Here is a 57,671-nt window from a genome sequence, read left to right as displayed (position 1 = left end):
GGCAGATGTTCATCGTCATATGTAAAGACCAGGTGGAGATCCCGGCGGGTGAAGTTGGCAGCCAGCTCCAGCTCCAGCTTCTGCCACGATCGTTTCAGGTTCATACGCTCCTGTGCGGCGGACGAGATCTCTCGCAAAGCCCGGCGCTCCCGCTCTGAGCTGCGGGGCGTCGGTATGGTATAGCACCCAACGATCACCAGCTGCCCGGCAGTAACGGTTTTCACACGTTTTGCCATCAGTAAACCTCTTTAAAGCGGTTGATATAGTGGGCCTGCCAAATCGCCTCAGGCTGGTGGAGGGAGAGCATCTTCTCCCGTACCAGTTTGTCCACCACCCGGCCGATGCTGGGTTGATTATCCATCTGGGCCAGCCGCTCCAGGTTGGCGGCGGTCTGAGCCGTTACAAGCATGGAAATGCGTCGCAAATTTTTCTTTCCCATTCTTTCTATCCCTCCTGTATTTCCAGCCGATCAAGCAATGCATTTAAGTGGTCAATGTTTGCCAGCGCCGCCTCCATGTGCTCTGCCGCATTGCGCAAGATGGTACACCCGCTGACGGAACAATGGTGCTCATATCCACAGCCAAGGCAAGCTATGGATCCTGTTTCGACCTTCAGCCGCTTTACCGCCCGAAGAGTCGTTATATAATCCATCGTGGTCAATATTGCCGCCTTCTTTCTATTGCTATAAGCCGCCGCCTGTGGGCAAGCTATCATCGGAGGTGATCGCATGGAACCCACGTACAGCGATCTGTACACCCACTTGAAAAAGGATCCGGATATGGAGGCCTACTTTTCACAGCTTCCCGGCTATATCCAAGCACAGATCCGGGCCCGTGAACACCAGCCCGCCTCTCTGGAGGATCTCAAACGCATGGCCAACGAGGCCAAACAGGTATTTTGAACAATCGTTGAGGTGATAATATGGCGAAACAAGGCATGGCCCGTCCCGAATGGACCCACACCGAGCCCCGAAACGCAGAGCCTCCCGTGCCCGAGATTCAGGGCAAGGCCAAGCATGGGAAGGAAAAGGCCAATCCCATCATTGCAGGCACTTCCGGCCCCCATATGAAGGTCTGGCATGAGAAACCCATCTCTTCAAGGGTCTACCCGGTGCTGGACACCGACCTGGCCCGGGATAACGTGGAAAACGACCTTCCCGCAGCCGATCTGGAAGATCTGTGACCTATATTCCGCTGTACCGCCCGTTGTGGGCGGTACTTTTTTGTCCTGCTCCGGCCCTCTGCCGGACGCCCCGCTTCGCAGCAGGGCCCCGGCAGAGAAAAAGGAAAGAGAGGTCGGGTGAGCGAGTGCTCTCACCCGGCAGAGAGCCGGAGCCAATACATCTATTCCACTTGCTGCGGCCGTACCAGCCACCACAGAACGCTATCCCCATGAGGACATACACCGTCTACAAAATCGCACTCATGCAGGTTGTAGTGTCTGCCATCCTCATCCGTTGCCTCCACCGTGGGGCAGCGGTCGCAGCAGGCCTCCTTGAACGCCTTCTCCCAGGGTTCATCCCGTCCATAGCAGACACCGCTCAGAAAAGCCGCCAGCTCCCGGTCGCTCATGGCTCTGATCCGGTCAGCGTTTGTTATCGGTTTTATCGAAATCATCCCCTCGTATGACACGGAAGGACGCCCGACGTCTCCGTGCCTCACGCTCTGCGGCCGCCATGCGTTGTATCTCGTACTTGACCGGAAACTTGTGTTTATCACACTCCGTACGCCGTTGGCTGCGCTTACTGAGGTCCCCATCATAGTACCGGCACTCATCACAGCAGTAACAGATCTCCTCAACCTGTTGCACCTCACCCGGTGTAAAGTACCATGACTCCAACTCAGCACTGTACACGCAGTGATCACACTGGCACCCGTGGCAGTTCATCCCGTCCACAGACTTTCTTGTACCGTCGGCGCGAAATTAGACCACAGCACCTCAATCCTGGCCCCACCGGTCTGGGCCCTGGCCGCAATCTCTTCCCGGTGCCATCCCCGCAGCATATCATGATAGAGGTCACTATCATATCCAGATAGGAGCACCGGCCCCTGATGGTTCAGCAATGCCTTCAGCAACTCTTCGTGCTGCCCGTCGGTCATCTCGTGACGATACTGCTTGCCATGCCGTGTCCCCAGCATATATGGCGGGTCAGCGTAGATGAGTACGTTTGGAAAATTGAAACGCCTGATCAGCTCTACGGCTGGCCTACACTCAATCTGAACATTTCGCAGTCGCTCTGCCGCTTGCCGGATGGCCTCGGGCGTCTTGCACCAACATCCGGCGGCATATGCGGCCTCCCGCCCCTGCACATCGTTTTTCCAGCCCACCTTCTCCCCGGTAGTGCGGAAACCGTGTCCCATCATCATGCGGATGTAGAAGTCCACTGCCCGCCGGAATGGGTCCGTCTCTATGTACTGGGCAGCCCAGGCCCGCTCATATTCCGCCCTGGCGTATGGTGTCCAATAGATGGCCTCGGCCAGCCGCTCCGGGTCCTCTCTGATCTGCCAAAACAAGTTGACCACATCTCCATCCAGGTCGTTGACAGTCTCGATAGGGCTCCGTCTCTTATTAAACAGCACCGCTCCGCTACCGAAAAATGGCTCCAGATAGCTGTGGTGTTCCGGAAAATGTCCAATGATCCAGTTTGCAATCGCCCACTTGGCGCCCGGATACTTGATGACCGACCTCATGATCGGTCACCTTTTGTGTCCAATTCGGACACATCCGCTCCGCGCTCCATTGCGTCCTCCAGGTTCTTCAGCTTGCACAGGGCCCTATACGCACAGGGCGGAATAGGCGCAAGGTCCACTCCCTCAATGCCCCAGCAGCCGCCCCAGTTCCAGGTAAGACGCTCATCCACGGCTCCCCACCTCCGCTCTGGCCGCCCGCATCTCCTCCAGCATCGCCAGCTGGTCCTCCAGATAGTGGACCTCCATGCCAGTCACTTTGGACGCCTTCTGGCGGAGCTTTTCAAAGGCATATTCCTCGTCCACCTCAGTCCGCATCCGCTCCAGCTCGTCGGTATTTTCCTGAAGGGCTCCGAAAAACTTCTGCATTCCCTTCGGTCCATATCCATAGGCATCCGCAATAGAGCACACCATCAGCCACATGGCCCGCTGGGTGTGGGCATCGGCCTCGGCCTGTACGGTGGCATCCCGGGCGGCCTTTTCAAGCCCGGCCCGAACAGCCGCCTGCCGGGCCAGTACCTGGGCATAGGTCATGCCCTGTGGCTTGCCCGGGCGGCCACGTTTTCCCTTTCCACTCATTCCGCGCACCTCCCAATGGCCTCGGCCAGAGCCTTCAAGGCCTTCTCCATATCCTGGACAGCGGTCTGATCCTCCCGGCCCCGTGCCTTCAGTAGCAGACCGTGGAGCTTGTTGGCCAGCTCCTGCCCCTGGTTGAAGAGCACCTCGAACTGCGCCAGCTCCTTGTCGCCGGCAATGGCAGCTTTCTTGTCCGACTTGTCCCGCTCCTCCAGAGATCGCTTCAGAAACTCCACAGAGGCCTCCGCCTGTTTCTGCTTGTCCCGTGCCTTTGCCGCCGCCTCTTTGGCCTTGTCCAGCTTGGCCTGCATCTCGGCGATGGCGTCGGCCCTGGCCTTTTCAATGGCATCCTGATCTACTACGGTCTCCACGGCCACGTCCACCGGCTGGGCCTTCACCTCGGCCAGTTCAGCCTCCAAACGGGCAACCTCCTGCACGGCCCGCTCCCGATCCTCCCGGGCCCCAGCCAAACGGGCGTTGAGAAACTTCATATCCTCCGCCATCTTGTCCCTGGCCTGCTCTGCAGCCCGCTGGTCCGCCGCGGCCTGCTCGGCGGCGACTTTGGCCTCGTCCCGCTCCTTGATGGCCTGCTCCAGCTGACGGGTAGTCATATCGATCACGTTGTGATCAGCCACAAACTGCTCCCGTTCATCCGGTGGCAAGGCCAACAGCTTCAGTGCCTTGGTTGCCCCCAAATCCGCAATCGCTTGCGGATTTGAAAACTCCCTTGCCAAGCGCATAAAATTCTGTGCCGTTTTCTCGGAATATCCCACTTTCTCAGCCAGCCACGGAAGCCACTCCCCGTGGGGCAACATATCTTTGGCTTCGATGAGGCACTTTCCAATGGTGAGGACAGCCTCCCCACCTTTCCGTTGTGCGTCCAAGATGTCAACGGTGATGACTTCAATGGTCCTGCCCTCCGCAGGCGGGGCCATGGTCTGGGCGATGAGCGCCCCCAGGTCAGGCCTGCCCATACCGGATACCCTCCTTTTCCGCCAGCTCAGCCACCCAGGCCCGGTAATCCCGGGCCGCTGAGCAGAAGGGGCTCCAGGCCTGGACCGCCATCCGGGCCCAGGAGCTCTCGGGCACCTTGTCTGTGCGCCGGATGACCGTATCGTACACCGGCACCATGCCCTCCTCCCGGAGGTAGGCCACCGAGTCCTCCACCACGGGGGAGCGGTGCCACTGATTGACCAGCACCCCGGACACCCGCAGCGCCGGGTGGAGGGACCGCAGGCTCGCAATCTGGTCCACCAGATCCCCCACGCCAGTGGCGGAACATGCGTCGGACAGAACAGGGATGATCACCGCGTCGCTGGCCAGGATGGCAGACACACAGGCAGCGGACAGGTTGGGTGGGCAGTCGATGACCATCACATCATAGGCCCCATCCTCCTCCATGGCCTCCCGCATATCCCGCAGCGCCCGGTAACACCGCCCCCGGTCCCCGCCGGCGGCCTCCAGATCCAACGCCCACAGATCTTCCGCCGCCGGCAAAACATCCAATCCGGGGACATCGGTGGAAATCGTCAGCTCATCATAGCAGATTACCAACCCCCGCAGCAGGGCGCCCAGTCCGGCATATTCGCCAGGAGGCAGCAGGATCTGCGTGGCGTTGGCCTGCCCGTCGGCGTCCACCAGCAGCACCCTCAGCTGGCAGCTGGTAGCCAGCACATAGGCCAGATTGACGGCGGTGGTGGTCTTCCCCACCCCGCCCTTTCGATTCACGATGGCAAAGGTTTTCATGCACAAAACACTCCTTATCGTTTCTGAATCGGGAAGCACTCCCGGATGGTCTCATTGCCCACCTTGGCCTCGGCCAGGTAATACCGCCGGGCCGGATGTATGTAGACGATCCTGCCGGTGACCGACCGCAACTTGCGCACATGGTCCGCCCGCTCGCCGCTGACTTCATGCTCAAATGCCGCCGGCGTCCAGGTAATCTTATCCCCCACTCTCATGTTCTGCCGCCTCCTCCAGAGCCTGGACAGCCAGCGCCAGTGCCTGCGCCACCTGCAGGTGGTCCGCCGGGAAGCTGCTGGTCTGCGCCATAGCCTCCCGGCGCAGGATCTCCAGCCGCAACAGCTCCGCCGCTTGGGGCTTGTCCATGCCGGTCTCCTTTCTGATCGAAGGGGTCATCACAGTCCCCTGCAATCTCGGTAAACTGTACCTGCTTGTACTCCGGCTCCCGCCGCGTTCTGGGTGCGGGAGCGTCCACCGCCGACTCATACAGTCGTTGATGAGCGCCGTCGAAGGCCAGATAGATCTTGCCGGTCTCGCCCTCCTTGTTTTTGGCAATGTGCAATACCCGGCGGCTGTTGGGGGTGTCCTCCTCCTTGTAGAGCAGCATGGCTACATCGGCATCCTGCTCGATCTGCCCCGACTCCCGCAGGGAGGCCAGGGTGGGGGCCTTCACCCCGTCTCCGCCCTTCTCCGGACGGGACAGCTGAGACAGCGCCACCACCGTGATGCCGGTGCTCTGGGACATCTGGTGCAGCCCGATGCTGATACCGGCCACCTCTTCGGTGCGGCTGCGCCGCTTGTCCCCTTGGATGAGCTGTAAGTAGTCGATGAAAATGGCGTCATATCCCCGGCTGAGGGCGGAGGAGCGGATCTCATCCACCGTCATACCACTGGCAGGCACCCACTCCAGCTTGGGCTGAATCAGCCGGTGAGAGGCCAGTGCCAGGGCCTTGTAATCCTCCTCTGTCAGCTCGGAGCGTTTGATCTTTCCGAAGTCCAGCCGCATATTGCAGGCAATCAGCCGGTCCTCCAGCTTGGCCTCTCCGGTCTCCAGGGAATAAAAGCCCACCTTCCTGCCCAGCTTGGCCCAGTGCCAGGCAAACTGGATGGCCAACAGCGTCTTGCCGGCGGAAGCATACCCACCCAGCACCACCATGTCGCCTCGGTCCACGAAGAGCCGGTCGTTGAGCTTGTTCAGCCCCCAGGTGAGATATGTCTTTTTCGTCTTGTGTCGGTCGTAAAAATCCAGCAGCGCCTGCTCCATGGTGACGTAGCGCAGTCCAGGCTTGTCCACCATCAGGGCATTGCCGTCGGCCAGACACTTGGCAGCGTCCTCCAGGCTGCCTGCCTGGGCCAGCCGCTCCCCCATCCGGCACAGTTGGTAGAGTCTGGCCTGCTCTTTCAGTACGGAGACATACTCCCAGATGTTGGCCGCCGTAGGGGTCTTGTCCATCAGGGCCATGAGGTACTCCCGCCAAGGCTGCTGTTCCGACGCCCCCAGCAGGGGGAGCAGCAGAACGGGGTCTACCGTCTGCCCCGCCACAAACAGCTGACGGATGGCCTGATAGGTCATGCGGTGCCTGGGTGTGACGAAGTCCCGGTCCTGCACTTTGGCCAGCACCTCCCCAACCAGCTCCGGCGAGATCAGCAGGGATCCCAGTACTGCCTCCTGGGCGGCCTCCATGTCCTGGATCACCATACCGGCACACCGTCCCTCTCAACCACCCGCTGGGGCGTGGGCGCCTGTCCCTGAGCTGAAGCCGGCACATCCTCCCACCGACGCTTGCGCAGCCACCGGCAGGCGTAGGGAATGCCGATGCCCCGCTGCCATTCCTCACTGGCCTTCTGCTGGCCCAGCGCCCTGGCCATCCGATCGATGAGGGCGTCGTCCGGCTGGAGCTTGTCCCACTCCTCCACCGCCCCCATCCGGTCCTCACCTCTGGGGTAATAATCCCAGAAGGCCTCAAACCGCTCTGGCTTCCAGGTCGGGACTGACTTGGGCCTCCGCTGTCGCTTTTTTCGTTCAGGCCTTTCCCCCTCTGGGGAACTATGGGGGTTTATTAAGTCTTTACTTTGTAGTTCTTTATTTAATTGCGTCGGATTTTCCGACGACGGGTCAGCCAACGTTGGTTCATCCGACGTTGGAAAACCCGACAATGGTGCGTCTCCCTCCATAGTCGGGTTTTCCGACAATGGCTCTGAATGGTCTCGGATGGTGTACACCATGCCGGTAAACTTGCCGCTTTCTCCGTGGGAGCGCGCCCTGGTCAGATACCCGGCCTGCTCCATCTCATTCAGAGCAGAGCGGATGGCATCCCGTCCACAGCCGGCCACCGTGGCCAGCCCTGCCACGCTGTAGTCCCAGTCCTCAGGCAGGGAGAGGATGATGGCAAACAGTCCCTTGGTTTTCAGGGACAGATTGGCATCCCGCAGGATCCCGTTCGGCAGCACAGTATATCCGCTGCTGCGCTGGACGCGGATCACATCGGACATGAGCCGTCACCTCCTCTCCCCCTTGTAATTTCCTGCTGTTTGTGGTATCACAATTATAATTTTCATACACAAAAACCATCATTTGTCCTGTTGTCTGCGCCCACAGACAATCGAGCTTTTTTACTTTTTATACCAGCCAGAGTGTCCAGATGTAGATCAGATATCGTTTGTCACCAATACCATCCTACTGCGACTCTAGCGACTCTAGCCACTCAACCACTGGTCATCTAATTCATTAGACAGATTCCTATTTTGTACATACGCTCTGCTTGTTCCCCTCCCCCATTTATGTTAGAATATAGGTAAAGGGAGCGGGATATTTTATGGAACAATATAAGAATTTTATATTTATACCAAAGCACAGAATTCAAATTCCATCTGATATATCTGCGGAATCTATAAATCCTTTTTCCTATGTGCTGGATTGCGTTTCTTTTTTGTTCTCCCAGTATATCCCGACCATAATAGAAAAACCGTTGACTGTTTTCATTCGTTGTGGTATGCATGATCCACAGTGCGTCAGAGAAGCGCACGCGATTTTCCTTAATTGTGAAATTTTCTCATGGTCCCAGGCAGCATTTCAATTTGCCCATGAACTGTGCCACTACTGTATACCAGATGATGTTCCAGGAAATTTGCGTTGGCTAGAGGAAAGCATATGTCAAACTGCTTCAGTCTTTTTTCTCCGCCGTTTAACACAGTTCTGGAAAGCAACCAGCATCCAATATCGCACAGTTGATGGGCGGCTCTATGCAGATTGTTTTACTGAGTATGCCGAAGACAACATGCAAACAACCGAACCAGTTAATCTAAAGACACAGGAAACAATTATGGACTTGGAAAGCAACTGCTACCAACGCAATAAAAACAGATATATTGCCAGCCAGCTTCTTCCAATTTTTACAAGAAACCCATTGCTCTGGTCTGCCGTTCCTACACTTTGCAATCTTTGTCCGAATCAGTCATTGCAAGCATCTCTCGATGAATGGCTTCAAGCTGAACCTCAAGAGATTTACCCCGGCTTGCTTCAACTGCGATCTTTATTCGCCTAGACACTTCCATGTTGTACGGCCCATTGTCTCCTTGTGGTCCAGGATCCCCGACGTGCGACATTTAATCACCTCCTTGCAAATAGGAGATATTTGTGATATCATAATGATGGTTTTCATGCACAAAAACCATTGTTGGCCCTGCTGTCTGTGCCCGCAGACAGTGGGGTCTCTCTTTTTGCTTTTTCATGGGCTCCCTCCTACCAGATTCCCATGTCGATCATCACTTTGGTGGCAACCTTCTTAATCATTTCCCGGTTGGCCGCCCGCTCCTCTTCACTGACCTCAATGTCCTTATGAGGCGTAAAACACAGGGTAGTACCCAGCTTCTCTCCCGAGTCCATGGTAGCGCTCTCGTCCACCAACACTCGTTTCCCCGACATCTCGGTCAGCCAATGCAGCCCCTTCCGGCGGGTCATAATGGTATCTACTTCATGCCGGCCAATTTTTTCATGGATGATCTTGGTAGTGACCACCAGCTCCTCCAAGGGCTCAATATTTAAATCCTGCATATGTACCGCACCTCCCTCATTTTGTTGTATGCACTCCCAAGGCTGTCCTATGAGGATTCCCGGGCACAGCGCAGCTCCAGCGCAGCCTCAACGATCTCCTGGAGGTCCTCCATGATGGCATTGAACTCGGCCCGCTCGCTGGCGTCAATGACGTTGTCCTCGGTGATCCGCAAGAGCCGCCGGTCGGCGTGGGACTCTGCGAAGAGAAAAATGCGGTTGGTCAGCTTGGCGCTGGCCTCCAGAACGGATCTGGGCCGTACCTCCGGCACCACGCTGCTGTACAGGGCGTTGGTCTCCCGCAGATGCTGGAAGGCCAGGTGCTGGGCGTTGTACAGGATCACCATCAGCTCCACCACCTCATTGGGAGGCACCCGCTGTCCGGTTTCATAGGCCCGCAGGCTCTCCACGCTGATTCCCAGCCGCTCCGCTGCCGCTTCCTGAGTCAACCCAGCGGCCTTGCGGCAGGTTTTATAGATATTCCGGCAATCGTCCGGCATGGTTATCTCCTCCTTGACAAGGTAAAATGGTTATGGGGCTCAGCTGGCTTCTCAGTCTGACTGTCCAGGCCCGGCCCGGCCATAGAGCGCGTCGATGGTACAGTGAAGCAGATCAGCCAATACCGGAAGTTTGTCCGCATTGGGCATAGCCAGCCCTGTTTCCCACTTTCGAACGGCAACCTTGGATACGCCCAGGCAATCCGCCACCTGCATCCGAGTCAAACCCATGGCCTCTCTGCGTTCCTTAATCCTCATATAGCCTCACCCCCTTTGGGTCTTGTTCGAATCTGTTCTATGTGGTATGATGAAACCACAAGTTTCCAGGTGGTTCTATTTATGCTTACAAAATATTTCAGGAAAGTCTTGGACACAATTCTCTTCATTACCTGCGCATCAACGTCTCAAATCTTCTCAAAATAGGTGGATATTCCGGCCTTCTTTGTTGCAGTTTGCTCACTTATCGTGTCGATAATAGCGCTACTACGGACATAATAAGTGAGACACTGGAAATGGCGAGTCGTATGAATGGGCCTATACTCATCGTGATTTTCCTCCCCTCATGTTCCCCGGTAAACCTGTGGTTTGCTACAGTTTAATCATAAACTCGATATCGCGCATTGTCAATCTTTTAGCTCGATATCGCGCATTTTTTGTCATGCTATTCACTTTCTTTTTTATAAGGAGTGCATACACTTGGACATTCAAATTTTTGTACAAAATGTCAAAATACTATGTGCATCAAGAGGAATCAGTCCCACAGCTGCTTGTAAAGAGAGTGGTGTTGGAACTAGTTTTATCCCTGATATCAAGCGTGGCAGGATTCCATCTATTGATAAATTTGAAAAATTGGCTCTTTATTTGGGCGTCACTATCAGCGAACTTCTTGGCGAAAAGAAACTAGATCTTGCTGTTGTCTCTTATGATGTACCACCAAAGGACACTATCGAAGAGGTTTTTGAGATAATAGATCTTATGAAGCCCCATGTGCTCAGTGATTTCCGAGAATTTGTTAAAACTAGCCAGCCTCCCATTTCTTCCACATCGACTGGTCCATATTCGTTCGTACTCCAGGCAAAGCTTCAAAGCTATATGTATGCGCCTCTAAGCTCCACAACTGAGGCTGTCCCTTCACCGGATTCTAATGTTTTATTACCCAAGGAGAATGAGCTCATAGATCTCTACCGGAAGTTATCTTCTGCGCAACAAGATACAATTCTGGAAGTGGCTCGAGCATTTGTTGTCAAGGGTGATCATTCATGACATAAAAATTCCGTGTCCAAGTCGGACACGGAAAAAGATCGGGGACATTCATATGAAAAGGTGTCTGTAATGAAAGTGGGCATACAGAAACAGTTGAATTGGATCCAGGTCCCTGCATTTTGGAGCTTTCAATCGACTTTTGCAAAACACGATTAGAATTGAATCACAAAAAAGATACCGTAGTACAAATCAGTTTTAATCGTCTATCAGGCAAACTGATGGCTGAAATAAAATAATATCTATCATGGACGCCTCATTGATCTGCTCACTTTTCTTTAATCTTCTGAAACATACTCGCTTATAGCTGAATAATTTCCGACCTTCATTGAATCGATCGTTATCTTACAAAAGAAAGGGTGCCGTTTATATGGAATTTTCAGAGCAGCTGCTCCAATTTGCCAAGCGTGTGGATGTGCTGAAAGATTCCATATCCACAGAAGAAGCCACAAAGACCTCCCTCATCATGCCGTTCTTTTCTCTATTGGGGTATGATGTGTTCGACCCATCCGAATTCCTGCCAGAATTTACGGCAGATGTAGGAATCAAAAAGGGAGAAAAGGTGGACTATGCCATTCTCCAGGATGGAAAACCGGTCATCATTATTGAGGCAAAATCAGTACAGCGCAACCTGGAAAAGCACGACTCCCAGCTGTTCCGCTATTTTGCCACTACTTCGGCTAAGTTTGCCATTCTGACCAACGGCATACGGTACCGTTTTTTTACTGATCTGGACAACTCCAACAAGATGGACGAATTACCTTTTCTGGACTTTAATCTACTTCATCTGCGTTCAAACCAGATTGAGGAACTCCAGAAATTCCGCAAGGAATCTTTTAATGTCGCCAAAATCTTTGATTCCGCCTCTGTGCTGAAATATGAGGGGAAATTTAAGGAAACCATTGCCGCTCAATTTGAGAACCCCACAGATGACTTTGTTCGTCTATTTCTCCAAGACGTCTATTCCGGAATGAAAACCCAGTCTGTTATCGAAAAATTCCGCCCCATCCTGAAAGCATCCATGCAGGAATACATCAGCGAGGTCATGAGCGAAAAGTTTAAGACAGCCCTGGCCCAGCCTTCCGCACCCGCTCAGCCGGCCGCACCCGCTCCTGAACCCGAACCTGTGACTGCAAAACCCACAGCAGAGCCAACCGCTCTGGAGCTGGACGCTTTCTACCGGGTCCAGAATCTTCTGCAAGACTATGTGAGAATGGAAGATATTACTTATAAAAAGAACGATTCTTATTTCTGCATTCTCCTCCAAGGCAGCGTCCGGAAATGGCTTTGCCGTCTGATCCTCAACGACCGTCAGCTGGTCCTCATTCTTCCCGATGAGGAAAAGAAAGAAATCCGTTGTACACTTGCTAACCTATACGAACTGGGCAATTACACACGTTATATGACCAGTGTGGCCGCTCGCTACATAGAGCTTCTGCAACCATTGCAGCCAGAACACCCTAAGGTATATCAGATTTATATCCCCCGCCGCTTCCCAAAGGTACAGAAAAAGGCTGCATCCTCTTCTCTTCCCTGTTGATGCTTATCCGAAACAAAAAAGAGCCGGGGCTCACGCCCCGGCCTCTTAAACCGCCAAAAATCGAACATTAGTTTTTATTTTCTAATTTCTGTACATCTAAAGAATAGTAGTTGACTCGTCCTCGCTTCTCCTTCACTAAGAGTTCAGAAGGAATTTTCTCAAGTTTTGTTTTCAAGGTACTCCGGCTGATATTAACATGCTTCAAAATTACCTTAGTTGGCACCCCAAATTCAGAAAAAAGGGTAGCCTGAATCAACAGGCTATATAGCTCTTTTAGCGACTCGTCATTTTCTTGTACCAGCTCTGGTATTTTCTCAAGGTTCCTGTTTAGCCTGATGACTCCTTCCATAAGAGAGCTTTTCAGTTTGTCTACTGACTCCTCAACAATCTTTAGGAACATATGCAAAAACGGTGTTAAATCTCCCCGATTCAGCGGGTCATTGCAAATAGTAAAGGCCTGGTAGTAGTCCTTCATATTTTCCTTAATCGTATATGATATGCGGTAACCGGTCACTGGCTCCAGTTCCTGTGCCAATAAATAGCTACAGATAAACCGCCCCAGTCTCCCATTCCCATCATAGAATGGATGAATATACTCCAATAAATAATGGAAAATAGAAATCCGAAACAGGATCTCACAGGAGTCATCGCCTAAAAAACGGAGCGCCTGCTCCATTGCCTGAAGAATCCGTTCCTCCGGATACAGACCTTTGTGAATTTCCTTTTGGCTGGGGCTGTAGATACTCACAGGCCCTTTGCGAAACAGTTTACCGTCGGGGATATCTCCTGGTTCCTCCTGTGTCACTTCGGCCAGCACCAACTCGTTGTAAATTTCCCGTACATCCTGACAGCTGTCCAAAGGCAATTCTTCCTTTGTCATCAGCATATTGTATTTCTGTACCAGACCATAAAACCGTTTTTCTTTACCCTTACGGCCCAATTCATCCAAAATATCGCTAATTTCTTTCCTGGTACTTCTCACACCTTCGATATTGTTCGTCAGCGTGATCTCGTCAATCAGGCATCTCCGGGAAAATTGATAGAGTGCTGCGCCCGGGAGTGCCTGGCACAGATTGGACACCTTCTTATTCATCCGAAGAATATTGGTCAACATCTGATAGGTCTGGGGTGTCTGAATAAAAAAGGCTGGATTTCTATTCACTTCGAAATCCAGATGCACAGCATATTCACTGTGGAAGCGCTGCTGATATACCTGCTCATAGGTATCCTTATTTTGATAAAACAGCTTCGACAACCCAATATAGTCCATCACTCCCACCTCCTCAAGATATGATCAATTACACTTGACATTTTATCATATATCATTCTATTTTATACTGACATTAACAAAAAACACTATTTTCTGTTAGTATGCATTATATTAACACACCTTTATTTTTAAATGCAAGTATTTTTGTTAATTTATTTTCAGGTGATTGTATGGCTACTTCCAACAACAATCTGACTGGCTTGGACGCCGCCGCCTATCTGCGGAAGTCCCGAATGGAAGAAGGCATGGACACCGAAGAGGTACTGGCCAAGCACCGCAAGGCTTTGGCCGCCTATGCCGCCGCCCATGACATCCACATCATTGAGACCTACTATGAGGTAGTCAGCGGGGAAAGTCTATACGCCCGGCCGGAGATGCTCCGGCTGTTGGAGGACGTGGAGGACGGCCGGTACGACGCGGTGCTGGTGATGGATCTGGATCGACTCTCCCGTGGCCGGATGAAGGATCAGGGTATCATCCTGGACGCTTTCCGGGATTCCGGCACCCTCATCGTCACCCCGGAAAAGACCTATGACCTGTCCGACGATCTGGACGACGAGATGGCGGAGTTCAAGACCTTCATGAGCCGTCGGGAGTATAAGATCATCAACAAGCGGTTGCGCCGGGGTCTGAAGCAGACCATCCAGGACGGCTGCTATGTGGCAAACGCGCCCTATGGCTACCGGAAAGTGACGGTGGACCGGAAACCCACTCTGGAGATCTACGAGCCGGAAGCCAAGTTCGTGCGGATGATGTACGACCTCTACCTCCAGGGCTACGGCTGCGTCTCCATCGCCCGGTATGTCAACTCCCTAGGGGCCAAACCCCACCGCTCGGCGGAGTTCACCCGCAACAGCGTGGCCCACATCCTGCGCAACCCAACCTTTGCCGGCAAGATCGTGTGGGATCAGAAGACCCACATTCGCAAAGGGTCCAAGGGTAATCCCAAGCACATCACGATCTACAACCCTCGGGATCAGTGGACCATCGTGGACGGGATGCACCCGGCTATTGTGTCCCAGGAGACCTACGACCAGGTGCAGGCCGTCCTGGCCGGTCGGTATATCCCCTCCCGGAATGACGGCACGGTACGCAGCTCTTTGGCCGGTCTGGTACGGTGCTCCAACTGCGGGCAGCATATGCAGCGAATGACCATGAAGGGCACCCCCTACCTGCTCTGTACCAGGCCTGGGTGCTGTGCCTCCACCAAGTTCGAGCTGGTGGAGGGGCGCGTCCTATCCTATCTGGAGGAGACCCTGGCCCGGATGGAGCTGGAGCAGCAGACCGGGACCGGCCGGGACACTGCGGTACTGGACAATACGCTGGAGGCCATCCAGAAGGAGCTGGCCGCCGCCCAGCGGCAGAAGAACCGGCTGTATGAACTGCTGGAGCTGGAGGAATACGACCTGCCTACCTTCCGGGAGCGGATGGCCGCGGTGAAGGAGAAGATTTCCGCCCTGGAGCGCCGGCAGCGGGAGACCGAGCGCACCATAGAGCAGGCCAGGCTGGCAGACCCCGCCTCCCTGGTCAGAAAGATCCGGGCAGTGCTGGACGCCTACGATGCCGGTGATGCAGCCGGCCGCAATGCCATGTTGAAGAGCGTCCTGGACACCGTGTGGTATGAAAAGAAGAAGAAAACCAAGCCCACCGACTTCCAACTGACCTTTGATCTGAAACCCTTCTAACCGCAAACCATTGCGGCGCAATGATTTTGCGCAGTATAAAAGACGCTATATCTTCCGATAAAGACTGCATCGAGGATCTGCGTTTCTATCCCACGCAGGATTCCAAATGCGCGATTGACCGTGCAATCAGCATCAAAGCCGGTAAAGCAGAACTACTTTACGTATACATCGACGTAGAACCCATTGGATTCAACCGCGGCTTCTATACCGTGGATGTGCGTTACTTCTATCGTGTGACCGCCGATGCCTTTGTTGGTGCCGCCCGTCCGGTACAGGTACAGGGCCTGTGCGTTTTCGACAAGCGTGTCATCCTCTTCGGCAGCGAGGGCACCGCCAAGGTATTCTCTTCCGAGGCCGCTTTCGACCATCTGGACGAACAGAATATCCGCAAGACCAATCTCCCCACTGCCGTGGTAGAGGCGGTGGACCCCATCGTTCTGAATATGAAGCTGGTAGATGTATGCGAATGCCGCCCCTGTGACTGTGAGCTGACTGAGATCCCGCCCTGCATCTGCGCCTGCTTCGGCAGCGAGCTCTGCTTCGGCAACGACGGGAAACGTATCTATGTCACCCTGGGCCAGTTCTCCATCATCCGTCTGGAACGGGATTCTCAGCTGCTGATGCCGGTGTACGACTACTGCATGCCCGAAAAGGAGTGCACCTGCGGCGGTTGCGACGACGACCCCTGCGAGATCTTCCGCCACGTCAAATTCCCGGTCAATGAGTTCTTCCCTCCCAACAGCCCTGCTCCTCTGCCCGATAACTGTCGGGATCTGAAGGGCTGCTGTTCCTGACCCCCCAATAAAATAAAAGGGCCCCGACACCGGACTTCGGTGTCGGGGCCCTTTTTATCAATGGTTCATTGTGACAAAGCGCATAAGCATCATGGCTACTTCAGCGCGGCTAGCGGTGCCCTGGGGATCCAGAGCAGAGCCATCCTTGCCGGTGAGGATGCCCTCGGCTACCGCCCACTCCATCCCCTCCTGCGCCCAGGCGGACACAGTGGAGGCATCGACAAAGCCGGTCAGGCTGCCCTCAGTGGCGGGGGAGCCGGCGTAGCGGTAGAGCATGACGGCCAGCTGCTCCCGGGTGATGGTGGCCTCGGGGTTGGTGCCGTCGGTGATACCCTCGGCCACCGCCCAGGCCATGGCCTTCTCATACCAGGTGGTCCCGCCGGTGGTGTCCACGCCGTCCAGGCGGGCCAGCACGGTGAAGAACATGGCGCGGGTCATAGGCATTTCAGGGGAGAAGGTGGTGTCGGAGGTACCGTTAAACAGGCCCTCGCTCACCACATAGTCCACAGCCTCGCTGGCCCAGTGGGTGGCGGGCACGTCGGAGAAGGTCCGGGTCTCGGGCTCGGTGGTCTCGCCGGGGTCAGTGGTCTCACCGGGCTCCTCGGTCTCGGTGGGAGGCGTGGTGTCCTCATCCTCGGCATCGCTGCCGTCGTTGTAGGAGCCAACCTGCACCAGGCACTGGGCGGTGTAGCCGCCGTCGTTGGTGGTGACAGTGACGGTGGTCATGCCCTCGCCCACCACAGTGATATAGCCCACGTCGCTGACGGTGACCACGTTCTCGTCGGCGCTGGTCCAGGTCACGGACTTGTCGCCGGCGTCGGCAGGCTCCACGGTGGCGATGAGCTGCTCACCGCGAGGACCGAAGTTGGAGTACAGATACACGCTCTCCACGTTCAGCTTCACACCGGTGACAGCGGTCATCTCATCCTGTTCAAACACGGCAGTGACAGTGACAGATTGCGCCGGCATTGTAAAGCAATTATCCTTTATCGCTATATCCGTACTAGTCCAGCCCACAAAATGCCATCCTACGGCAGGCTGAGCAGTCAGTGTGATCGGAGTCCCTTCAGCGGCCTCGGTCTGGTCGGCAAAAGCAGCGCCCTCACCCTGAACTTCCACTGTGATCGGATAGTACTTCTCTTCCGGCTCATCGCTATCCAACCGGGTAAGCCGGACACTCTGGATCACGGTATCACCGTCTTCTGTCACCACAGAGCGGAACGTGTGGGTCCCCTGTGTCAGCTCGATCTCATCGGTCAGCGGCTTGATGTAGTATGTGCTGCTCTTGCTAGAGCCGATCTCCGGTCCAGCGTCCTCAAGGCCGGTAGCATCACCCAGATCTACCGGTTCTCCGACCGGGAGATCGTCAATGTAATTTTGGACCGTAGCCCGGGTTCCTTTTTTGATTACCAGCGCCACAGCATAGCTCCCGCTCTCCTGTACCGGCAAATCGATCAAAAACGCATTGCCGACCTTGCTGTTCTTCTGCTGGAGATATGCTACGCCACCATCATCGCTCGTGGCAATCAGGCCGTCCGGCTCCGAACGGAGCGTAGCGTTGACCGTTCCATCTGTACAGTATTCTACATAAGTATTCCGATCCGGCTCAACCACTGTGATGGCATATTCTTTCTGGGAAGAGAGGGCCGCATCACTATCACAGGCGGCAATCAGCCGGTCTCCTGTAGCTACAAGAGCCTCAGCATCCTTCTCCTTTCCAGACGCATCAACTACCGTCAGTTCCAGCGTCAAGGCATTGCTGCTCTGAAGGTCGCCCAACAATTGCTCTACCCGGTTGTCCTCTAGGCACGTAATGGTACCTGTACCATTATCCACCTCGGTGGCTACCGTCGCACTCACACTTTCCAGCATAATGCTGTAGTAAGCCTTCAGTGCTGGGTAGACCGTCCAGTCCTCTTGGGCCTCACTGGCAGAGGAGAGTCCGTCCGCATCCGCTACAGCCACCGTCTCACCGCCGCGCCCCTTGTCCACATAGGAACAATTGGTCAGCGTGATACCGCTGGCTTCCCGCAGCTGGACCAAGCCGTTGACTCCAAGTCCCTTGGACATGGTAACGTGATTCAGCACCGCTCCATCCACATCATCGAAGACGATGGGATAGCGGTCATCCGTACCGCCCTGGGTCCCCTCAAAATCAAGCGTAACGTCTTCAAACGTCACATTCTGCGCATGGCGCACATAAAAACCATAAGAGGGCCGTATTCCCATATCCGGGCTGTTGTACTGTCCTACGTTGAGTTCGTTGCAGGTCCGTTCCGTGTCCGCAAACGTATAGTTTCCGTTCTGGTTATACCCCTTGACCGTGAGGGTCACATCCTTAAATGTGACGTTGGTGACATATCCGGTAGCACGGCCGTCCGGCATGTCCGCATCGGTCACACCCTCCGGCATCCGGTAACCCACTACAACGGAGGTATACTCCTGATGGCTGGACGGATCGTAGGGTGCAAAACCACTGTCCTTGTTGTACGTGCTGCCGCCATAGGCATCCACGATGCGCACGTGGTTGAAATTCACGTTGTCCACGTGTCCCATAGCCACATTCCGGACCGCCCGCTCGCCGTCCGGCGTCACGTAATTTTCCGCGCCGAGGACCCGCCCGCGGTGGGAAATGGAGATGAAAATGGGGGTCTTGGTCCGCTGGAAATAACCGCTTTCCTCCGTAAAGACCGGCCCGGTCTCACCGGTGTTCAGATTGATGTTCTGTACCAGCGCACCGTCGTTGGTGGAGATGGAGAAGCCCGCCTTATTGGCGCCCATGACCACCAGGTTATCCACGTATACATCCCTGGTATCGTCGGCGGTTTCCGAACCAAGCTGGAAGTTGTTGCAGTTGGTATCGCCTACGATGTTGCGCACCTTGTAGTTCCACACCGGGCGGGTGAAGCCCAGCGCACAGTCAGAACCCAGTTTGATGATATCGTCCGAGGTGCTGGCTGCAAAGATATTGGTAGCATATACGTTCCGGTTGCCCATGAAATCCCATACATCTCTGGCATTACCCGTATTGTAGTGCTGATAGTAAACGTCATGGATGTTCACATTGTCGCTGCCGGTGGACAGCATGACAAAGTGACCGCCCCGGTCAATATAGAGCATATTGGACAGATCGTCCCCTGCCTTGCGGTACATGGGACGGGCGTCCTTGCGGGTATACTCCTGAGCCTTCTCCAAATCATACATCAGATCGTCGTAGGTATTCATACCGCCCACCTCGACGTTGGTGCAGAGTTTGAAGGAAATCATGTTGTCGGTCTTGTTCGTGGCCTGCTTGTGCACGGTACCATCGCCGGTATTGAGCACTCCATTGCCATCCAGCCGGCCGGTACCGATGATCTTAATGTTGTCTGCCCGGCGGGCATAGATCATACAGTTCTGGAAGAAGCAGTGGCCGTCATCCTGTTTGGAGAGGAAGTTATCCGGATTGGCATAGGGGTCCTCACTGGAATTGGTCCCGCTGCCATAGTCGCCGTAATGCCACCAGGCACTCTCCGGCCCGTCCATTTTCCCGCTGGTCGCCTGCAGCATAGCGCCCCGGGCGATGTACAGGTAGACGTTGCTCTGGAGGTAGATCGTACCTATGGGGTAGGTCAGCGGCGCATCATTATCTCCATTGCCCGGAATATATACGGTTCCGCCGCCGATCTCATTGAGCCAGTCAATGGCGCGGTTGAGCGCCTGCTTGTTGGCGGTGGCGTCGCCGTCGGCCGTCAGTCCGAAAAGTGTCGCGTCCAGCCGGCCGCTGTAATGAGCCACTGTATTGGACTCCCCGGAATGAGACCCGCCATCTGCCACCAGTTTGAACTGATAGTAGGCCTCGTCTTCCAGGCCAGTCACAGTATAGCTGCCGCTATTGGGGATGGTCTCCAGCATCGTCCATTCACCGGATACCACTGTGCCGCCCGGCTCCACGGTCCCCTTGGCAACATAGAGGTCCACCGTGTCCACTCCGTCGGCCGGAGTCCAGCTGAGATAGGCGTTGGAATACAACTCGCCCATTTCGCTATAGTCCAGATAGCTCAGGCCGGTGACCCCGCCCTTTTCTTCGTCATAGGTGTAATTGGGCTCCGCCAGAGCAGGGTCATAGGGTAGCCGCTGAAGATCGGATACTGCGTCCCGCACTTCGAGCACCGCCGTCTCCGGCCCCTGTCCAAGGCTGCTCAGCCCGGACAGCGTACTGTCCACGCTGCTGTCCGCCGTAGTCAGGCGTGCGCTGAAATGATAGCTTCCCTTTTCCTCAAAGGAGACATTCTTCAGCGTGATACGCAGATCCGCCCCGTTGTTGGGCCGGAGATCTACCCCAGTAAAGCGAATGGTACGCCCGCCGTTGATCAGCTCTGCCTCACCCAATGTCTGATAGTCGTAATCCTCCGCAAAACGGCCCAGGACCGCGTGCATGTCCTCATTTTCGAACGTCCCGTCCGCACGCAGCTCGCCCCGGCTCTTGGAGAAATCCGCAAACGGCACATCGCCCCGCCCGATCACGTTGACGGTGATGTCCTCTTCCCGCACGGCTACCGGCAGGTCGATCTCCACCTGGGCCTCCGGCGTGCGCTGGCCGGCATAGTACTCCAACACCAGTGTGTTGCTGGTTCCTGCAGTCACTGTATCACTCAGCAGCTCCAGCTTGCCCGAAACAGCGGCCGTTACTACCGTGATGGCATACTCATGGATGTGCTGCCCATCCTCCGCCGTCACCATCAATTTGTCCCCCGTAACCGGGAGCTCATCGTGCTTCTCCTCGCCGGTGGCACTGACGATCTGGTAGCTTTGGTTCGTTCCGTTGACCGACTCCAGCTGTGTGACAATCTCGTCCGCACTGCGCAGAGCCTGCAGGCGTCCCACTTCGCCGGTATAGTCGGATTTATTGATCTCTTTAGCCTTACTCTTGTCCAAAGATGTGCCGTTTACCGCATCCATTACCCACAGCCGGCGCACTTTACCATCCACCAAGGTAATGGAGTCGTCGGTGATTGCCCCAATGTTGGAGCCCTGCATACCAAATTCAAAATCTTCCGGTTTGGCTGCGGCGATATCCGTACTGGTCGTATCGCCCAGCACCACCAGCCGGTAAACAGCACTGGCTCCGCCAGCATCGGTAACGACCAGCTGATCGCTGGAATACAGCGCCCCCTCTGTCTTTTCCTCGCCCTGTTCCGTTTTTACCTGGAAGGTAAGCGCTCCTCCATCCGGAGCACGCAGTTCCGACAGCAGACTCTCCACCACAGCATCGGCTTCCACTGTAACGGACTTTTCAACCGTATCCACTGTCCGCACCGTCTGTGCATCGTCCTGATAGGTGATCGCGATCTCGGCTTCATCATAAACCCTGACCTGCACCTGGGCCGTTTTGGTCTGTTCCGGATCATCTTTCCGGGTTACACTGGCATACAGGACCGTCTCTCCCACGCCTATAGGCGTCACAACCGCCGTACCGTCGCCCTGGTCTTCCACAGTGGCGACTTTTTCATCCTCGCACCGCCAGCTCAGTTGTTCAAACCGCTCGTCCACAGTCGCCTGGACCTGTCCGGTCTCGGCCTGCGCCAGGTTGAGAGACAACTTGGAATAATCCAATGTAATGGCGGGGGATTCGGTGACCGTAACGGTAATTTCAGCGCTTTTCTGCACGTCCGGCTCTTCCTTGGACTGCACCGTAGCGGTGACTACTGTCTGCCCTACGCCTACAGGTGTCACGGACGCCGTGCCATCCCCAAGGTCCTCCACCGTGGCCACCTGGTCGTCTTCCACACTCCAGCCCAGGGTATCATACGCGTCGCTTACCACTGCGCTCACGATCGCTGCCTCATTGCCAGCCAGCAGATCAAACTCCAGCGTCTCCGTGTCCAATTCCACTGGCGGAGCACTCAACGATGTCAAAAGCAGTCCGTAAAGCACAATTTTCCCCTCTGTGACTGCCTTTGCGGTAAAAGTATGGCTCTCCCCCGTTACTTCCAGACTATCAGCCAGACGATAGGTATAAAATGTACTGGCCGTCGTCGCATTCCCATTTAGCAGCGTGCTCCCATCCACCTGCTGCGCTGGCTCAGCCGTGGACCCAAGATCAATGACCGGATCAAACCAGGTATCATCCAGCGCACATTGAACGCTGGCTCGCCCGCTCTTGTTCTGTTTGTAGATCAAATCCACTTGATAGGTATCCTCCGGAATACCTTCCAGCTCGGAAAATGTCACCGTACTCCCAACTGCGGCCGATTCCGTCTCCAAGTAGGCTGCACCCTTATCATATCCAGCCCCCGACTCACCTTTCTTCATGGTTTCATCACTGTAGGTCACAGTATAATCGGATACCGCATCATCCGCACTTTCTCCGGTAAAAAACGCCACCTCCAATCTGCCGTCATCCGGTTTCTCCACTGCTGCCTGTACCCCTGGTAGCCACCCGCTCACCATTGCCAGGCAGAGTCCAGCAGCAGCAGCCCGTTTAAATGTACACGTGTTCAAAGCAATTCCTCCTCTCTAATTTATATAAAAACGTTTTATCTAAGTTTTATTCTATTTCTTTTTGTCATTTTAGTCAATTCTAACCACACTATTTTCTTTTTATTTGGTCTTATTGCTCATTTATGCATTGCATTTTTAGTAAATCATACAAGTTATCTAAAAGAAATGGGAGCCGCAATACGATACGGCTCCCGTTCTTCTTCAATCTGTTCATGCAAAAGAAATGTCACAATCCAGCGGAACAATCATCACATAGGTGTGCCCTGCACCAAAGGTAATGGGATTTCCCTGCAAATCATAGTAGTGCAGTTGTCCATCCGGGTACTCCTTGCCCCAGGTCAGCTCCACGGCCTGGCCGCCACAGGCAAAATAGCCTGTGCCGCCACTGGACAAATCCACTGTGATATGCCCCAAGCTGTCCCCGGTATACCGGCAGGCCGTCTGTATGATCACCACGTTGGTAACCGTGACCTGTTCACCGGAATTTCCGTCCACATAGGGTTCCCCATATTCCTCTACGGCATAGACACCGGCTCCGGCATCATAGACAAAGCGCCCAGTCTTGTAGTTGGATACAGGTACTGTAATCTCTTGTGCCGATATTCCACCGGTGGGTGTCCCGTCCTCGGCAAAGGTCATTTCATAGCAATAACCCTCTTCATGCTCCAGACGCAGGCGGCTCTGTTCCGCAAAGCACTTTTGAATGGCCTCCCCCGTGGTGACAACCGTATGTTCCAAACTGTAATGTTTCCGTCGCTCCGGATCACGCCACATAAGGTTGCCGTTCTCCGTGTTGCTCATATACGGACCTCGTACTCCGTCCAGCGCATCCACTCCCCACTGGCGAATCTTACTGTAAGCATCCTCACTGCCGCCAGCGTGAATGTAAATAGCGTCATGGCCCAGAGCCAATTCCAGATAGTAAGGCCTCGCCGACCGGATGGAGCCGATGGTCCCTACATCCTCCAGAGACTGATAGACCCCCAGCATGCGGGTAATTCCCCCCTCCGCCGGCACCTCATAAATGATGTCCGCCTGAGACTGGCCCAGCTGAGGCAATGCCTCTTTCAAATTATTGAGCATGATCGCCACTGGCCTGCGGTTCACCCATTCCTCTCCCATGGGAAGCCCGCTGAGCGGGTTTAACGGCCCGTCATATGGGGTTGGCTCCGGAGTAGCCTCCACGGTCGGCTCTGGAGTGGCATCCATTGTAGGTGACGGGGAATCCTCCACATTTTCTCCACCGCAGGCCGCCAGCAGAAGCGTGGTGCCCAGCAGCAGCGGGAGCAGTCGTTTCATCATCTTTTGACACCTCAGTTTCCCATTGGATTTGCAGCAGCTTCCAGGGAGTGCCCCCATATCATTTGGGCATATCATCCAAAAGTCTCCCATTTTCTTCGCCTTTTCTGCATCATACCACATCAAATCCTGACGAACAAGAGGGAATCAGCCTATAATCCGTGATTTCAAAATCCCCCTTGTGATTTTCAGGTGCTTTCGGTATAATGTTATTGTATGTGCATTCCATTGGAAAGGAGACCACTTATGGCGCGCTACGGCTTTATCCATGATAAATTGGATATCAAATTTCTCATCCTCTACCTCATGGCACGAGTGGCAGCTCCCATCGACTTTCCCACGTTGACTGAACTGACCATGTGCGATGAAGGTGTGGACTATTTTGACTTTGCCGAGGCGGTCTCTGAACTGGTAAATTCCGACCACCTGACACTTAAAAACGGGCTGTATGAGATTACGGAAAAGGGCCGTTCCAACGGCGCAGTCTGTGAAAGCAGTCTACCCTACTCCGTCAAGCATAAGTGCAGCGCCAATCTGGTCAAACTCAACGGCATCCTGCGCCGCAACGCTCAGGTCCGGGCGGAAATCTCTCCACGGGAGTCGGGCGGCTTCACTGCGCGCATGTTTCTGGACGATGACGGCGGTAATTTGCTGACGCTGGAATTTTTTTGTGGTTCTCAGGAGCAGGCTCAACGCCTGGCCGACGGTTTTAAGACAAAGCCGGAACGAGTCTACAACGAAGTCCTCTCTGCCTTGCTGGCGGGCGAGGACAGTGAAACGTAATCCATTATCCTCCCACCCGCCCCGGTGCACATCCGGAGCGGGTATTTTTATAAATAAAAACCGAAGGGGCGCATTGGAATGCGCCCCTTCGGTTTTTGCAATATTTGCAGTTACTCGGCAATGTTCTCGCAGAAGTTCATCATAATCTGGGCAATCTCAGCACGGGTAGCAGTACCCAGAGGATCCAGCTGAGTGCTGCTCTTGCCGTTGATAACACCGGCGCCCACGCCCCAGCTCAACCCCTCGGTAGCCCAGGAGGAAGCGGAGGCAGCGTCAGCATAGCCCGCCAGGCTGGTGCTGGCCGTAGTGTCATATCCCTTATACTGGGCATAGCGGTAAAGGATGACCACCATCTGCTCACGGGTGACGTTGTCATTGCCGCCGAACCGGCCATTGCCATAGCCGTCCACCAGGCCGGTGGCAGCCGCCCAATTCACCGCGGAGGCATACCAGTCGCTGCTGCTCACATCGGTAAATCCGGCGCTAGTGGTCACCGCAGGACGACCCTCCATGTTGTAGAGCACCTGGGCCACCATGGCGCGGGTCACATACTGGGTGGGTGCAAACAGATTGCCACCAATACCATTCATAATGCCGTTATCGCTGACATACTCCACGGCTTCATAGTACCACTGACCGGCAGCCACATCGGTAAAGGTACCGCTGGTGGGCGTTTCCCCGCTGCCGCTGACACGGAAGGTAGCAGAAACGGTGGCTCCTCCGGCAGGCATGCGGAAGGTGCAGGTGCCATTGCTCACCGTGGTAACCGCCACCTGGGCACCGCTCTGATTGGTCACCGTCAGGGTATCCAGAACATAGCCGTCATCGGGTTCGATGGTCAGCGTGACCTCAGCGTTGGGACCAGCCTGAGCAGGCGTGGCCGTAATGGTGCCATGCTCCAGAGAACTGGGCAGGATAACATCGTACTTTACATCATCCGACTCATTCTCAAAGTAATTGGAGGTCACAAGACAGCTGGCCTGATAGGCACCGTCCGCGGTGGTGGCTGTAATGGTGGCAGTACCGGCGGCCAGAGCTGTTACGGTACCATTCTCATCTACAGAAGCCACAGTCGGATTGCTGCTGCTCCAGGTTACCGTCTTGTCGGTGGCATCATCAGGGGTGATCGTGGCAGTCAGAGTACCTTTGTTCTGGGTGGAATCGTTGTAATACAAGGTCATGGAACTCTGATTCAGCGTAACTCCAGTCACCGGAACCCCCTGCTGGTGCAGGTACAGATCGATGGCCACAAGGTCGCCTGCCTTGGTGCAGTCAAAACGCAGATAGTACTCCCCTTCCGGGATGGTAACGCTGGTCTGGGGCGTCAGATAGCTGTAGCACAGCGTCCCGGTCTGGGTCGCCGCCTCGTCAATGGATCCCAGCTTATACTCTGTTCCGGTAGTGGTGTCCACCAAGACCACATCAAAGCTGCCGCGGCTTGCGCCGTCCTTGTAGGACAGCTCCGCCGTATAGTCTCCACCGGAAACCTTAATGGGCGTTGTAAAATAGAAATTGTTGCCCTCGGTCATGTTATAAATCTGGAACCAGCAGGTATTCAGATTCTTGTTGTACTGGACCACAGCATCGCTTTCTTCCATCCCATCCAGGGAGAAACCACCGCCGGGGACAATATAGTCCTTAATGTGGGAAAGCTGGTAGTGGACCGTATTCTCATCATAGGTCTTGGAGCTCACTTCCGCGTCACCACTGGCCAGATAATTGATGTCATAGGCCGTCTCCAGCGGATCGTAAGGCCGCTCACCAGCGAAGGTCGTATACTCGTCAATGCTGACCCCTTCGAGGTTCTCAAAAAGGCTGCGGCTAACATTGGACGCAGACAGATCACAGTTGGTGAAGGTCACATTCTTGGTATTGCTGACCGAACTATTGCTGCTGCCGCCGGTAAAAGTAACATTGTCCAGCGTCAGTCCATCCACATAGCTCAAGGCAAGGTTGGTCTTGCTGCTGTTAAATGTAGAATTTTTTACCGTAAAACCAGAAATATAGCAGTCATCGGTAATACCGCTCTTGTCGATATGCTCACCGGTAATGCCGTCCTTGCTAAAACCGGTGAGTTTGATGGCATTGGCCCCGCCATAATTGGTGGTTCCGGCCTCGTTGACCATCAAATCCTCTACCACCACGTTTTTAAATTCCGGCATGTAGGCTTTGTAGCTAAAAGAGCTGGGATCAATCCCCAGACGGGAAGGCACTTCCTCCATAGCTGCAACCTCACTACTAATATCATAGTTAAGGTCCACAATAATCACGCCGTGCGAGGAAGAGCTGGTGGACACCTGATTCACGGTGTCTCCCTTATAGTAGATATTCTCGATCACACCACCGCGGATATAATTTGTCTTAAAGCGATAGGCAACCTGAAGATTGGAGCTTTCCATATCGTTGTTCCGGGAGAAGATATTCTTCACACCACCGGTGATTTCAGAGCCGATGGTCACACCGCCGTGGCCATCCACCATCTCATTGTTCTGGATCACAATATTGAAGCTGGCCCGGTCAACCCGCAGGCCATCGCCATTACGGCCAGACTTGATGGCGATGCAGTCGTCACCCACATTGAAGGTGCTGTTCTGGATCACCATATTGCTGGTGCATTCCGGATCGCAGCCGTCGTTGTTGCCCATATGGGACTCCACATACACTCCGTCCACCATCACGGTGTCACACAATACCGGGTTGATTTCCCACATGGGAGAATTCTCGATCCGGATACCCTCGATAAGTACATTCTGACAGTTGTAGGGCTGGATAAAGTTGGGACGCAGATAGCCGTCGCCCGCTGCCTCCCAGGGTTCAGACTCCGCCTCGCCGTACTGGCGCTCAGACACCGGTACATCCATCTGCCCCTGAGCAAACAGCTTGTTCCGGGCGGGCACCTGGGCGATATCGCTCATGCTGTGCTGCACACCCTCGCTGTCGGTGTAGTACTTCACACCGCTATTTTTCCAGGGCTGCCACACACCGGTGGAACCGTCCACACCATCACCCACGGTAGCCTGGCCGTCCAGCGTGCCGCCGCCAGTGATGGCCACATTCTTTTTGCCGTAAGCATAAATGAACGGGGAATAGTTCATCAGTTCCACGCTCTCAAAGCGTGTCAAGGTCAGGCCCTTGTCATCCACACCATCCCCATAGACCTGCTTCATAAAGTCGCCCTGGTAGAGCTCCGTATTCACGGAGAACGCCAGAGTAGCGCCTTCCTCTACGCAGAGGTTGACGTTATCCTCCAGATGAATGGCGGCAGTATAAAATACCTTTCCATCTTGAGCGGGCACCACAACGGTACCGCCACCGGCCTCGCTGACGTCCTTGATGGCGTCATAAATAGCCTGTGTATTGACCTTGGCCAGTCGGGTCTCTTCCGCCAGTTCATCTTCCGTCCAGTTCCAGACATCATCCTCACTGACTCTTTCACTGGCTTCTGCACCATAGTCCAGGATGGAGACCGTACGCTGGTCAAAGATCTCCTGCATATCTTCCACAGCGCTCTCCACATGCTCTACGATGGTGTCTGCGTAACCCCATGCGGACTCCGAATCCACAAAGGTGCTGGTATCGTCAAAATCCAGACCGTCGGCCACAGTATATGTTAACTGCGTTGCTTCTTCACTTTCGGCTGCAAACGAAGTCGTGACAAAGCAGGTGCAAAGCAACGACGCTGTCAACACACAGGACAGTACCCTGCGTATGACTCCTCTGTGAAGTTTGCGTATTTGTTTTTCCATGGTTTCCTCCTTTTTGGTCTCGCTGTTGATTGCTTTCCCTATTTTGGCCGTCACTCACCCCCTTTTATTTATCATGATTTTAGATAGAGAGAACGTTTTATCACGTCTCTTTATCGCAAAAAATTTACCTCACCTTCACCAATACGTCAACAACAAATGGTTCCTTACTTTTCCTATCTCCTGACACAATATGCTTTGAAATTTCCATTGATGTTTTTCCCTCTATAATAATATAACGAAAAAAGTGTGAAAAAGTTTCAGAAAAAATGTAAACTTTTTTCTTTTATTTTTGCAAAAAATGCCAATCGGGCGGCCCTATAGGGTCGCCCGATTGGCATTTTATTGATTGGATTCAGTCGGTCTGTAGGCTTTATTCGGCTGTGTACCAGCCGTTATCCGCCTTGTACTCACCCAGGGTGATCTTCACCGCCGGGGTATCGTCATCCGCCTGATAGTAGAGGTTGCCCTCTTCATCACGATAGTAGTGAGAGAAGAACTCCCACAGGTGGGTAGCCTCTTCCTGCAGGTACACGTGCGGGGTGTCGGCCACCTCCGTGAACTTCACCAGAGGCACACCGTCCGCCGTGGAGAAGGTCTCGGTTGCGAAGCTGTCCGTGTACATCACGGACTCCTTCTCCGCCTTCGCCGTGGTCTCGTCGATGCCGTTGTGCTTGTTCCACGCCTGCAGCGCCTTCACCGTGTTGTTGCCCTCGATCAGCTTCGCGCTGCCGACGCTGTCGTACTCACCCAGGAAGCCCCAGATGGCGATAGGCGTCTCAGTGGACAGCTCGCCCTCGTAGGGCACCATGTAGCCGCAGGGGCCGATAGCCGCAAACCGATCGGTCGCGTTGATGGCCATCGTCCAGGTCATCATGCTGCCGTTGGAGTGACCGGTGATGTACTCACGGCCGGTGTCGATGTTGTAGTCCTCCTCCATCCGGTCCAGCAGACCGTTCAGGAACTGGACGTCCACATTGTCCGCATTCACCGCCGACTCGGAGCGCCAGGTGGGGGCGGGCACATTGCCGCGGTCCGCGCCATCCGTATTCAGCGCGTTGGCAAACACCACGATAAAGCCGTTCTCCTCCGCCAGGTCATACCAGCGGGACTCCTCGGCAATACCGGTCATGGTGGCGCCGTAGCCGTGCAGCACCATCACCAGGGGTACCTTCGTGCTTCCATCGTACGTCGTGGGCACATAGGTGATCCAGCGGCGCACCTCGCCGTTGACGGTCTCCTGGGTTACCGTGAAGCCTTCCTCCGTGTAGTCCTGAGCAAAGGCGATCCGGCCGCCCTTCTCCAGAGCACGCAGGCGCTTGATCTGGCCGGTAAAGTTGTCCCAGATGGCATCGGGAGCCACGCTCTGGCCCTCGCTGTCGGTGACCACGACCATCTTGGCCGGGTTCTCCGCGTTCACATACTGGGTGTCAAAGGGATCCTCGCCGGGAGCCCCTGCCGCCGTGATGTCATCGGCGGTCTTGAAGTAATTCACCACATGGGCGTTGGTGCTATCGGCGCCGGAGTCGATCAGCCACACAGAGGTAGCCACATCCTTGGCCTTCAGCTGCAGCTCCTCCACGCCGTTGGTGGAACCGTCGCCCGTGAAGGGAGCCACATACAGCTCGCCCACTGCGCTCAGAGAGGCCGCAGGCACTTCCGTAGCGTCCACCGCGCAGATGCTGGAGAAGTTGGCCGCGTGCCGCGCGCCGAACAGCAGCGCAGCCGCGCCGCCCTCCTCATAGCCCACCAGGGCGATCCAGCCGCGGTTCACGCCCGCGGGGTGCCGCTGGCTCAGGGAGCGGGAGCGGATGGTGGTGTACAGGGAATTCACCAGGCTGGCGTCGTCCCGGCCGTTCTCGTCCAGAGCCAGGTTCCAGCTCTCCCCCGCCTCGGGGCCCATGAACGCCACCACAAACTTCTGGTCATAGGCCACGCCGGCCTCCTGGGCGTCCGCCGCAGCCATCCAGGCCTTGCCGGTCTCGGTCTCGGCAAACTCCGCGGCGGTCATGCCGTCCGGAGTCAGTACCAGGACCACCGGGCAGTAGGGCTGCGCGCCCTCGGGGATGTACACCGTAGCGGAAGCCATGTCGTCGCCCGCCGTGATCATCACGCCGTCGCACTTGCCGGTGATCACCGCATCATAGGGATTCTCAGGATCATAGGTATACTCCACCTTCTCAGCGGGCGCAAACCATCCGGTGGAGGCCTTGTACTCGGAAGCCTTTACCGCCTCCGGCTCGCTCTCGGCGCTGGCCTGATAATAGACCGTGCCGTCCTCACCGCGGCTGTACTTGGAGAAGAACTCGTTCCAGATGGTCACGCTCTCCTCCTGCAGATACACGTGAGGCGTATCCTTCACTTCCGTGAACTTCACCAGCGGCACGCCGTCCTCATTGCTGAAGGTGCGGGTCACAAAGCCGCCGTCATACTGCTTGCTCGTGCTTACCTTGTCTTCGTTGGTCCCGTTCTGCTTGTTCCAGGCCTGCAGCGACTTCACCGTCGCGCCGCCCTCCACCAGAGTGGGATCTCCGGCCGAGTCATACTCGCCCAGGAACGACCAGGTGGGCAGGATGGTCCCTTCCTCCAGGCCGTCCATCGGCTCGGACATATAGCCCACAGGCGCGATGGCCGCGAACCGGTCGGCAAACTTGGAACCCATGGCCCACGTCATCAGGCTGCCGTTGGAGTGGCCCGTAGCGTAGACGCGGCTGGTGTCGATCTTATAGTCGCTCTCCATCTTGTCCAGCAGGGTATCCAGGAACTTCAGATCCGCCTCAGGATCCGTATCCTCACCCGCCATAGAGCCGAACGCACCGGCCAGCCACATGGCAGTGGGGATGTTGCCCATGGCATCCGCCGGACGCACCAGGCCCTGGGCGAAGACCACGATAAAGCCGTTCTCCTCGGCCACGTCATACCACCGGGACTCCTCCGCGATGGCGTACATGGACGCGGTATAGCCGTGCATCACCAGTACCAGAGGCACCTCGCTGGTGCCGTCGTAGCTGCTGGGTACATAGGTCATCCAGCGGCGCACCTCGCCGTTGATGGTCTCTTCATGGATACTGAAGCCCTTCTCGGTAAAGTCCTGCGCCTTGGTCACGCGGCCGGGCAGCTGCATGGCCATAAAGCGCTTGAAGGTCCCGGAGAACTGCTCCCAGATCGTCGCGGGAGTCTGCGTGTTCTTGCTCACCCAGATCTCTACATCCGAACCCTCACGTCCGGTGTTGTACACGCTCTCCGCATAGCTGTTGGCTGTGCCCTTCGTGGCGTTGGCCGCCGTCACATAGAAGTCCAGAGCCGCCTTGTTGGCGCCCTCCGCATCGGAGTTCACAAACCACACAGGGGTATCTACCGTCTTGGCCGCAATGGCCTCTTCCTCGATGCCCTGGGTCGTGTCGCCCGGGAACGGCATCACGTACTCTTCGCCGATGGTCTTCAGCGCCTCGGCGGAAGCCGCCGTTGCGTCTACTGCGCAGATGGAGCTGAAATCGCTGGCCCAGCGGCCACCGAACACCAGAGCTGCTGCGCCGCCCTCTTCATAGCCCACCAGGGCCGTGTGGGACTTGTCCATCGAGAACGCGCCCTTCAGGCTCAGTCCCTTCTGACGCATGGTCAGATACAGCTGATTGAGCACCGCCGCGTCGTCACGGCCGTCCTCGCTCAGATCCAGGTTCCATGTCTTGCCGTCCTGGGGCTCCAGGAAGGCAACCGCGATCTTGTTCTCGTCCGCCACTGCCTGCCACGCCTTGCCGGTCTCGCTGCCGGAGAACGCGCGGGCCGTAGTGTTGTCAGGCGTAAGAACGATTACCGCAGGCGCCCAGGGATCCATCCCCTCGGGCAGATAGTAGCTGGCTACGCCCGTGGTGTCCTCGTCCACCGTAATGGGCACGTTGTGGAACAGGCCCACATTCACGCCTACATACGGATTGGCCGGGTCATACGCATTGGTGTGTCCGGTCTCGGGTACCTGACTGTCAGAGGAATCGCCGTCATCCGAACCACCGGAACTGGAACCACCGGAAGGCGTAGTAACGACTGCAGAGGTATTGCCCGTGGTCTTACCAGTTACGCTGGTGCTGTTCAGAGTCACTTTTTTCACACTGTTGGCTACGTTCAAATTGCCCTTCACAGTAGAGTTCTTCAGTACAGCCTGGTCCCCATTGACCAGAACGTTGCCGTTGACGGTAGTCTTCTCTACTGTTACATTGTCACCACAGATGATCAGATTGCCATTCACCGTGGCATCCTTCAGTGTTACACCGTTCGCCGCAACAATCACGATACCGTCCTGCACACCGGTTATCGTGGTATTGTCCTGTGTGATATAGGCCACTACAGCATTATCCAGCATGGTGACCGCAGAAGCACGGGTCAGAGACGTCTCAGGCGCAAACAGGCCGCCGCCTACTCCCTGGATATAACCAGCCGACCGCATAGCAGATACATAAGGCATCGCCCAGTCAGCAATGCTGGCATCATCCTTGAAGTCCGTGCGTCCCGTAGCCAGTTCCAGCCCCAGCGCCACAGCGACCATCTTACAGGTCTCCTGGCGGGTTACCGGGTCACTGGGACTAACCAGGCCGTTCCCCCGTCCGTTCATGATACCGGCCGCCACACATTTCAGAATGTACGGGGTGTACCATGCGTCCGACGGAAGATCATTGAACTGGTTCTCTGCCGTTACCTCCAACTTCAGGGTCTCGGCCAGAATCTTTGCCAGTTCCGCACGGGTAATGTTTGCATCTGGGTTAAATTTCCCCGTTCCGTCACCAGCAATGATGCCATACTCACTCCATTCCAGAATGGCATCTTCTGCCCAGTGTCCGGCGACATCTGTATACTGCACTGTAGATGTCGTCGGTTCTGCTGTCTCCGTCGGCGTTTCCGCCGCGTAGACCGGTACCATTAAGCTCAGGATCAGACTCAACGCCATAACAAGGGATAGAATCTTCTTCCATTTTTGCCTCATACCGTATCAGCCTCCTCACTTTTCCTTTTCTTTTTTCCTTGAGAGGTGCAGTTTCTCCCAAGTTCTTATAACATTATACGCTAGTATATTAGAACATTCAACCGCACAGTTCACATACTTTTTACCGTTTTTTCGTCATATTAGCCAATTTTAAGCTTCATTTAGAAAATTATGTAATTTATTTTACTCATATTGACCGCTCTATTTTGCCTACAATACCACTTCTGTACGTTGCAAAAAACATCCTGCAAAGCAAATACTTACAGCATATGCTTTCCTGCATACATCTTAAAACGCAAAAAGACACCGGGACTTCCAATAACGGAAGTCCCGGTGTCTCATTTGGCAGCGGGTGAAGGATTCGAACCCTCACATACAGAGTCAGAGTCTGCTGTGCTACCCTTACACAAACCCGCTATATTGAACTCGCACTCGTTGAGCGCAGGTGTTATTATACCAGACCAATCCAAAATGTCAACAGTAAAATCAAAAATTTTTCAAAAAATTTAGGGCCGGGGATTTTCCCGGCCCTGTGTCTGGATACGCACTTAGAACTGATTGGTGTTCTTCGCCTTATTCTGAGCCTGCTCCTTCTTCTTGTTCTGAGGATTCTGGCCGCCGACCTTATCCTGGCTGCCGGGATTGTGGAGCTTATTACGGCTTTCGCTCTCGTTCTGCATTGCGCTCACCTCGCTTTCGCTCTGTCTCTATTCTGTCCGAATTTTTCCGTCTCATACAAAAACATTTAAAATAAAGATACCACCCCGTTCTTCTTTATGATATAATAAGCTAAATTTAGAGTCTGGGAGGCCAGAGACTATGAAATGCCCTTATTGTGCCCATCCCGAAAGCAAGGTGGTTGATTCCCGTCCCTCAGATGAGGGAGCCAGTATTCGCCGACGTCGGGAATGCCTGGAGTGTCACAAGCGCTTTACCACCTATGAGACAATGGAGAGCCTGCCTTTGGTCGTCATAAAAAAAGATGGCAGCCGTCAAACGTTTGACAAAAGTAAATTACTCAACGGAATGATCCGCGCCTGCGAAAAGCGCCCTGTTCCCTTCCATGTTCTAGAGGAAATCTCCAACGAAATTGAACAAACACTTCAAAATGCAATGGATCGTGAAATTCCATCTGCCAAAATCGGCGAACTGGTCATGGACCGTCTCAAAAGCGTGGATGAAGTTGCTTATGTCCGCTTTGCCTCGGTCTATCGTCAATTTAAGGATATCAGCACGTTTATGGCCGAGCTGAATAAATTGCTCCAAGAAAAATAAACGTTCATTCCGCATACGGCTCCCTCCGTATGCGGAATTTTTATCCCTATGCACAGTACAAACCAATTGGTATAAAAAAAGCCGGAGCAAGCGAAAACGCTTACTCCGACTGGTACGGCTGAAGGGATTCGAACCCCCGACCTTTTGGTTCGTAGCCAAACACTCTATCCAACTGAGCTACAGCCGCATATTCTCTTCTGCATCAGCAGCTAAATTATAATAGCACGGTTTTCCGCAAAATGCAAGAGGAAAAATCAAAATTTTTTATTTTTTCCCTTAGGTATTCCCAGCAAAATTCTAATGAAGAAGGACACGCTATATAGCGTGTCCTTCTTTATGGTGCGCGAGGCGGGACTTGAACCCGCACGTGCGTAATGCACACTAGAACCTGAATCTAGCGAGTCTGCCAATTCCACCACTCGCGCATATGGTGCGGATGACGGGACTCGAACCCGTACGGCCATGGGCCACTAGCACCTCAAGCTAGCCAGTCTACCAGTTCCAGCACATCCGCAAATGCAGCTTCAAAAGACTGCTTGATTATTATAGCGGTCACAGCTATATTTGTCAACATATATTTTCCCATTCTCTTCAATTTTAAGTCTTCCGGTTAATTTTAAAAAATATCAAAATTTACCCTTGTATTTTATGGCCATCCATGGTATAGTGTTAATGTTACAATGTAATTTCCGGGTGTGGCGAAGTTTGGTATCGCGCTTGAATGGGGTTCAAGAGGCCGCTGGTTCGAATCCAGTCACTCGGACCAAAATGGTTGTCCGGACGATATGATTCCATTGGATCATATCGTCCGGACTTTTTATTTTATCTATCCATGTCGTTTTTCATATTCTATACGATTCGCGCCATCTATAAGAAGTACTATACCTACAATTATAGAACAGACGAAGCATCGCTATGGATACTCCGTCTGTCAACCGAATTCAAAAAGATGTCACCCGATAGGCGGTCCGCTGATGGTAGCTCTCTCCCGCCCGAAGGACCACATTTGGAAACTGTGGATGGTGCACCGCATCCGGCCAAGCCTGGGTTTCCAGGCAAAAGGCCGACCTTGGTCCATAGGAGGCACCTTCTTTTCCCGGTGTACCATCCAGATAGTTAGCAGTATAGAGTTGAAGCCCCGGCTGGGTCGTATAACACTCCAGACACAGCCCACCGCCGGTGACCCGGGCAGCCAGGTGCATGGGCGAACGAGGCTGACAACTCAGGATAAAGTTGTGGTCGTACCCATTCCCCAGTGTTAGCTGGGGGTGTTCCATGGCTAAGCCCTGGATAAACTCCATTGGTTGACGCAGGTCAAAAGGCGTATTCTCTACCAGCAGCAATATTCCGGTAGGCGTACTGTTTTCATCGGTTTCCGTAATAGCATCGGCCCAGATTTGAATCTGCTGGCCTTTTAGAGAGCCACAGGCATGGCCCAGCAGATTAAAATAGCTGTGATTCGTCAGATTGCAGAGGGTATCGGCGTCGCTCTCGGCCTGATAGTCCAAAGTGAGCACTCCGTCGGCCGTGAGGGTATAGGTTACACGCACCTGCAACCTGCCCGGAAAGCCCTCCTCCCCGTCTGGACTAACGTAACTGAGCACTAAAGCTCCATTCTCCTCCCGGGCCTGCCACACCGCTTGATTGAAGCCGCGGATCCCTCCATGGAGACAATTTGGGCCGTTGTTGGCTGCCAGAGGGTAGGTCGTTCCATTCAAGTCAAAGGAGGCTCCGCCGATCCGGTTGGCCACCCGTCCCACCAAGGCGCCCAGGTACTTGTCCTGCGCCTCGTACTCCGCCAGAGTTTCGCACCCCAGTACGATGTCCCGCTCTCCCTCACCGGCAGGGACGGTAAAAGAACGGAGAATACCACCATAGGTCAGCACCTGGGCGGCATACCGGCCGGCCCGAAGGGTCCAGAGCTCCACTTCCCGCCGGTCGGCAGTCAGTCCGAAAGGTTGCCATATCAGTTCCGCCACAGTTTACACCTGCCTCAAGAAGCGGAGGAAAGCCTCTTTGCCCTCGGTCGTGCGGGCATACACACCTGCATGCTCCAACACTTTGGCAAAGACCAGGCCAGTCTCCTTGTATACAAGGTCCAGGGCATTGTCCCTGGTAATGGTATACTTATCCTTAAATCCCTCTGCCCAGCTGGCATGCGACTCTGTCAGCGGGTCTGTCCGCAAGTCCTCGCCCTTCACCAGCTTCTCCGCTACAGTAGCCAGCTCCGTTTTCAGGCGGGCGGGGAGCACCGCCAAACCCATGACCTCGATGAGTCCGATGTTTTCCTTCTTGATGTGGTGGAGCTCGGCGTGGGGATGATACAATCCCAGAGGATGTTCCGGGGTAGTCAGGTTGTTGCGCAGCACCAGGTCCAGTTCGTAGTCACTCCCCCGCCGCCGGGCAATGGGAGTAATGGTATTGTGGGGCTCCCCGTCGGTCTCGGCTAGAATCATAGCACTCTCATCGGTATAGCTCCGCCAGGACAACAGGATACGGTTGGCTAGCTCCACCAGCCGTGCAGGGTCGGCGCAGGTCAGGCGCACCACAGACATGGGCCACTTGACGATGCCTGCGCGCACATCCTTATAACCCGGAAAGTCAAATTCGGTTTCCACCGGTGCTCTCTCCATGGCGAACGTATACCGGCCGCCCTGGAAGTGGTCATGGGCCAGGATAGAGCCGCCCACAATGGGCAAATCGGCATTGGAGCCCACAAAGTAGTGCGGGAACTGCCCCACAAAGTCCAGCAGCTTGCCGAAACAGGCCCTGTCGATCTTCATAGGGGTGTGTACCTTGTTTAGGCAGATACAATGCTCATTGTAGTACACATAGGGGGAGTATTGCAGAAACCAGGGCGAGCCGTTGATGGTAATGGGGACGATGCGGTGATTTTGTCTGGCAGGATGATTCACCCGGCCGGCGTAACCCTCATTTTCTGCACACAGCTGGCACCGCGGATAGGCAGCGGCGGGCAAATTACGGGCTGCCGCGATGGCCTTGGGATCCTTCTCCGGCTTGGAGAGATTGATCGTGATGTCCAACTCACCATACTCGGTCTCTACCTTCCACTGCACATCCTTCGCAATACGATCTCGGCGGATGTAGTTGGTATCCTGGCTGAATTTGTAGTACCAGTCGGTAGCCTTTTGAGGAGACTCCCGGTATAGAGCCTGAAACTTCTCAATCACCTGGGCAGGCCGGGGGGTAAGCGCTCCCATAAGCTTGGTATCTAAAAGATCCCGGTAGGTAATGGTGTTCTCCTTCAGTACACCCCGCTCCGCAGCGTCGTCCAGCAAGGCCTCCAGCACAGCAGGCAGCTCGCCCTCTGCCACAGCGGGCAGCTCTTCTGGCAGGATGCAGCCATCTAGCTCCAGAGCTTCCAACAATGCGTTGGCTGCCCATAGCTTCTCCGACGGCTGGATCAGCTCTTGATCCAGCGCATAGGACAGCAATTTGGCAATGGCCTGGTCACGCTCCATGCTCATCCCTCCTCAAAGCCATGGGGATGGTCCCTATGCCAGGCCCAGGCCGTGGCCACGATGGTAGATAGATCGTTATACTTGGGCTTCCAGCCCAGCACCTGGACAGCCTTCTCAGAGGAGGCAATGAGCTGCGCAGGATCTCCTGCCCGCCGGGGTGCCATCTTGGCCGGGATGGGGTGGCCGGTGACGGAGCGGGCCACATCGATGACCTCCTGTACCGTAAAGCCCACGCCGTTGCCCAAGTTGAACACGTTGTTCTCTCCGCCGGACATCAGGTAATCCAGAGCCAGAATGTGGGCCTGGGCCAGGTCGGTGACGTGGATATAGTCTCGAATGCAGGTACCGTCCTTGGTGGGATAGTCGTTGCCAAACACGCTCACCGCCTCGCGCTGGCCATTGGGCACCTGCAGGATGATGGGAATCAAGTGGGTCTCCGGATCGTGGGCCTCCCCGATCTTTCCCGAGACATGTGCGCCGCAGGCGTTGAAGTACCGCAGGGCCACATACTTCAGCCCGTGAGCCCGGGACACCCAGCCCATCATGTGCTCCATAGCCAGTTTGGTCTGGCCATAGCAGTTGGTGGGGATGGTCTTGTCATCCTCCAGAATAGGTACCCGCTCCGGCTCACCGTAGGTGGCGGCGGTGGATGAGAAGACAATCTTGTCCACCCCGTGAGCTACCATGGACTGGAGGAGCACCATGGTGCCATAGAGGTTGTTGTCATAATACTTCAGGGGATCGGACATGGACTCCCCCACTTGCGAGGAAGCGGCGAAGTGAATCACTCCGTCGATCTTTTCCGCCTGGAACAGGGTATCCAGAGCCCCCCGGTCCCGGATATCCAGCTGATAGAACTTGGCCTTGGGGTGGACAGCAGCCTTAAAGCCGGTCTGCAGATTGTCAGCCACCACCACCTCACGTCCGGCGTCAATCAGCTCATATACCGTGTGGGAGCCAATGTACCCAGCTCCACCTAATACCAAAATCGCCATAGAAAATGTGCTCCTTTCTCATCCAACAATTCGCTTAAACACTCAGCCCCAGAGTACGGTGCCGCCTACGGGACGAATGGACAGCACGTGGCAGCTGCCCGTTCCCAGCACGGCTTCCACCTGGGTCTGGAACTCTTTCAGGCTGTCCAAAGGGACAAACGCCTGGATGGTACCAGCGAAGCCGCCGCCATGGACCCGACAGGCCCCCCGTCCCGCCAGAGCGCGCTCCGCCACAGTCAGAGCTACCGCCATGGCCTGCTCGTTTACCGCCCCGGCAGGCGTGATATCCTGCAGCAGTTCCCAGGAGGAGCGGCCGGACTGGTTTACCAGATCCAGGAATGCATCAAAGTCACCCTTCTCCAGAGCATCGGCCTGCTGTCCCACCCGCTTGTCGTCGTCAAAGAAGTGGAGGGCCCGGAGCACTGCCCGGTCACCCACCGCCCGACGCAGTTGAGGCAGTTCTTTCAGCACGTCGGTTTCCTTCACTTCCCGCAGCACGGTTTTACCGAAAAAGGCCGCCACCGCGCCCATCTCCTGAGGAACCGCCGCATATTCCGCCGTCAAATCGGCATGGCTGGCCCCAGAGTCGATGATACACAGGGCGTAGCCCTCCTTGGTCAGATCCACCGTCATACTCCGTACCACAGGGGAGGAAGGGTCGGCAAAATCGATGGCTACCGCGCCCCCCACCGAGGAGGCAGTCTGGTCCATCAGGCCGCTTGGCTTGCCAAAGAACACGTTTTCCGCTTTCTGGCCCATTTGGGCAATGACCACCGGGTCCAGCTCGTCAGAGCAGAACAGGTGGTTCTCAATGACTCCCAGCAGTACCTCACAGGCCGCCGAAGAGGATAATCCAGAGCCAGGCAGCACATCAGAAACTGCGTATACATCAAACCCCGCCACAGGGTAACCCCGTTGTGCGGCCTGAGCCGCCATCCCCCGCACCAGGGCGGCCGTGCTCTCCCTTTCGTCCTGCTTTGGCTCCAGGGTGTCCAGTTCCACCTCCACCATAGGCCAGCCCTGAGACTGGAAGCGGATGGTGTTCGTTCCATTGGGAGCAGCACAGGCCAGGAAATCCAGATTCACCGCCGCAGCCAGCACACGTCCATGCTGATGGTCCGTATGGTTACCGCAGATTTCCGTACGGCCCGGAGCAGAACACAGGGCCACGGGAATCTCTTCCCCTACTCCAAACGTACGCTGAAACCCGTCCAGCACTTCTTCCACCCGCTGCCGGGCATCAGCCGGGTTCCCATACTGAAGGTGTTCCAGAATCCCGTCCAGTTCTCCGCACGCCAACCCTCTGCGTACAGCCCCCAAATCTTTCATGGTCATCCACTTCCCTTTTCCGCCCCAGCACACCGCCGCCGGTATATCCAGAGGCTTTTTGTTTCATCATAGCATATTGTCCATCGAATGAAAAGTGCTCTTTACGCCTTGAGAATCAAAGAAAAGTCGCCGCAAGGCAGGCGGATCTAACGCCTTGGCCTTGCAGCGACTTTCCGCTCCATCTGAACGTTTTTACTTCTTCTGCACGTACTTCAGGCAGTCCAGCATAACGGCAACCAGAATAATGATGCCGGAGAACACGAACTGCAGGTTGGTATCAATACCAAGCGTGGTAAGAGAATACGTCAGAGCAGTAAAGATAAACACACCCACCACGACACCGGAGATCTTACCGATGCCGCCGGTAAAGGAGATGCCGCCCACCACGCAGGCTGCGATGGCGTCCATCTCCCAGCCCTGGCCGTATGCCGCGGAGCCGGAACCGAACATACGCAGGCACTCCAGCCAAGAGCCAAATCCATACAGGATACCGGCCATGATAAAAGCGCCTACCGTAACCCAGAAAACGGAGATACCGGAAACAGAAGCCGCCTCCGGATTCCCGCCTACTGCATACAGGTTCTTACCAAAGGTCGTCTTGTTCCAGATGAACCACACAACAACGACTGCCGCCACCGCCCACAGGATGATGGTGGGGAAATTGTTGATCCGGGGAATGATCATATTGGGGATTCTGGAGTCGATGGCACCAAAGGAGACGCCTTTGGTAGAGTAGGTCACCAATCCAAAGATCACCAGCATGTTGGCCATGGTGGAAATGAAGGGGTGCATTTTAAATTTAGCCGTAAAGAATCCGGCGATGGTCGTAAAGATGGTACACAGTACGATGCACACCACCAAAGCCAAAATCACCCGTCCGATCACCGGCACACCGGTGAAATCAAAAACATGGCCGAACACCGAACCGGTATTAGCACCCTGGTGCATGATAATGGTGGCCGCCGTCATACCCATGCCCACCATACGTCCAATGGACAGGTCCGTACCGGCCAGCAGGATGAGTCCGGCCACACCGAGGGCCAGGAACATTCTGGGCGAGGCCTGCTGCAGGATGTTCAACACGTTGTTCACGGTCAGCAGCTGTACATTCGGCCCTTTTATAATAGGTGTGATGATACAAAGCGCGACAAAAATGATGATGATGGCAATATACAGGCCGTTCTTCAGCAGGAAGTCCCGTCGATTGAACGTATACTTGTAGTTCTCCCACTTCTGTGCCATGGCTTCACCAAAGGTGAACTTGGACATGCGCAGCAGATCGATCAGATGGTACTTATGATCAAAGGCTGCGTGCTGCCGGTCCTTGACCTCCTGAAGGGCCTTTGTCCGCTGCATCTTGGCATCAAACAGACGGTTCTTGTGGACATACTTCTCGTCCTTGATCTCACGCGGATCACTCAGCTTGGATACCGTAGCCTGGTGCTCTTTCTCCAGCTGAGCCACTGCTGCCTGATAATTTTGTTCGGCGAGCACCTTTTCTTCCCTGCAGCTGGCCACCACCGACTGATAATAGTCCGTGTTGAAATGGGCTTTCAGATAGCTTTCCGCGTCAGAAATCAGCTTTGCGATCTGGTCTTTGTTCTTGCTCTCCACCGCTTTGGCTGTTTCCAGCTCCTTGGTCAGTGCCTGGAGTTTTTCCGCCTTCTCCTGTGCCGTATAAATACGGTCCCGTTTCAAAGCGTCAATTGTATTCTGAATCTCAATGACCTTGTCGGTACCATCCGCCCGCAAAGCGTTGACCTTCTCCTGAATGGCACCGACATATTCATCGATAGGCTGCCGGAGCTGCGCTTCCTGCTCAGCCGTAAGAATTTTTGTGTTATTTGCTACCATAAGCGTTTTCTCCTACTTACAGGTATTTTGCGCTAAGACGCAAAAGTTCTTCCTGATTGGTCTCTTTGGTGTTCACGATACCGGACAGGTGTCCATTGGACATCACGCCGATGCGGTTGGTAATACCCAGGATCTCAGGCATCTCAGAGGAAACCACGATGATGGTCTTGCCCTGTTTCGCCATTTGGATGATCAGTTCGTAGATCTCATACTTGGCTCCCACATCAATGCCGCGGGTTGGCTCATCCATCATAAAGACCTGGGGTTCCCGTTCCAGCCACTTGCCGAAGATGACCTTTTGCTGATTGCCGCCGGATAGACTGGTAATCATATCATCAGGCCCCATGCATTTGGTATGCATGACCTTGATTTCCTTATTTGTCGCCTTGACCATCTTGGGTGTGGACAGCGCCACGCCGGCCTTATACTGTTTCAAATTCGCAATCGTAGTATTAAAGGTGAGGTCACATTTTAGGAACAGTCCGTTGGCCTTGCGTTCCTCCGTGATCATGGCAAAGCCATGCTCAATCGCTTCCTTGGCGTTGCCGAAATTCATCAGCCTGTCTTTAAAATAGACACGCCCAGCCGCTCTGGTACGCACGCCAAAAATCGTTTCCAACAGCTCGGTGCGCCCGGCACCTACCAGGCCGTACAGGCCAAAAATCTCTCCTTCCCTCACATCAAAGGAGATATCCTGCAGATGAGGGGCAAACTTGGTAGAGAGATGCTGAACGGACAAAATCGTCTCTCCCGGCTGATTGTCCACCGGCGGGAAGCGGCTCTCCAGAGAACGGCCCACCATGGCGGTAATCAGCTCGTTCATATTGGTCTCTTTCGACGGCTTGGTCATAACCAGATTGCCGTCCCGGAGCACCGAGATCTCATCGCAGATCTCAAAGATCTCATCCATCTTATGAGAAATGTAGATGAGCGCGATGCCCTGTTCTTTCAGCATCCGCATCATCTCAAAGAGCTTGTTTACTTCCTGCACCGTCAGGGAGGAAGTCGGCTCATCAAGAACGATCACCTGAGAATTGTAGGAAATTGCTTTGGCAATCTCACACATCTGCCGCTGCGAAACCGACATATTCCGCATGGGCTGAGTTAGATTGACGGTCATTCCGAGCTTACGGAACAGCTCGGACGCTTTTTTCTTCATCCTGCCTTCGTCCACAACACCGGCGGAGTTGGTCGGATACCGTCCAAGGAAAAGGTTATCGATCACATTCCGCTCCAGGCACTGATTCAGTTCCTGGTGCACCATGGCGATCCCGTTTTCCAGAGCGTCTTTGGGACCAGAGAAGCTGATTTCCTTGCCGTTTAAGAAAATCTTTCCCTCGTCCTTCTGATAAGTACCGAACAAACACTTCATCATCGTCGACTTGCCCGCGCCGTTTTCACCCATCAGTCCCATGACTGTGCCGCGTTTTATGTCCAGATTGATGTGATCCAGTACCCGGTTCCGGCCAAAGGACTTACTCATGCCGCGGATTGACAGGACAATATCATCTTTCGCATCTGCCATTCTTGTTACTCCCGTTATGCATACTAGCAGTTTCAGCGAAAAGCCTGATCCTGCCGGATTTTCCAAGTTAACTGCTGTTAGGGAGAATTCCTCCTCCCGAACGGGATGTGTTTTCTCCCGAACGGAGAATTCCTTCTCCCTAACAGCATACGGTTATTTCTTAACGGATGTCTAAGACATCCCGCCCAATCACTGGCTCAGCAGGCCGGTGTAAGAGGCGGCGTTGTCGGTCTTCACCATATTGATGGCGAAAGCGTCATAGGCGCTGGGGTTGCTCAGACGGTTGGTAATGTTGGACTCCGTCTGACCATCACCGGCGATATACTCCACGTTCAGGTTCAGCAGATCATCATACTTCTGCAGCAGAGGCTGATAAGTGGAACCCAGGAAGTTATCGGCAGAGTTATAGATGTTCAGCCACACATTCTTGGTGGGATGAGCGGTGGCATCCAGCTGGTTGGAAACAGGAGCATAGGTCACCGTAGAATCCATGAAGTCCTGATAGTTTTCCGCTGTAACCGCCACATTCAGTGCGTAGTAGGAGCGGGAAGCCTCGTCATAGTAGAACACGTCGCTGCCCAGCACATTACCCGCGTCATCCTCGGTGCCGATGCCGGTGTCGATGTCCACACCGTCCAGAGCATTGCGCAGCACACGCAGCGTCAGATAGGCCTGCACGTCAGCATGCTGGCTGATGGTGCCACCGTAGCCTTCCGCGATGGCGGCAACCGCGTCGGAGTTGGCGTCATAGCCGAAGGTGGGGACCTCGTTGGCCTTGGACCAGGCATTGAACATGGACATGCCCATGCCATCGTTGTTGGAGGCCACGATATCGATCTGATCACCGAAGGAGGAGGCCCAGGTAGCGATGGCGTTGCCGGCGGTAGCGGCATCCCACGTGGCGCCGGCGGAGTTCTTCATCTCCTGAGAGGCCAGCTCACGAACGGTGTAGGTCTTTCCGTTGATTTCCAGAGTACCGTCCTTTACAAAGGTGGAGGTACCGTCCACATTGGTTCCTACAGGGGTGCTGTCAATGACGTCGTCCGTCTCCACAGCAGTACCCAAAGCGGCACGGACGCCGCGGGTGCGGGCGATCGAGTCGTTGTGGCCGATATCGCCAATGGCCAGAACATAGCCGATGACGCCATCGCCGTTGCGGTCGATCTCAGCGCCGCTCTCAATGGCCTTGGTGATGTAGTCCAGAATCATGGTACCCTGCAGCTCGGCGCCCTGGTTGGCGTCGAATCCCACATAGTAGGTGTCTTCATTGAAGCTCAGCGCGGTCATGTCCAACTCGCCGGTGGAGCTGTTGGAAGGCTGGCGGTTAAACCAGACCAGGGGCTTATCCTTGTTGGCAACTGTGGTCGTCTCGCTGCCGCCGCTGCTGCTTCCCTGAGCGTCGGAAGGGGTAGAATCCGTGGTCGCAGAGCAGGCAACCAGGCTCAGCGCCAGCGTGGCTGACAGCGTCAATGCAAGTACCTTCTTTTTCATATCGATTCTCCTTTTTCCTCGCAATTTGAATAGATCACCTTACTTTGACCCATCCGTTCAAGTTCATTCTAGAAGAATTGATTTGGAAAAACAAGGTGAAAATTCACCGAAAGAAGGGCAAATTATTATGCGAACAGAACAATCTATAAAATTATAGGACGTACTTTTTATTCATTTTGACCAACTTCTACTGTTCAAAGGCAAACAGCGCTTTCTGACTGTCTATACTGAACAGATTCTCCCGGTCCACAATCTTGGTAGAGGTATCCACGGTTGCCTCCAACTCGCCTTCCTGTCCGGTCAGAAGCTTATAGGCGCTCTCCACACCAAGATAGCCCATGGCGTATGGATTCTGCACCACCAGTGCGTCCACAGCACCTTCCTGCAACGCATCAACGGTGACCACATTGGAGTCAAAGCCTACCAGAAAGACACGCTCAGAGTCCCCCAGTTCAGCCACAGCCTGGGCGGCCCCTACACTGGTGGGCTCATTGAATGCCAGAAGCACATCGATTTCGGGAAACTGTGTCAGAAGGGATACCGTATCCGTCTGAGCATGGCTGGCTTCCGCCAGAGTATTTATCACAGCCACAATCTCGGCCCGTCCGCTCTCATAAAACGCGTCTACCGCTCCCCGCTCCCGTTCCTGACCGTTGGCACTGCTGATGTCATAATTGACAATTCCAACATGCAGCGGACCCTCTACCCGTTCCAGTGCCGCCTGCGCCGCCATCCGGCCTGCTGCGTAGTTATCCGTGCCGATGTAGGTACTCACCATATCGGAATCCACGCTGCTGTCAATGGCCACGATCTTTACGCCTTCCCGGGCCGCCGCGTCAATGGCAGCTGCGTTGTTCTCGTAGTCGATGGCGGAAAATACGATCGCCTCCGCACCGGATTGCGCCGCCTCCGCAACCATCTGGTTCTGGGTTTCATAATCCTCTTCCGTCTCCGGACCGATGATGGTGAGCTTTAAATTGTACTCCGCTGCGGCGGTCTCGGCTCCGGCAAAAACCGAGAGCCAGAATTCCGTCTGCGTTGACTTGGCTACCAGCGCCACCGTATGCTGCTGGGTCGAGGGCTCATCTCCAGCACATCCGCACAGCATAAGACTCAGCAGTACTGCGCTGAGGACTATGTTTTTACTTTGCCTCATAGTCACCCTCCCGTATCTTCGGCATGCGGATCTCCACACAGGTACCCACATCCGGTTCACTGGTAATACGCAGCCCATAACGTCCGCCAAAATAAATCTTGAGGCGGTCGTTGACGTTTTTGATTCCAATACCGGTCCGGTCCCTGGGATCATGCTGCAGGATGGAACGCAGCTGTTCCTGGCTCATGCCCACGCCATTGTCCTGGACAAAAAATACGATGTCCGCTTCCTCCTGACATACCTTTACCCGAATCTCCCCCTCCTCTACCAGCAGATCCAGGCCGTGGTTGATGGCATTCTCAATGATAGGCTGCAACGTGATCTTGTTGCAGTAGTAGTCCAGGCATTCCGGATCCACGTCAAAGGTATAGGTAAATTGATTTTTGTAGCGGTATTTCTGGATCTGAAGATAACTCTCGGCGTGTTCGATCTCTTTGGCAATAGGAATCAGCTCATGTCCTTTACTGATGCTGATCCGGAACAGCCTGGCCAGAGCGTGCACCATTTTGACCGCATCCGCATTGCGCCCTTGTTCACACATCCAGGCAATGGAATCCAGCGTATTGTACAGGAAATGAGGATTGATCTGAGCCTGTAGAGCTTTCAGCTCCGTCTTGCGCAGATTGACCTCCTCCTCCCGGACCGTGGACATAAGCTGCTGGATCCGCAGCACCATATGGCCAAAGGAATCCGAAAGCTCCTGTACTTCCCGGGTCCCGCCCACCGGTCGGTAGGTAAAGCGGTCGGCATCGGTTTCAAAGCTCTCCATAGCCGCCGCCAGTCCCTGCAGGGGGCGGCCCAGCAAACTGGAGAGCAGCCAGCTGGTCAGAAGAGCCGCTGCCAGCACCACCGCCGCCAGCAAAACGGATAGCCGGAGCATCTCCCATACATTTCGGTTGACCAGCTCATCCACATAGCTGACGCCCACCACCCGCCAGTCACTGCCCGCTACACCGGTGATACAATAGATCACCGTGTCATCGGCGTAAGCTCCATCTTCCATACCCGCCAGGGAGGCGGTATCTTCCTTCTTCAATCCCGCATACAGCAGCTGCTGCTGAGGGTGATATACGATACCACCGTCTTTGTCCATAAGAAAGCAATAGCCCCGCTGGCCAATGCTGACGTTGTTGATGTAACTGGAGATCCCGGAAAAGCTCAGATCCAGGGATACCCATGCCGCTTCTCCCTCTCCGGACAGCGGCGCTGTCATGGTCACCACCCAGGGATAGTAGCCCTCAAACAGAGTTGTCACATGAGGTGCCGTCATGTAAGGCCCCTCTGAAGCACGGGCTCTCTCCAAATCAAAGGAGAGATTCTGAAAGATCTGCTCCCTGGGCTCCCGTTTGGTGGCCCAGCAATCCAAAAGCGTGCCCTCTATGGAATAACTGGTCACCGCCACCACGTCGGGCCGAAAGTTCAAAAAGGCGGACAGCAGCTTGTCCCGACTGTCCGCACTCTCTGACATGGAGCGCTCCACCAACTCCATGGCCTGATTCATATCATTCAAATAATTTCCCACCGTGTTGGACACCTGAGACACAGCCTGAGCACTGGTGGTACGAGCGCTCTGTACCATGGCGCTGCGGTAGCGGTTGAGAAACAGGAAAATACAGCAGCACAGAATAACCGCAGCCATCCCTACCACCATGGAAACCAAGATGGTGGTAATGCGCAGCCCTGTTCGGGAAACATTCCCTTTCACAGCCCCTCCCCCACTTTCTCCACATCCAGCCTGCGCCGCATGGCATTGGGCGATTCACCGCAGTACTTTTTAAAACAGTAGCTAAAATAATGCTGATCGGTATAGCCGCACCGCTGGGCGACCTCCTGGATCCGAAGCGGGGTGGTAACCAACAGTTCCCGCGCCGCCTCCATGCGCTTGCGGATCAGGATATTGATAAAGGTCTCGCCAGTATATTTTTTGATACAGGCACTCAAGTGATTCGGGCTGACATCCAGCATGCCGCTCAGAGACACGAGAGAGAGGTTGGCGTTCATATAGTGCTGATCCAGTGCATCCAACGCCCGTCTGCACAGCAGGCTGCCTCCCTTGACCGCAGGGGTCAGATCCCGAATAAATTGTGGCCCCCCCTCACTCCGGTCCCCCTGCCGAAGGGCCTCCATGGCCTCCCGATAGGCATCGTGCAATGCGGTCAGCGACCGTACCATACGACTGACCCCAATGCGGCAGCACACACCCAATACCCGGGCGGCCATTTGCGGGATCTCATCAGCCAGAATGTGCAAATACTCTTCAAAGTCCGACGGATTGCCGAGCAGCACTGAAATGACCTTTCCAGAGGCAAAGAAGCTGACACTGCGCAGATATTTGCAGGCCAGACGGTCCACCGGCGCCACAAAAGAGGGCGCGGTACAGTTGCCCCCGTCCTCCTTCAACAGGGTGGATACCATAACGGTGTAGCAAGGTCTGTCCTGCAGATCTCGCAGCAGACCACACTGCCGGGCATAGGCCTCCACCCTGGCCTCCCCCTCCGGCTCGGCGTATTCATCCAACACCAGCGGCATCAGCATGGCCGCCTTCGTGTCCTGCCCGTCGCCTCCCGGCGCTGCCTGCCGGAACATGGCAAACCGAGCATCGATCTTCTGACGGATGGTACGCAGCTCGGCCCCCAGTCCCTCCAGTGTCAGGGGCTTGAGCATGTAGCTGATGATGTTGTACTGGATGGCCTGTTTGGCGTACTCAAAATCATCATAACCGCTCAAAAACGCGATGTTGGTGGCCGGCCGTACCTCCCGTACCTGCCTGGCCAACTCAATTCCGGAAATGAATGGCATCCGGATATCCGTGAGCAGCAGGTCCGGTTCATGTTTTTCCACCAACTGCAGGGCATCCAATCCGTTGCTGGCACTTCCCACCAGGCAGAAACCGTACTCCTCCCAGGGGATCATGGTGCATACCGCTTCTCTCAGTTCATCTTCATCGTCGGCAACGATCACGGTGTATAGCATCTTTGCGGCCATGGCGGTTCCCGTCCTTTCTCCACCGTCCTCCGGATCCGTTTGGTTTCATTATACCAGATATCCTACCGCCTCACAATTGTTTCTTGGGCACGCCTTGCGTCCCCTTTACAACCACTTCCAGGCTGTGCTATGATAAAGTATCGCTGATATGAGGAGGCGTCCAACATATGGAGCTGACACGGGAGCAGGCCCTGGACCTGCTCAAGCAGTATAACAAGGAGCCCTTTCATCTGCGCCACGCGCTGACGGTGGAAGCTGTGATGGGCTGGTTTGCCAAGCAGTTGGGCTATGGAGAACAGGCAGATTTCTGGTCCCAGGCCGGCCTGCTTCATGATCTGGACTTTGAGCAGTATCCGGAAGAGCACTGCGTCAAGGCTCGGGAGCTGATGGAAGGTCTGGACCTGGACCCCGCACTCATCCATGCCGTGGTCTGCCACGGCTGGGGTATGACAAAGTGCGATGTGCAGCCCGAACACGAGATGGAGCGTGTGCTTTTTGCGGTAGACGAGCTGACCGGTCTGATCGGTGCGGCGGCGCTGATGCGCCCGTCCAAAAGCGTACAGGATATGGAATTGTCCAGTCTGAAAAAGAAATTTAAGGACAAGCGTTTTGCCGCGGGCTGCTCCCGCGAGACCATCGCCCAAGGCGCCGAACTGCTGGGCTGGGAACTCAATGACCTGTTGGAGCGCACCCTGCAGGCCATGAAGGATTGCGAGGCCGATATCGAAGCGCAGTGCAGTGCGCTGTGATTCATTTATAACAGAAAGAGAGGCACATTCGATGAGTATTTCCTGGAACGTAGGCTTTATTGGCTATGGCAACATGGCCCAGGCCATTGCCAAGGGTCTGGTAGCCACCGGTACATGCGCTCCGCAGCAAATCTATGCCTGCGCAGCCCACTATGACAAACTGCAGCAAAATGCCGCTCTGCTGGGTATCCATCCGGAAAAGAGTGCGGAAGATGTGGTCCGTCACTCCGACTGTGTGGTACTGGCAGTCAAGCCCTATCTGATTGAAAGCGTGGTAGCTCCCATCGCCTCCCTTCTGGGTGACAAGGTAGTCATCTCCATCGCTTCCGGTCTTTATTTTGAGGATTACGAGGCCCTTTTGCCCGCCGGTACCCATCACATCAGCACCCTTCCAAACACCCCCATCGCCGTGCAGGAGGGTACGCTGCTCTGTGAGGACAAGCATTCCCTCTCTCCTGAGGAATTCCAGCAGTTTACCCAGATGTTTGAGCGGATCGCACTCATCGAAGTGCTCCCCGCCAAGCTGGTCTCTGCCGCGGATACCATCAGCGGCTGTGCTCCCGCATTTACCGCCATGTATCTGGAGGCTCTGGCAGATGGCGCGGTCAAGCACGGCCTGCCCCGGGCTACCGCCTACCGTCTGGCTGCCCGGATGATCAGCGGCACGGGAAAGCTCTACCTGGAGAGCGGCACCCACCCCGGCGCTATGAAGGACGCCGTCTGTTCTCCCGGCGGCATCACCATCAAGGGCGTGGCCGCGCTGGAAAAAAGCGGATTCCGCGGTGCGGTCATCGGCGCCATTGACGCCATCAAGGGCCTGTAATTTCACAATTAAAGAACAGACAGGCGCTGCACCTACAGCGCCTGTCTGTTTTTCTATCTTTACGGGACCAGTTCCCCTAAATATATCCGCATCACCGCAGCATATGGCTCCATTAGAAAAAGGTCGATCAATGACGGAACGTCGAAGCGCCAATGGCGCCATCGCCAAGCTCGTGTGCTTCCCCGTACTGTTGGATATAAGCAGTCAAATCGCCCATAACCTGCGGCGGAAGGCTATAATATGCTTCCGACGTTTCTTCCGGTGCGGAATAGCCATTATACGCAGCCGCCATTCCGTCTGAATAAAATTCCACAATCCACAATTCAGCAAACCGGAGAATCAGCACCGGTTCCTCTGTTGGGACCTGTTTCTCTTGCTGCCATGCTCCAAAATCAAACAGAGCCGCAAATGCCTCCGAACCCTGCAATTCATAATACTCCTCTTCTGCCTTTACAAGAATATAGTCGTTGCTAGCGGCAGCATCGGACAAACCATCAATGGTAATCTTATCATTTAACGGTCTGAATAGAAAGGAAACGGCAACGCCCACCAAGCAGATCCCGAGCAATCCGGCGCATATCACCCCAATTTTCTTTGTTCTTGTCACTACGTTCCCCTCCAAGTTTTTGTAAAGCATAACACAGAAACACAGACATTTCTACCGCAAATCACAATGTCTTTAGAGATTTAAAAAGCTGCTGCAGGAAAACTCCTGCAGCAGCTTTTTGCTTGCCCGCCTCTGTCGGGCAGGATTTTATGATCGCCGGTCAGCTCTCGGTACCAATACCAGCCCGCTCCTGGGCAATATTCAAGGCATGGTCGCCGATCCGCTCAAAGTCGGTCAGCAGTTCCGAAAAAATGATGCACGCCTCATCCGAACAGATCCCGTCCCGCATGCGCGCCATCTGGTTGCGGCGATATTCCTCCGTCATGTCGTCCATTCTCTGCTCCAGCGCAGATACTTTGGTCAGCCATTCCATCGGCTGGATGTTCTCCTGCTGCAGCAGATCCAATGCCTCCAGACACACACTCTCCATGGTCCGGATCTCATTTTGTGCCTGCTCGGAAAAATGGATGTGCTTTTCCGACATCATCTGCGTGTACTCGCAGATATTCATTGCGTGGTCGCCAATCCGCTCAATATTGCCCGTGATCTTGAAGTAAGCGCTGATAGCGGCAGAATCCCGCTCATTGGTCTCGTGTACGATCACCTTGGAAATATACTGAGAGATCTCTTTGTTGAGGTAATCCAAATATTCCTCTGTGGCTTCCGCCCCTTCCAGCCGGGTAGGATCACACTTCAGCACCGCCTGAAATCCGGTGGCAATATTGCCTCGCGCCATCTCCAGCATCCGGTTGAGCTCCTGCCGGACCTGAGTGATATACATAGCCGAAAATCCAATAGGATGCTCCTGCTTGGTGTGGGTCGGCAGTGGCACAAGATAGGACAGGTGCATGCCCTCTTCCTGCTCTTCCTTCCGCTCAGGCAGGATATGCAGAGCAAGCTGCACCAGATACTTGCCAAAGGGCAGCAGCAGCAGCGTAGTGACAATATTGAACAGCGTGTGCATGTTTGCGATCTGCGCTGCGGGATTGGTAGGCGCCAAAGACTGCACAAAACTCGTCAGCGGTGTCGTCATACAGATAACCGTAAAGAGAATGGTGCCAAACACATTGAACATCAGGTGGATCACTGTGGCCCGCTTGGCGTTGCGGCTGGTCCCGATGGAGGCCAGAACTGCCGTGATACAGGTACCGATATTCTGACCGAAGAGCACATAGACCGCGCTGTCCAGTCCAATGACACCACTGATCGCCAGCGCCTGCAGAATGCCCACCGAGGCCGAGGAGGACTGGATCAGAGCCGTAAACGCGGCGCCTGCCAGGATACCAACCAGCGGATTAGAGAACGTGCTCACCAGTTCCACAAACGCCGGCCACTCCCGCAGCGGTTCCATGGCCGAACCCATCATCTCCATGCCGATGAACAGCACGCCAAGGCCAGCCAAAATATTGCCATAGTGATGGATCTGGGGTTTTTTCAGAAAGACCACCATTGCCACACCCACAAAGGCAAACAGAGGTGCCATAGCCCCCACATCCAACGCGATCAGCTGTCCGGTGATCGTGGTACCGATGTTGGCGCCCATGATGATCCACACCGCCTGCTGCAGCGTCATCATGCCGGAGTTAACAAACCCCACGACCATAACCGTGGTGGCCGAAGAGGACTGGATGACAGCGGTAATACCGGCGCCTACCAAAATCCCCAAAAAGCGGTTGGAGGTCAATTTCTCCAAAATGCTCTTCATCCGGTTACCGGCCGCAGCCTCCAGACCAGCGCTCATCATCTGCATACCATAGAGGAACAAGGCCAAACCGCCCAACAGCCCCAAAAGGATGCTCGTATTCATATTTACATTCATTCCTTCTCTTTACACACTTTTTTCTGATTCTATATGTTTTCCAGCAGTAGTATAGCGAATGTAAAGGAAACCGTCAATTGTCTTTACAAGAACTTTACAATCTTTTTCCCGCTGTCTTAATGTAATTTTAATCTGCTCCCCGCTCGCTATCCGTTGCCTTTGGACCTATTTTCGGCTATACTACAATTATTCCGTCCGGCCTTTCGGACCAAAGGAGAATGCATATGGAACGACCAGAAAAACGGTACAACGGCACAGTCAGAAACCTCTCGCCGGGAAAGATTCTGTTGAACCTGATTCTTACCGCTATAGTAGGACTCATCTATTTCTATGTGACTCTGCCGCCCATCAACCTGCAGTCAGGGGATTTCTACACATTTATTGGCGTGCTCTGTGTAGTATATGTACTTTTCGCTCTGATTACCTCTGGTATGGGCTTATCTAGAAACAACAACCCGGGCGATTACTTCCGGTTTGTTAAATCCCAGTGTCTGCCTGTAGGATTGCTGTTTCTCGCGCTTCTTCTGATTGCTTTGATCGGTTCCCTTATCTCCATGCCAATCTTCCGGGCCAGCGATTACCGTGAGCTTCTGACCGTGGAGGACGGCAGTTTTACCGACGATATTGCCGAGATCTCCTTCGACGAGATCCCTACTTTGGATGAGGGTTCGGCAGAGTATCTGGGAGACCGGCAGATGGGTACCCTCAGCGATATGGTCAGCCAGTTTGAGTACTCCTTTGACTCGACTCAGATCAACTATCAAGGCCGTCCGGTCCGGGTGGCCCCCATCGCATATGCCGACATCATCAAGTGGTTTACCAACCGTGCTCAGGGCCTTCCCGCCTACGTGGTGGTGGACATGGTGACCCAGGAGGCTACCGTCGTGCGGCTGGAGGAAGGGATGAAATACTCCTTCTCCGAACCGCTCAACCGCAATATCGTGCGGCATCTGCGCTTCCAATTCCCTACCTATATTTTTGGTACACCTCAGTTTGAAATCGACGAGGATGGCCGTCCCTGGTGGATTGCGCCCCGTATCGTCAAGACCATCGGTCTCTTTGGCGGGGCCGACATCCAGGGGGCTGTTCTGGTGGATGCCATCACCGGTCAGTGTACCTATTATGAGAAGGAAGAGATTCCCTCTTGGGTAGACAATGTCTACACCCCTGAACTCATCATGCAGCAGTACGACTACCACGGTACTCTGGTCAACGGCTTTATCAACTCCATTTTTGGCCAGCGGGACGTGACGGTCACCACCGCCGATTCCAACTATATCGCCATAAACGACGATGTATATATGTACACCGGCGTCACCTCCGCCAATGCCGACCAGTCCAATCTTGGTTTCCTGCTCTCCAACCAGCGTACCAAAGAGACCAAGTTCTATGAGGCCCCTGGTGCTACGGAAAAAGCCGCCCAGGCATCTGCCATGGGTGTGGTGCAGGATCTGGGTTATACAGCCACCTTCCCTCTGCTGCTCAATATCTCCGACCAGCCCACCTACTTTATCCCCCTGAAGGACAACACCAACCTGGTCAAAAGTTACGCCATGGTCAATGTTGCACAGTATCAGATCGTGGCCACCGGCGCTACCGTCTCCCAGTGTGAGCAGAATTATATTCAGCTGCTCAATAACCGCGGGCTGGTCAGCGCGGAAGAGCTGCCTACCACTCAGGTCTCCGGCGTCATTGATGATATCCGCTCAGCCGTAATGGACGGTAATTCTTATTACTTCATTCGCCTGCAGGGCGAGGCCGTCTACTACTCCATCTCGGCCGCCGACAGTCCCGTTGTGGTCATTCTTAACGTGGGTGACTCGGTCACTATCCAACACACACCCGCTGTAGAAGGGGCGGATAACTCCATTCTGGATGGCAGTACGATCACTCTGGACCGGGCTGCTCCAGCCCAGACCGACGCCGCATGATAAAAAACCACCGCACAGACAGAACGCTGTCTGTGCGGTGGTTTTTTATTGTGCGTTTACCCATGTTCGCAGCAGGCGCAATGCCTGGGGCGAGAGCAGTAAAATGGCACACAGATTGGGCAGGGCCATCAGACCGTTGAGCACATCCGTTAACTGCCACACAGCAGCTACGTCCCCCACACTTCCTCCCACAATGGCCAGAAGGAAGAGCGCCCGGTAAGCCCCCCGCCAGCGCATCCCTCCCAGGTATTCCAATCCACGTTCTCCATAATAGCTGCACCCCAGAAGGGACGTAAAGGCAAACAGCAGCAGACAAACTGATACCAGCACGCCTCCCCACCGCCCAAATACCGTTGCAAAGGCAGCAGCAGACAGGGGGGCCCCTACCATTGCGGGTTCCACCGCTCCTTCCGCCAGCGCTTTCAGCGCCTCCTCCGGCTGATAGACACCACTGGTCAGAATGACCAGCGCACTGACGGAACAGACCAGGATCGTCGCCACAAATACCTCAAAAATCCCCCACATTCCCTGCTCCGCCGGTTCTTTGACATTGGAGGCTGCATGAGCCATGGCAGAAGTCCCCATACCTGCCTCGTTGGTAAACACTCCCCTGGCCACACCGTAGCGCATGGCAGACGCCATACCATACCCTGCGCCACCGCCCAGAGCCGCTCTTGGGGTCAATGCCTCTGTTACGATACGCTCCAGCACCGAAGGAATCATCCGGGCGTGGCAAATCAGCACGATCAGTCCACCCCCCAGAAAAAGGGCGGCCATACAGGGTACCAGCTTCTCGCTCACCGCACCGATGCGTCCGATTCCTCCCAGAATGACGATTCCTGTAAGCAAAGCAGTCACGATACCTACCCCAAGCCGATCCCAGCCAAACGTAGCCTCCAGTGCTGCGGCGATGGAGTTGGACTGTACCATATTTCCTCCACACAACGAAGCTGCTATACAGCACACAGAAAACCAGGCCGCCAGGAACCGACTACCCAATCCGTGTTCCATATAGCACATAGGTCCGCCCTGCCACCCTCCATCCCGGCTGCGCTCCCGGTATCGTATTGCCAACGTTTTTTCCAGGCAGCCTGTCATCATCCCTAAAAAGGCCGACACCCACATCCAGAATACCGCACCTGGACCACCATAAAAAATTGCCGTGGCGACTCCAGCAATGGATCCTGTACCTATGGTGGACGCCAATGCTGTGGACAACGTCTGCAGCTGTGTAAGTCCCCCGCCCTTCCTCTGCCGCTGCCCCTTGAAAAGCGCCCCGGCTGTTACCCGCATCCAGAGCCGCCACCGGAATATCTGAAAAAATCCAGTACGCACCGAGGCATATAGACCCGTCAGCAAAAAGAGTCCCAGCAGCCACGGGTTCCAGATAAAATTCCCCAGCCGCTCCAGAAATCCCATGATCTCACCTCCATTTCACAGGTATGCGGACAGGGCACGGAAATAGAACATGCAATCCCCCATGCTTTTTTCAAAATATAGTTGACAACTGCAAAAATATATGGTATCATTCTTTTTGCATTTGGCCGGAGAGCGGACGTGGAGAGATGTCCGAGTGGTTGAAGGAACCGGTCTTGAAAACCGGCGATGTGGAAGCATCCGTGGGTTCGAATCCCACTCTCTCCGCCACATTTCTTCAACTGAAGAGTGCAAACGTATTCGGCATGCAGAAGTACCCAAGTGGCCGAAGGGGCTCCCCTGCTAAGGGAGTAGGGCGGGAAACCGTCGCGAGGGTTCAAATCCCTCCTTCTGCGCCAAACAAAAACCCTGTAACCTTACGGTTACAGGGTTTTTTGCTTCTCTATCGGATTCTATTATTTGTGGGAAGCAGTGTTTCTATCTTTTCAGCTCTCACTCTTTTAATCTATGACTATTTCATATTTTCCGCTTTCTTACCGTTTCTAAAATATAACTCAACGAATTTTCTGCATTTTAAAAAGAGCGGCCTCCGGATGATTCCGGAGGCCGCTCTTTTGTATTGCTTGGATGGTCTCAGCCGTTCTGCTCCTGGGTAAAGCGCATGAGCATCATGGCTACCTCAGCGCGGCTGGCGGTGCCCTGGGGATCCAGAGCCGAGCCGTTCTTGCCGGTGAGGATGCCCTCAGCCACCGCCCACTCCATGGCGTCCTGTGCCCAGGCGGACACGGAGGCGGCATCGGCAAAGCCGCTCAGGCTGCCCTCAGTGGCGGGGGAGCCGGCGTAGCGGTAGAGCATGACGGCCAGCTGCTCCCGGGTGATGGTGGCCT

General features: G+C 54.8%; 46 protein-coding genes and 7 tRNA genes (1 of these 53 running past the window's edge). 15 read left to right on the top strand and 38 right to left on the bottom strand.

The annotated features are described in order from the left end of the window. Together WMO45_RS00265 and WMO45_RS00260 are read right to left on the bottom strand one after the other, a co-directional pair. Window positions 1-236, bottom strand: partial view of a rolling circle replication-associated protein gene (locus tag WMO45_RS00265; protein ID WP_349138621.1) — the beginning only. 559 nt of this gene lie to the left of the window's left edge; only the first 236 of its 795 coding nucleotides appear in the window; it begins with the start codon at window positions 234-236; its stop codon lies beyond the left edge, outside the window. Continuing rightward, complete coding sequence (locus WMO45_RS00260) at window positions 236-439, bottom strand: hypothetical protein (protein WP_349138620.1); 204 nt, start codon at window positions 437-439, stop codon at window positions 236-238. The genes WMO45_RS00265 and WMO45_RS00260 overlap by 1 nt, the downstream gene beginning before the upstream one ends. Before the next feature lie 288 nt (window positions 440-727). Here WMO45_RS00260 and WMO45_RS00255 point away from each other — a divergent pair, with 288 nt between their 5' ends. Both WMO45_RS00255 and WMO45_RS00250 read left to right on the top strand, forming a co-directional pair. Then, entirely contained in the window at window positions 728-901 is a 174-nt protein-coding gene (locus tag WMO45_RS00255; RefSeq protein ID WP_349138619.1) for a hypothetical protein, read from the top strand. A gap of 20 nt (window positions 902-921) precedes the next feature. After that, on the top strand, window positions 922-1,182 hold the full coding sequence (locus WMO45_RS00250) for a hypothetical protein (protein WP_349138618.1): 261 nt from the start codon (window positions 922-924) through the stop codon (window positions 1,180-1,182). A 161-nt stretch (window positions 1,183-1,343) separates the two neighbouring features. Here the strand turns inward: WMO45_RS00250 and WMO45_RS00245 are convergent, their stop codons facing one another. From WMO45_RS00245 to WMO45_RS00210, 8 genes are all read right to left on the bottom strand, one after another. Further along, window positions 1,344-1,571, bottom strand: coding sequence for a hypothetical protein (locus tag WMO45_RS00245; RefSeq protein ID WP_349138617.1), 228 nt, complete (start codon window positions 1,569-1,571; stop codon window positions 1,344-1,346). Between the two features lie 312 nt (window positions 1,572-1,883). Continuing rightward, complete coding sequence (locus tag WMO45_RS00240) at window positions 1,884-2,690, bottom strand: DNA adenine methylase (protein WP_349138616.1); 807 nt, start codon at window positions 2,688-2,690, stop codon at window positions 1,884-1,886. A gap of 162 nt (window positions 2,691-2,852) precedes the next feature. Continuing rightward, on the bottom strand, window positions 2,853-3,266 hold the full coding sequence (locus WMO45_RS00235; RefSeq protein ID WP_349138615.1) for a hypothetical protein: 414 nt from the start codon (window positions 3,264-3,266) through the stop codon (window positions 2,853-2,855). Further along, window positions 3,263-4,237 (bottom strand): DUF3102 domain-containing protein, encoded by a 975-nt coding sequence (locus WMO45_RS00230; RefSeq protein ID WP_349138614.1) that lies wholly within the window; start codon window positions 4,235-4,237, stop codon window positions 3,263-3,265. The genes WMO45_RS00235 and WMO45_RS00230 overlap by 4 nt, the downstream gene beginning before the upstream one ends. Next, on the bottom strand, window positions 4,224-5,009 hold the full coding sequence (locus WMO45_RS00225; RefSeq protein WP_349138613.1) for a ParA family protein: 786 nt from the start codon (window positions 5,007-5,009) through the stop codon (window positions 4,224-4,226). The genes WMO45_RS00230 and WMO45_RS00225 overlap by 14 nt, the downstream gene beginning before the upstream one ends. A 14-nt stretch (window positions 5,010-5,023) precedes the next feature. Beyond that, window positions 5,024-5,224 (bottom strand): hypothetical protein, encoded by a 201-nt coding sequence (locus WMO45_RS00220; protein WP_349138612.1) that lies wholly within the window; start codon window positions 5,222-5,224, stop codon window positions 5,024-5,026. After that, window positions 5,221-6,705, bottom strand: coding sequence for a replicative DNA helicase (locus tag WMO45_RS00215; protein WP_349138611.1), 1,485 nt, complete (start codon window positions 6,703-6,705; stop codon window positions 5,221-5,223). The genes WMO45_RS00220 and WMO45_RS00215 overlap by 4 nt, the downstream gene beginning before the upstream one ends. Continuing rightward, window positions 6,699-7,499, bottom strand: coding sequence for a helix-turn-helix domain-containing protein (locus WMO45_RS00210; protein WP_349138610.1), 801 nt, complete (start codon window positions 7,497-7,499; stop codon window positions 6,699-6,701). Before WMO45_RS00210 ends, WMO45_RS00215 begins: the two co-directional genes overlap by 7 nt. A gap of 323 nt (window positions 7,500-7,822) precedes the next feature. Between WMO45_RS00210 and WMO45_RS00205 the strand changes: the two genes are divergently transcribed. After that, window positions 7,823-8,551 (top strand): hypothetical protein, encoded by a 729-nt coding sequence (locus tag WMO45_RS00205; protein ID WP_349138609.1) that lies wholly within the window; start codon window positions 7,823-7,825, stop codon window positions 8,549-8,551. A gap of 61 nt (window positions 8,552-8,612) precedes the next feature. Here WMO45_RS00205 and WMO45_RS00200 read toward each other — a convergent pair whose 3' ends face one another. Genes WMO45_RS00200 through WMO45_RS00185 form a run of 4 tightly spaced genes read right to left on the bottom strand, consistent with a single transcriptional unit; the run spans window position 8,613 to window position 9,812 of the window. Beyond that, complete coding sequence (locus tag WMO45_RS00200) at window positions 8,613-8,738, bottom strand: hypothetical protein (RefSeq protein ID WP_349138608.1); 126 nt, start codon at window positions 8,736-8,738, stop codon at window positions 8,613-8,615. A gap of 10 nt (window positions 8,739-8,748) precedes the next feature. Further along, window positions 8,749-9,060, bottom strand: a complete 312-nt coding sequence (locus WMO45_RS00195) for a hypothetical protein (protein WP_349138607.1) — start codon at window positions 9,058-9,060, stop codon at window positions 8,749-8,751. A 47-nt stretch (window positions 9,061-9,107) separates the two neighbouring features. After that, complete coding sequence (locus WMO45_RS00190; protein WP_349138606.1) at window positions 9,108-9,557, bottom strand: helix-turn-helix domain-containing protein; 450 nt, start codon at window positions 9,555-9,557, stop codon at window positions 9,108-9,110. 51 nt (window positions 9,558-9,608) lie between these two features. Beyond that, a complete protein-coding gene (locus WMO45_RS00185; RefSeq protein ID WP_349138605.1) occupies window positions 9,609-9,812 on the bottom strand; it encodes a helix-turn-helix domain-containing protein in 204 nt (67 codons plus the stop codon). A 438-nt stretch (window positions 9,813-10,250) separates the two neighbouring features. On the opposite strand from WMO45_RS00185, the gene WMO45_RS00180 reads away from it, so the two are divergent. Both WMO45_RS00180 and WMO45_RS00175 read left to right on the top strand, forming a co-directional pair. Beyond that, the gene (locus WMO45_RS00180) at window positions 10,251-10,817 is read left to right on the top strand and encodes a helix-turn-helix domain-containing protein (protein ID WP_349138603.1); all 567 of its coding nucleotides are present in this window, start codon (window positions 10,251-10,253) and stop codon (window positions 10,815-10,817) included. A gap of 367 nt (window positions 10,818-11,184) precedes the next feature. After that, on the top strand, window positions 11,185-12,354 hold the full coding sequence (locus tag WMO45_RS00175) for a type I restriction endonuclease (RefSeq protein WP_349138602.1): 1,170 nt from the start codon (window positions 11,185-11,187) through the stop codon (window positions 12,352-12,354). 67 nt (window positions 12,355-12,421) lie between these two features. Here the strand turns inward: WMO45_RS00175 and WMO45_RS00170 are convergent, their stop codons facing one another. Beyond that, window positions 12,422-13,624: a Fic family protein gene (locus WMO45_RS00170; RefSeq protein ID WP_349138601.1), complete on the bottom strand. Its 1,203-nt coding sequence runs from the start codon at window positions 13,622-13,624 to the stop codon at window positions 12,422-12,424. A 170-nt stretch (window positions 13,625-13,794) separates the two neighbouring features. On the opposite strand from WMO45_RS00170, the gene WMO45_RS00165 reads away from it, so the two are divergent. Together WMO45_RS00165 and WMO45_RS00160 are read left to right on the top strand one after the other, a co-directional pair. Further along, entirely contained in the window at window positions 13,795-15,309 is a 1,515-nt protein-coding gene (locus tag WMO45_RS00165; protein WP_349138600.1) for a recombinase family protein, read from the top strand. 26 nt (window positions 15,310-15,335) lie between these two features. After that, the gene (locus WMO45_RS00160) at window positions 15,336-16,103 is read left to right on the top strand and encodes a hypothetical protein (RefSeq protein ID WP_349138599.1); all 768 of its coding nucleotides are present in this window, start codon (window positions 15,336-15,338) and stop codon (window positions 16,101-16,103) included. Between the two features lie 57 nt (window positions 16,104-16,160). Here WMO45_RS00160 and WMO45_RS00155 read toward each other — a convergent pair whose 3' ends face one another. Next, complete coding sequence (locus WMO45_RS00155; protein ID WP_349138598.1) at window positions 16,161-22,586, bottom strand: S-layer homology domain-containing protein; 6,426 nt, start codon at window positions 22,584-22,586, stop codon at window positions 16,161-16,163. Between the two features lie 210 nt (window positions 22,587-22,796). Beyond that, window positions 22,797-23,885: a DUF3048 domain-containing protein gene (locus tag WMO45_RS00150; protein ID WP_349138597.1), complete on the bottom strand. Its 1,089-nt coding sequence runs from the start codon at window positions 23,883-23,885 to the stop codon at window positions 22,797-22,799. Between the two features lie 246 nt (window positions 23,886-24,131). Here WMO45_RS00150 and WMO45_RS00145 point away from each other — a divergent pair, with 246 nt between their 5' ends. Then, the gene (locus WMO45_RS00145; protein WP_349138596.1) at window positions 24,132-24,668 is read left to right on the top strand and encodes a DUF4364 family protein; all 537 of its coding nucleotides are present in this window, start codon (window positions 24,132-24,134) and stop codon (window positions 24,666-24,668) included. Between the two features lie 110 nt (window positions 24,669-24,778). Here the strand turns inward: WMO45_RS00145 and WMO45_RS00140 are convergent, their stop codons facing one another. From WMO45_RS00140 to WMO45_RS00125, 4 genes are all read right to left on the bottom strand, one after another. Continuing rightward, on the bottom strand, window positions 24,779-28,414 hold the full coding sequence (locus tag WMO45_RS00140) for an S-layer homology domain-containing protein (RefSeq protein WP_349138595.1): 3,636 nt from the start codon (window positions 28,412-28,414) through the stop codon (window positions 24,779-24,781). 370 nt (window positions 28,415-28,784) lie between these two features. Continuing rightward, complete coding sequence (locus WMO45_RS00135; RefSeq protein WP_349138594.1) at window positions 28,785-33,386, bottom strand: S-layer homology domain-containing protein; 4,602 nt, start codon at window positions 33,384-33,386, stop codon at window positions 28,785-28,787. A gap of 343 nt (window positions 33,387-33,729) precedes the next feature. Then, window positions 33,730-33,803 (bottom strand) — tRNA-Gln (locus WMO45_RS00130). Between the two features lie 131 nt (window positions 33,804-33,934). Further along, window positions 33,935-34,066, bottom strand: a complete 132-nt coding sequence (locus WMO45_RS00125; RefSeq protein WP_349138593.1) for a hypothetical protein — start codon at window positions 34,064-34,066, stop codon at window positions 33,935-33,937. A 139-nt stretch (window positions 34,067-34,205) separates the two neighbouring features. Here WMO45_RS00125 and nrdR point away from each other — a divergent pair, with 139 nt between their 5' ends. Further along, on the top strand, window positions 34,206-34,661 hold the full coding sequence (gene nrdR, locus WMO45_RS00120) for a transcriptional regulator NrdR (RefSeq protein ID WP_349138592.1): 456 nt from the start codon (window positions 34,206-34,208) through the stop codon (window positions 34,659-34,661). Between the two features lie 110 nt (window positions 34,662-34,771). Here the strand turns inward: nrdR and WMO45_RS00115 are convergent. From WMO45_RS00115 to WMO45_RS00105, 3 genes are all read right to left on the bottom strand, one after another. Beyond that, window positions 34,772-34,848: transfer RNA gene (locus WMO45_RS00115), tRNA-Arg, on the bottom strand. A 150-nt stretch (window positions 34,849-34,998) separates the two neighbouring features. Then, window positions 34,999-35,086: transfer RNA gene (locus tag WMO45_RS00110), tRNA-Leu, on the bottom strand. 3 nt (window positions 35,087-35,089) lie between these two features. Further along, window positions 35,090-35,175, bottom strand: a tRNA-Leu gene (locus WMO45_RS00105). Window positions 35,176-35,350: 175 nt separating this feature from the next. Between WMO45_RS00105 and WMO45_RS00100 the strand changes: the two genes are divergently transcribed. Further along, window positions 35,351-35,427: transfer RNA gene (locus tag WMO45_RS00100), tRNA-Pro, on the top strand. A 175-nt stretch (window positions 35,428-35,602) separates the two neighbouring features. Here the strand turns inward: WMO45_RS00100 and WMO45_RS00095 are convergent. From WMO45_RS00095 to WMO45_RS00050, 10 genes are all read right to left on the bottom strand, one after another. Then, a complete protein-coding gene (locus WMO45_RS00095) occupies window positions 35,603-36,640 on the bottom strand; it encodes an aldose epimerase family protein (RefSeq protein WP_349138591.1) in 1,038 nt (345 codons plus the stop codon). 3 nt (window positions 36,641-36,643) lie between these two features. Then, a complete protein-coding gene (galT, locus tag WMO45_RS00090; protein WP_349138590.1) occupies window positions 36,644-38,143 on the bottom strand; it encodes a UDP-glucose--hexose-1-phosphate uridylyltransferase in 1,500 nt (499 codons plus the stop codon). 2 nt (window positions 38,144-38,145) lie between these two features. Continuing rightward, window positions 38,146-39,138 (bottom strand): UDP-glucose 4-epimerase GalE, encoded by a 993-nt coding sequence (gene galE / locus WMO45_RS00085; RefSeq protein ID WP_349138589.1) that lies wholly within the window; start codon window positions 39,136-39,138, stop codon window positions 38,146-38,148. A 42-nt stretch (window positions 39,139-39,180) separates the two neighbouring features. Further along, window positions 39,181-40,467 (bottom strand): galactokinase, encoded by a 1,287-nt coding sequence (locus WMO45_RS00080; RefSeq protein ID WP_349138588.1) that lies wholly within the window; start codon window positions 40,465-40,467, stop codon window positions 39,181-39,183. Window positions 40,468-40,659: 192 nt separating this feature from the next. Then, the gene (locus WMO45_RS00075) at window positions 40,660-42,321 is read right to left on the bottom strand and encodes an ABC transporter permease subunit (RefSeq protein ID WP_349138587.1); all 1,662 of its coding nucleotides are present in this window, start codon (window positions 42,319-42,321) and stop codon (window positions 40,660-40,662) included. 16 nt (window positions 42,322-42,337) lie between these two features. After that, window positions 42,338-43,846, bottom strand: coding sequence for a sugar ABC transporter ATP-binding protein (locus WMO45_RS00070; protein ID WP_349138586.1), 1,509 nt, complete (start codon window positions 43,844-43,846; stop codon window positions 42,338-42,340). A gap of 189 nt (window positions 43,847-44,035) precedes the next feature. Beyond that, on the bottom strand, window positions 44,036-45,337 hold the full coding sequence (locus WMO45_RS00065) for a substrate-binding domain-containing protein (protein WP_349138585.1): 1,302 nt from the start codon (window positions 45,335-45,337) through the stop codon (window positions 44,036-44,038). Between the two features lie 187 nt (window positions 45,338-45,524). After that, window positions 45,525-46,493, bottom strand: coding sequence for a substrate-binding domain-containing protein (locus WMO45_RS00060; RefSeq protein WP_349138584.1), 969 nt, complete (start codon window positions 46,491-46,493; stop codon window positions 45,525-45,527). Beyond that, window positions 46,480-48,198, bottom strand: a complete 1,719-nt coding sequence (locus tag WMO45_RS00055) for a cache domain-containing sensor histidine kinase (RefSeq protein WP_349138583.1) — start codon at window positions 48,196-48,198, stop codon at window positions 46,480-46,482. The genes WMO45_RS00060 and WMO45_RS00055 overlap by 14 nt, the downstream gene beginning before the upstream one ends. Next, a complete protein-coding gene (locus WMO45_RS00050) occupies window positions 48,195-49,478 on the bottom strand; it encodes a response regulator (protein WP_349138582.1) in 1,284 nt (427 codons plus the stop codon). The genes WMO45_RS00055 and WMO45_RS00050 overlap by 4 nt, the downstream gene beginning before the upstream one ends. A gap of 167 nt (window positions 49,479-49,645) precedes the next feature. Here WMO45_RS00050 and WMO45_RS00045 point away from each other — a divergent pair, with 167 nt between their 5' ends. Then, the gene (locus tag WMO45_RS00045) at window positions 49,646-50,227 is read left to right on the top strand and encodes a hydrolase (RefSeq protein WP_349138581.1); all 582 of its coding nucleotides are present in this window, start codon (window positions 49,646-49,648) and stop codon (window positions 50,225-50,227) included. Between the two features lie 31 nt (window positions 50,228-50,258). Further along, window positions 50,259-51,050 carry a pyrroline-5-carboxylate reductase gene (gene proC / locus WMO45_RS00040; RefSeq protein ID WP_349138580.1) on the top strand — a complete coding sequence of 264 codons (792 nt, stop codon included), beginning with the start codon at window positions 50,259-50,261 and terminating at the stop codon, window positions 51,048-51,050. A gap of 127 nt (window positions 51,051-51,177) precedes the next feature. Here the strand turns inward: proC and WMO45_RS00035 are convergent, their stop codons facing one another. Together WMO45_RS00035 and WMO45_RS00030 are read right to left on the bottom strand one after the other, a co-directional pair. Beyond that, window positions 51,178-51,657, bottom strand: a complete 480-nt coding sequence (locus tag WMO45_RS00035) for a hypothetical protein (RefSeq protein WP_349138579.1) — start codon at window positions 51,655-51,657, stop codon at window positions 51,178-51,180. Between the two features lie 160 nt (window positions 51,658-51,817). Continuing rightward, entirely contained in the window at window positions 51,818-53,464 is a 1,647-nt protein-coding gene (locus WMO45_RS00030; RefSeq protein WP_349138578.1) for a Na/Pi cotransporter family protein, read from the bottom strand. A 236-nt stretch (window positions 53,465-53,700) separates the two neighbouring features. On the opposite strand from WMO45_RS00030, the gene WMO45_RS00025 reads away from it, so the two are divergent. Then, a complete protein-coding gene (locus WMO45_RS00025) occupies window positions 53,701-55,407 on the top strand; it encodes a CvpA family protein (protein ID WP_349138577.1) in 1,707 nt (568 codons plus the stop codon). 45 nt (window positions 55,408-55,452) lie between these two features. Here the strand turns inward: WMO45_RS00025 and WMO45_RS00020 are convergent, their stop codons facing one another. Continuing rightward, entirely contained in the window at window positions 55,453-56,826 is a 1,374-nt protein-coding gene (locus WMO45_RS00020) for an alanine/glycine:cation symporter family protein (RefSeq protein ID WP_349138576.1), read from the bottom strand. A 140-nt stretch (window positions 56,827-56,966) separates the two neighbouring features. On the opposite strand from WMO45_RS00020, the gene WMO45_RS00015 reads away from it, so the two are divergent. Together WMO45_RS00015 and WMO45_RS00010 are read left to right on the top strand one after the other, a co-directional pair. After that, window positions 56,967-57,054: transfer RNA gene (locus WMO45_RS00015), tRNA-Ser, on the top strand. A gap of 37 nt (window positions 57,055-57,091) precedes the next feature. Continuing rightward, window positions 57,092-57,182: transfer RNA gene (locus WMO45_RS00010), tRNA-Ser, on the top strand. Window positions 57,183-57,417: 235 nt separating this feature from the next. On the opposite strand, the gene WMO45_RS00005 is transcribed toward WMO45_RS00010, so the two are convergent. Further along, window positions 57,418-57,671: S-layer homology domain-containing protein (locus WMO45_RS00005; protein ID WP_349138575.1), on the bottom strand; the 254-nt coding region annotated here is incomplete at its 5' end.

The sequence above is a fragment of the Flavonifractor hominis genome, assembly GCF_040095835.1.
Taxonomy (GTDB): Bacteria; Bacillota; Clostridia; order Oscillospirales; family Oscillospiraceae; genus Flavonifractor; species Flavonifractor hominis.
This window is presented reverse-complemented; position numbering and strand designations above follow the sequence as displayed.

What these genes read in the sequence shown, in the direction of transcription:
- WMO45_RS00260 (WP_349138620.1), bottom strand. Translation starts at nt 439, where the DNA reads ATGGGAAAGAAAAATTTGCGACGCATTTCCATGCTTGTAACGGCTCAG.
- WMO45_RS00255 (WP_349138619.1), top strand. Translation starts at nt 728, where the DNA reads ATGGAACCCACGTACAGCGATCTGTACACCCACTTGAAAAAGGATCCG.
- WMO45_RS00250 (WP_349138618.1), top strand. Translation starts at nt 922, where the DNA reads ATGGCGAAACAAGGCATGGCCCGTCCCGAATGGACCCACACCGAGCCC.
- WMO45_RS00245 (WP_349138617.1), bottom strand. Translation starts at nt 1,571, where the DNA reads ATGAGCGACCGGGAGCTGGCGGCTTTTCTGAGCGGTGTCTGCTATGGA.
- WMO45_RS00240 (WP_349138616.1), bottom strand. Translation starts at nt 2,690, where the DNA reads ATGAGGTCGGTCATCAAGTATCCGGGCGCCAAGTGGGCGATTGCAAAC.
- WMO45_RS00235 (WP_349138615.1), bottom strand. Translation starts at nt 3,266, where the DNA reads ATGAGTGGAAAGGGAAAACGTGGCCGCCCGGGCAAGCCACAGGGCATG.
- WMO45_RS00230 (WP_349138614.1), bottom strand. Translation starts at nt 4,237, where the DNA reads ATGGGCAGGCCTGACCTGGGGGCGCTCATCGCCCAGACCATGGCCCCG.
- WMO45_RS00225 (WP_349138613.1), bottom strand. Translation starts at nt 5,009, where the DNA reads ATGAAAACCTTTGCCATCGTGAATCGAAAGGGCGGGGTGGGGAAGACC.
- WMO45_RS00220 (WP_349138612.1), bottom strand. Translation starts at nt 5,224, where the DNA reads ATGAGAGTGGGGGATAAGATTACCTGGACGCCGGCGGCATTTGAGCAT.
- WMO45_RS00215 (WP_349138611.1), bottom strand. Translation starts at nt 6,705, where the DNA reads ATGGTGATCCAGGACATGGAGGCCGCCCAGGAGGCAGTACTGGGATCC.
- WMO45_RS00210 (WP_349138610.1), bottom strand. Translation starts at nt 7,499, where the DNA reads ATGTCCGATGTGATCCGCGTCCAGCGCAGCAGCGGATATACTGTGCTG.
- WMO45_RS00205 (WP_349138609.1), top strand. Translation starts at nt 7,823, where the DNA reads ATGGAACAATATAAGAATTTTATATTTATACCAAAGCACAGAATTCAA.
- WMO45_RS00200 (WP_349138608.1), bottom strand. Translation starts at nt 8,738, where the DNA reads ATGAAAAAGCAAAAAGAGAGACCCCACTGTCTGCGGGCACAGACAGCA.
- WMO45_RS00195 (WP_349138607.1), bottom strand. Translation starts at nt 9,060, where the DNA reads ATGCAGGATTTAAATATTGAGCCCTTGGAGGAGCTGGTGGTCACTACC.
- WMO45_RS00190 (WP_349138606.1), bottom strand. Translation starts at nt 9,557, where the DNA reads ATGCCGGACGATTGCCGGAATATCTATAAAACCTGCCGCAAGGCCGCT.
- WMO45_RS00185 (WP_349138605.1), bottom strand. Translation starts at nt 9,812, where the DNA reads ATGAGGATTAAGGAACGCAGAGAGGCCATGGGTTTGACTCGGATGCAG.
- WMO45_RS00175 (WP_349138602.1), top strand. Translation starts at nt 11,185, where the DNA reads ATGGAATTTTCAGAGCAGCTGCTCCAATTTGCCAAGCGTGTGGATGTG.
- WMO45_RS00170 (WP_349138601.1), bottom strand. Translation starts at nt 13,624, where the DNA reads ATGGACTATATTGGGTTGTCGAAGCTGTTTTATCAAAATAAGGATACC.
- WMO45_RS00165 (WP_349138600.1), top strand. Translation starts at nt 13,795, where the DNA reads ATGGCTACTTCCAACAACAATCTGACTGGCTTGGACGCCGCCGCCTAT.
- WMO45_RS00150 (WP_349138597.1), bottom strand. Translation starts at nt 23,885, where the DNA reads ATGAAACGACTGCTCCCGCTGCTGCTGGGCACCACGCTTCTGCTGGCG.
- WMO45_RS00145 (WP_349138596.1), top strand. Translation starts at nt 24,132, where the DNA reads ATGGCGCGCTACGGCTTTATCCATGATAAATTGGATATCAAATTTCTC.
- WMO45_RS00140 (WP_349138595.1), bottom strand. Translation starts at nt 28,414, where the DNA reads ATGGAAAAACAAATACGCAAACTTCACAGAGGAGTCATACGCAGGGTA.
- WMO45_RS00135 (WP_349138594.1), bottom strand. Translation starts at nt 33,386, where the DNA reads ATGAGGCAAAAATGGAAGAAGATTCTATCCCTTGTTATGGCGTTGAGT.
- WMO45_RS00125 (WP_349138593.1), bottom strand. Translation starts at nt 34,066, where the DNA reads ATGCAGAACGAGAGCGAAAGCCGTAATAAGCTCCACAATCCCGGCAGC.
- nrdR (WP_349138592.1), top strand. Translation starts at nt 34,206, where the DNA reads ATGAAATGCCCTTATTGTGCCCATCCCGAAAGCAAGGTGGTTGATTCC.
- galT (WP_349138590.1), bottom strand. Translation starts at nt 38,143, where the DNA reads ATGGAGCGTGACCAGGCCATTGCCAAATTGCTGTCCTATGCGCTGGAT.
- galE (WP_349138589.1), bottom strand. Translation starts at nt 39,138, where the DNA reads ATGGCGATTTTGGTATTAGGTGGAGCTGGGTACATTGGCTCCCACACG.
- WMO45_RS00080 (WP_349138588.1), bottom strand. Translation starts at nt 40,467, where the DNA reads ATGAAAGATTTGGGGGCTGTACGCAGAGGGTTGGCGTGCGGAGAACTG.
- WMO45_RS00075 (WP_349138587.1), bottom strand. Translation starts at nt 42,321, where the DNA reads ATGGTAGCAAATAACACAAAAATTCTTACGGCTGAGCAGGAAGCGCAG.
- WMO45_RS00070 (WP_349138586.1), bottom strand. Translation starts at nt 43,846, where the DNA reads ATGGCAGATGCGAAAGATGATATTGTCCTGTCAATCCGCGGCATGAGT.
- WMO45_RS00065 (WP_349138585.1), bottom strand. Translation starts at nt 45,337, where the DNA reads ATGAAAAAGAAGGTACTTGCATTGACGCTGTCAGCCACGCTGGCGCTG.
- WMO45_RS00060 (WP_349138584.1), bottom strand. Translation starts at nt 46,493, where the DNA reads ATGAGGCAAAGTAAAAACATAGTCCTCAGCGCAGTACTGCTGAGTCTT.
- WMO45_RS00050 (WP_349138582.1), bottom strand. Translation starts at nt 49,478, where the DNA reads ATGGCCGCAAAGATGCTATACACCGTGATCGTTGCCGACGATGAAGAT.
- WMO45_RS00045 (WP_349138581.1), top strand. Translation starts at nt 49,646, where the DNA reads ATGGAGCTGACACGGGAGCAGGCCCTGGACCTGCTCAAGCAGTATAAC.
- proC (WP_349138580.1), top strand. Translation starts at nt 50,259, where the DNA reads ATGAGTATTTCCTGGAACGTAGGCTTTATTGGCTATGGCAACATGGCC.
- WMO45_RS00030 (WP_349138578.1), bottom strand. Translation starts at nt 53,464, where the DNA reads ATGAATACGAGCATCCTTTTGGGGCTGTTGGGCGGTTTGGCCTTGTTC.
- WMO45_RS00025 (WP_349138577.1), top strand. Translation starts at nt 53,701, where the DNA reads ATGGAACGACCAGAAAAACGGTACAACGGCACAGTCAGAAACCTCTCG.
- WMO45_RS00020 (WP_349138576.1), bottom strand. Translation starts at nt 56,826, where the DNA reads ATGGGATTTCTGGAGCGGCTGGGGAATTTTATCTGGAACCCGTGGCTG.